This window comes from Nocardiopsis moroccensis (assembly GCF_055763695.1).
In genome coordinates this window covers 4,450,386-4,508,056 of record NZ_CP199747.1, presented here as the reverse complement: position 1 = coordinate 4,508,056, position 57,671 = coordinate 4,450,386, and the positions used below count along the sequence as shown (strand labels likewise).

Sequence of the window (57,671 nt, the reverse complement as noted above, 5' to 3'; positions counted from 1 at the left end):
TCCGCGTCGTAGTCGGACGGGAGGTAGGTGGCGTACAGCCGGTCTGCCTCCAGGCTGTACCGGTAGTCGAACAGCACGACGTCCTCGTCCAGGTCCTCGGCGAGGAAGGAGGTGCCCTCCTCCTTGTCGGAGACGACGTTCTGTTTGTGCACCCCGTGCACGTCCGGGTAGAGGAGGGTCTCCTCGTCGGTGAAGTTCAGGGCCCGGCTGTTGAGCCGGGGCACGTCCTCGGCGGAGGCGACGACCTCCCCGGACTCGGCGTTCCAGACCGTCGCCGTGTCGAGGGTGCCCTGAGCGGCGACGTGCTCGCCGTTCGGGGAGACGGCGATCGCTTGGACGGTGCTGCCGTCCGCGGTGTAGGTGGTGACGGTCTCCCCCGTCTCCAGGTCGTACACGAGGACGGCGGAGTTGACGGTGATGTCGTAGTTCCCGACGATCAACCGGTTGCCGTCGGGGGAGAAGGCGAGCGACTTGACCTCGTAGCCCTCGGACAGCACGGTGTGCTCCCCGCTCTCCAACGAGTACACGTGCGCACCGTCGTCGGAGGGGTAGGCGAGCAGGCAGTCGTCGGGGCTGAAGTAGGGCTGCCCGTACAGGTCCGGGATCTCCGTCTCGATGAGCGCGAGCTCCTCCTGTTTCCGCCAGTCCCACAGGGCGACACCGCCGCTCCCGGAGACCGCGAGGACCTCGCCGTCGCTGGAGAAACCGGTGTAGAACATGCCCCCGTCGTCGTTGGGCGCGGTCATCTCCTCGTTGGCCGCCTCCTGGAACTCCGGTGCCAGGTGCTCGGAGGGGTCGCAGGTCTCGCGCTGCGGAGGGGACTCCTCCGCTGCCGGGTCGGCCCCGGACGGGTCTCCCGCGCCCAGGCCCGCGTCCCGGGCGGCCCACACACCGATCCCGGCGACCATCGCCAGGGCGACCGCCGCGGCTCCGGCGATCAGCAGGCGTCCGCCGAGGCCGCCCCTCCCGCCGGGGACGGGGGCCGACCGGACCGCGTCCCGGTACTCCTGCGCGATCTGGTCGATCCGCGCGGCGGCGGCCGGGGGGAGCCAGGCGGCGGCGGAGGCCGCGGGCGCGGTGGGGCCGCCGAGAGCCTGGAGGACCTGTGCCGCGTTCGGTCGCCGGTCGGGGTCCTTCTCCAGGCAGGCGGTGATGATCCCGCGCAGCGGTGCCGGAACGCCGTCGAGGTCGGGTTCCAGGTTGCCGATGCGGTAGAGGACGGCGGAGGGGTGCCCGTCGCCGAAGGGCCCCCTGCCGGTGAGCGCGTGGACCAGGACCCCGCCGAGCGCGAAGATGTCGGCGGCCGAACCGGTCCCGTCCCCGTGTACGGCCTCCGGGGCCATGTACCCCGGCGTGCCGGTGATCTTCTCCTCCTCGTCGCCCCGGGGATCCTCCATGGCGCCGGCGATACCGAAGTCGATCACCTGCGGTCCGGCCGCGGAGACCATCACGTTGCCGGGTTTGAGGTCGCGGTGGACCAGTCCGGTGGCGTGCACGCGTTCCAGGGCCTGGGCGATGCCCCGCCCCATGAAGCGCACGGACTGCTCGGGGAGGGGGCCGGTGTCCTGGACGAGGTCCTGGAGGGAGGGGCCCATGACGTACTCGGTGGCCAGCCACGGGGTCTGGCCCGTGGTGTCGGCGGCGAGCACCCGGGGCGTGTAGTTGCCGTGGACGCGCTGCGCGAGCTCGAGCTCACGGGCGAAGCGCTCCCGGAAGCCGGGGTCGTAGGCGTACTCGGCGCGGACGACCTTGACGGCGGCGGGGGAGCCCGACGGGTCCAACCCGAGGTAGACGCGACCCATACCGCCGGAGCCCAACAGGGCGACGACGCGGTAGTGGCCGACCTGGCTCGGATCGTTGGGGGCGGGTTGCTGCATGGTGCCTTCCGGGAGGGTCAGTTCACTTCGGCGACGACGTTGAAGTCGGCGTCCATGACGACGATGGTGTAGACGCCCGCCTCGACGACGGCGGTGAAGAGGTGTTCGCCGTCGGGGTGCACGCCGAGGGGGGCGTTGAGGACGAGGTTGCCGCCCGTTTCGACGAGGTCGCCGCTCTCCACGTCCCACACGAACCCGGACGCGTCGCTGAGGTCGGAGGTGGCGCCGTAGACCAACGAGCCGTCGATGGAGAACTCGACCTCGTAGAGCTCCTCGTATTCGAGCCCGGGGGACTCCAGGTCGCGGACCTCGCCGGTTCCGATGTCGGCGATGTGGGCCTCCCGCCGGTCCGTGACCATCGCCAGGCTCGTGCCGTCACCGGCCAGGGAGACGTCGTAGTACTCGGCGCCCTCGAAGGCCTGGAGCTCCTCACCGGTCTCGGGGTCCCAGACGTACACGCCGACGTGTGCGGCGTAGTCGGGTTCGGCGACCACGGCGACGAGGGCCGAGTCGTCGGGGGTGTAGAACATGTCCGCCAGGTAGCCGTTGATGGCGAACTCGTTGCGCACCTCGCGGGACTCCACGTCCCACACCTGGATGAGCGGGTCGCCGTCCACGGTCCCGTCGTCGGAGGCGAGGTTGGCCACGGTGGTGCCGTCACTGGTGAGCGCGGGCATGTCGTACTGGCCGCGGTCCTCGCTGTTGCCGCCGAGTACGGCGACCCGGTTCTCGCTGCCGCCCTCCCACACCTCGATGTAGGTGGTGGTGGTGCCCGCGGCGAAACCGCCGGGGGTGACCACGGCGCCGGTCGGGACGGGGGAGTACTGGTCGGTCACCGTTCCCTCCTGCCAGTTCCAGGAGGAGAGTGTTCCGGAGCCGAAGACGTGCAGGGTCTCCCCGTCCTCGGAGAAGCTGAAGTCGTAGAGAAAACCCTCCAGGGTGACGGCGGCTTCCTCGTCTCCGTCACCGCCCTCTTCGCCGCTTGCGCCCTCCCCGTCCGCGGGCTCACCGTCGGCGGTGTCCCCGGGGCCGTCCTCCTGGGAACCGAGGGGGAGCGCGGTCAGCGCGAAGGCGCCGCCGCCCAGCAGGACGAGGGCGGCGGCCGCCGCGGTCACAAGCGTTGCGGTCCGTCCGCGCCACCAGGGGCGACCGTCACCCCCGTGGCCGGTCCCCCCGCGCCCGGCCACGGGCACGGTGGTCCGCTCGGCGGCCTCGGCCTGTTGCAGCTCACCGGCCTTGGCGCTGATCTGTTGGTTGACCTGCGGGGGGAGCCAGCCGTGTTCGGCGGAGGGCAGCGGGAGCCCGGAGAGTTCCCGCTGGACGGTTTCGGCGTCCGGACGCTGGTCGGGATCCTTGGCGAAGCACCGGGCGAGCAGGTCGCGTAGCGGGCCCTCGGGGACGGCCTCCAGGTGCGGATCGCCGTTCATGACCTTGTTGAGGGTGCCGATCGCGCTGCCCTCGCCGAACGGCGGTCTGCCGCCGGCCGCGAACAGCACGACGCCCGCCATGGAGAACACGTCGGCGCGCGGGGACACGTTCTGTCCGGTGATCTGCTCGGGCGAGGTGTAGGCGGGGGTGCCGAAGGTCTGGCCGGTCCTGGTGAGGACGGTGCCCTCGACGGCGCGGGCGATGCCGAAGTCGATCACCTGGGGGCCGCGCGGCGAGAGCAGGATGTTCGAGGGTTTGAGGTCGCGGTGCATGAGTCCGGCCGCGTGGACGGTGGCCAGGGCGCGGGCCAGGCCCAGGACGAGGACCCGAAGCGACTCCTCGGGGAAGGGGCCGTTCTCCCGGACCGCTTCCTTGAGGGTGGGGCCGGGCACGTACTCGGTGGCCATCCACGGCGCGGCGGCGTCCGGGTCGGCGTCCACGACCGAGGGGGTGAAGGGTCCGCGCACGCGCTGGGCGGTGCGTACCTCGCGGGCGAAGCGGGCCCGGAACTGGCTGTCGTGGGCCAGGTCCTCCTTGACCACCTTCAGGGCGCACAGGTGCCCGTCGGGGGTGCGGGCCAGGTACACCTTGCCCATGCCGCCCGCGCCGAGGCGGGCGAGGAGCCGGTGCGGACCGATGGCGTGGGGGTCGTCGGAGGCGAGGGGTTGCACGGCGGTGTGGTCCTTACTGCGTACGGAAGCGCGGTGGGGCCCGTGTTCCGGCAGGTCCTGGGGGTGTCCGGGGGGCGGGGTACCCCGCCAATGTAGCTGCTTGGCGACAAAGCACCCAGGTGTGTGTCCTGTTCCGGCCGACTCCGAACCGTCGCGGCGGAGGACGGCGATAGGGGTGGTGTGAGCGGCGGACCTCAGAGGTGCGCGGGAGGGGAGTCCCAGCGGTGCGGGTCGAACATACCGACGGGCAGGTCCGTGCGGCCGTCCCGGGCCAGGTCGGCCAGGGCCCGGCCGACCGCCGACGCGAACTTGAAGCCGTGCCCGGAGAAGCCCCCGGCCAGGATCAGACCGGGCAGTTCGTTCCGGTGCCCGATGAGGAAGTGCTCGTCCGGGGTCATGGTGTACATGCAGGACGCCATGCGGTCGGGCAGCGGAGCGACACCGCGCAGACCCGCCGCCAGTGCGCCCAGGCGGCGCGCGTCGGCCTCGTCCGGTGGACGCGGTCCGGGGCCGGGGTCGACGGGTTCGCCCCACTGGGAGCCGGCGGGCCGGGTGGTGCCAGCTCTGACCTCGGGCGGTTCGGCGTGCACGCCGATCTTCACGGTACGGCCGCCGTCCATGCTGGGGAAGCCGTACCAGAGGGCGCCGTCGGGTTCCTCGCGGGCGAAGACGGGTTCGGGGGCCGAGGGTTCACGGGCGGGTTCGGTGAGGCGGAACCAGCCGAGCACACGGCGCTCCACCCGGATGCCGCCACCCAGGCGGGCGGTTCCCGGCAGGAGCCCGGGGAGCCAGGCCCCGGCGGTGACGATGACGCGCCGGGCACGGATCTCGGTGTCGCCGACCCGTACGCGGGGGTGGCCCGGGTCGGGTTCGATCCGGGTGACGGCACGACCGGTCCACACCCGGGCGCCGGCCAGGCGGGCCAGGCGGACGGCGGCGAGGATCGAGGCTTCGGGCAGGACCGCGCCGGCGTCCGCCTCGAAGACGCCCACCTCGCCGGTGCGTACGGCGTGTCGGGGGTGGTGTTCGGCGAGTTCCTCGGCGGAGAGGCGTTCGTGGGCCAGGCCGTGGTGTTCGGCGGCGGCGACGGAGCCACGGATTACGCCGGAGTCGGGTCCGCCGAGCATCAGGGCGCCGGAGCGCACCACGAGCCGGGACCCGGAGGCCTGCTCGAGTTCGTCCCAGGCGCGCCAGGCGGCCTGCACGAACGGGACGTACTCGGCGCCTTCCAGGTAGGCGGTCCGGATGATCCGGGACTCGCCGTGGCTGGAGCCCCGGTCGTGTCCGGGGGAGAACTGTTCGACCCCGATCGCGTCGACACCCTCACGCGCGAGGTGCCACAGGGCCTGGGAGCCCATCGCACCCAGGCCGACCACGACGGTGTCGGTCTCGACGCGCGCGGTCAACGGGTCAGGCGGCGACCGGCTGGCGGTGCGTGTAGTAGTGCGCGGGCTCCGGAACCTGGGCGAACGGGTTCAGAAGGGCGGCGGCACCGACCGGGTCGCTGGCGGGGTGCGACATCGTGCCGCCCTGGAAGAGGTCGTTCCAGAAGAAGCGGCCGTCCCGGCACCAGACGTTGACGTCGCGCATCACGGAGGCGACGGCCATCTCGGAGGAGCCGGACCAGTACAAGGGGCGGGAGGCCACTGAGGCGAGCTCGCCCAGCAGCGCCGTGATCGCGCGCTCGGCGCAGAAGGCGTGCCGGGGCTTGTGCTTGATTCGCCTGGCGAGGGCCGACTTCGCCCGGGAGGCCCGGGGGTTGTTCAGGCGCCAGTGACTCAAGGTCGTCTCCAGTGTGTGTCGGGGTACCGCGGGTGTGCTGACCGTGTGTGCTTGTTGCGGCCACGTCGCCGCGGTTCGAGTTCGGTCCGCCACGTCCAACCGGAGTTGGCGACCTCTCTCCGCGAAGTTGGTGAGGCGTGAACGATGTCGTTACCTCGTAGTTATCCTTCGCGCTCCGGATGCTAGCAGCAACTGACCCCCCGTAGTCGAGGCTTCTAAGAGTGACGCATCTCACATCTAACGAATGGGCATCGACCTGTTTGGGGATGGAACCTGCAGTTCAAGAGGCCGTTTTCGAACATCAGTATGCGTTTCTTTTTCGTGATAAAGGGACTCTAGTCCCGTGCTGGCTGTCGTGAGACTCACCCGTTTTCGGCACCCATCGCGCATCGTGAGTGACTCGTAGTGACTTTCCGCAGGTTGTCGGGTCTTTGCCCGTCTGGGAGGAGTTCTTGTCGGAGCCGCACCCGCTGCCGCCGCGGGGATTCCCGGCCGCTTTGCGTTCCTGGTCACCCCGGTGTACTGGGCATTCAACGTTCTGGAGGACACTGGAAGACGGGTCGAACCAGGGGAGAAGCTGCGAAGTGACACAGACCGAGACATCCGGTGACAGGACGCCCGTGAGCGGCGGGTCCTCCGCGGAGCCGGCGGGCGGCGCCCGCGCCTGGCTGGTGTGGGGCGTGGCGGTGGGCGGCTACTTCCTCGCCATGCTGCACCGCAACGGGCTGGGCGTCGCGGCGTTGGAGGCCCAGAGCAGGTTCGACGTGGGACCCGCGCTGCTGTCGCTGCTGCCCATGCTCCAGCTCCTCGTGTACGTCCTCCTCCAGGTGCCCGCCGGACTGCTCGCCGACCGGCTCGGTCCCCGGTACACCCTGGTCATGGGCATGGTCGCGATGGCCCTCGGTTCGTGCCTGTTCGCGCTCGCCCCGGGGATCGAGGTGGCCGTCGCGGGGCGGTTCCTGATCGGTCTCGGCGACGCGCTCGTGTTCCTCAACGTCATCCGGCTCGCCGCCCTGTGGTTTCCGCGTGCGCGGTACGCGCTGGTCAGTGGGTTGACCGGTGTGGTCGGCGGTACCGGCCAGGTGGCCAGCGCGGCCCCGCTGGCCTGGGCGCTCGGCGGGGTCGGCTGGGTGGCGGCCTTCCTCGCCACCACCGGCCTGACCGTCCTGATGGCCCTCCTCGTGCTCCTGGTGGTGCGTGACCGCCCCGCAGGCGCCGCGGGGCGCTCCACCGTCGCCGACCCCATATCCGTCTGGGCGGCGCTCAGGGAGGCGCTGAGGGCGGACGGGCCCCGGATCGGCATGGCGCACCATGCGGCCGTCATGGCGCCGTTCACGATGATGATGGTGCTCTGGGGCTACCCCTTCCTCGTGGGCGGCCTGGGGCTGTCCGAGGGCACCGCCGCGCTCACCCTCACCGGGTTGGCGGCCGGGGCCCTGTGGATGGCCCCCGTCGCGGGGCTGCTGATCGGCCGCCGGCCGGGGGTGCGGGTGTACTTCGCCCTGGTGCTCGGTGGATCCCTGAGTCTGGGGTGGCTCCTGCTGGTCCTGTGGCCGGACGGGGCTCCGGTGCCCCTGGGGGTCACCGTGCTGGCGGTGAGCGCGCTCGGTCAGACCATGGCGCCCACGATCTCCTTCGACTTCGCCCGCGACGGCATCCCCGCGAGCCGTACCGGCGTCGCCTCCGGCCTGGTCAACATGAGCGGCTTCACCACCGCCGTGGTGTGCACGGTGGCGGCCGGGGCCGTCCTCCAGGCACTGCCGGACGAACCCGCCTCCTACCAGTGGGCGTTCCTCCCGATGGCCCTCACGACCACCCTGTCCACCTGCGTGCTCGCCGTGTTCATCAGGCGCCGCACCCGGAACTGAGACAGGGTCGACGGGCGGGGCCGTCCCCGAAGCCACCCGCTCAGGGACCCCGGGGCGCAGTGCGTGCGGGGAAGTCATCAGGACGGAACGGCCCCGGCTGCCCGCCGGGGCCGTTTTCCCGGGCGGTCAGAACTGGTCGCTGTCGACAGCCTGGCCGATGGGGAAGGTGTGTCGGGACGCGGCGCAGATCGTTTCGAGGGCGTGGATCGGAATGTCCTCGGTGGAGTAGCTGACCCTGAGTACCTGCACGACCCACTCTCCCGGCACCTCAAGCAGGTCGGCCTCGTAAGGGGTGGCGGGGCGTGCGGTCGGGGCGGTCGGGGGCCTGCCCCTTTCGAGGGCCTGACGGCCCCGGGGGACCAGCAGCGGGGGCGGGTCGCGGGCGGTCGCTGAGGGGGCAGCCCCGAGCCCGCGGCGCCCGAAACCTGTTCAGCAGGGTGTCCGCTGCTTCCGAAACCCACTAATCCACGGTGATCTTGCTACCAGGGGCAACTTCGGCGCCGAAGTTGCCCCTGGTAGCAAGATCACCGTGAAAAAAGGGGCCTGAACCCGACCGGGCGGACAGAAGGGCAGCAGAGGAACTGGGCCACAGGTGTCAACCGCACCCGCGCAGCCCACTCCACCCCAGGGGTCTTGACCCTGTGCCTCCACCCTGCCCCACCCCCACAGAACGCCCGAGGGGCGGGACGAACGAATCGTCCCGCCCCTCGGCGGTGGTTCAGTACCTCGCACTGTCCTGCACTGCACTCGCGCTACCTCGCGCGACCCCGCGCTGGTGCCTCGGGGTACTCGGGAAGACCTAGAAGGCCTCCTCGGGAACCTCCATGAGGCCCAGGTTCACGTTCTGGGCCACCTTCAGCTCGGACTCCACGCGCGGCAGGAACTGCTCGGCGAAGAAGCGCGCGGCGGCGATCTTGCCGGTGTAGAAGTTCTTGTCGTCGTCGCCGGCGCCGTCGAGGCTGTTCAGCGCGATCTCGGCCTGGCGGAGCAGCAGCCAGGCAAGAACGACGTCACCGAAGGCGAAGAGCAGACGGACCGAGTTCAGGCCCACCTTGTACAGCTCGCGGGAGTCCTCGGCGGAGCCCATCGCGTGGCCGACCATGAGCTCGACGATCTTCTCGGTCTGGCCCAGGGCGGACAGCAGGAGCGCACGCTCCTCCTTGAGCTGGCCGTTGCCGGCGTCGCTCTCAGCGAAGGTCCGGATCTCGGCGGACAGCTTGCCGATGGCCTGGCCACCGTTCTTCACGATCTTGCGGAAGAAGAAGTCCTGGGCCTGGATCGCCGTGGTGCCCTCGTAGAGGGTGTCGATCTTGGCGTCCCGGATGTACTGCTCGATCGGGTACTCCTGCAGGAACCCGGAGCCGCCCAGGGTCTGCAGGGACTCGGCGAGCAGGTTGTAGGAACGCTCCGAACCCACACCCTTGACGATCGGCAGCAGGAGGTCGTTCATGGCCTCCAGCTCGGTGACGTCCTCACCCTTGGAGTGTGCGATCTGGATCGCGTCCTGGGTGGTGGCGGTGTAGAGGACCAGCGAACGCATGGCCTCCACGTACGCCTTCTGCGTCATGAGGCTGCGACGCACGTCCGGGTGGTGGGTGATGGTGACCTTCGGGGAGTTCTTCGCCCCGGCGAGGTCGTTGCCCTGCACGCGGTTCTTGGCGTACTCCAGGGCGTTCAGGTAACCCGTGGACAGGGTCGCGATCGCCTTCGTGCCGACCATCATCCGCGCGTACTCGATGATGAGGAACATCTGGCGGATGCCGTCGTGCTTGTCGCCGACGAGGTAACCGATGGCGGGGTGCTTGTCGCCGAAGGTCAGCTCACAGGTGGTGGAGGCCTTGAGGCCCATCTTGTGCTCGACGTTGGTGACGTAGGCGCCGTTGCGCTCACCGAGCGAGCCGTCCTCGTTGACCAGGTACTTCGGCACCAGGTAGAGCGAGAGGCCCTTGGTGCCGGGGCCGGCGCCCTCGGGGCGGGCCAGCACCAGGTGGAAGATGTTCTCGGTCATGTCCTGCTCGGCCGAGGTGATGAAGCGCTTCACACCCTCGATGTGCCAGGTGCCGTCGCCCTGGTCGGTGGCCTTGGTGCGGCCGGCGCCGACGTCCGAACCGGCGTCCGGCTCGGTCAGCACCATGGTGGCGCCCCAGCCGCGCTCGATGGCCATCTCGGCGAACTTCTTCTGCTGCTCGTTGCCCTCGGAGTGCAGGATGCTCGCGAAGCCGGGACCGGCCGAGTACATGTGGATGGAGGGGTTCGAGCCCAGGATCAGCTCGGCCGCGGACCACACCAGGGAGCGGGGGGCGCCGAGGCCGCCGAGCTCCTGGGGGAGGTCGAGGTTGTACCAGCCGGCGTCCATGTAGGCCTTGTAGGACTTCTTCAGGCTCTCGGGGATGGCGACGGTGTTGGTCTTGGGGTCGAAGACCGGGGGGTTGCGGTCCGCGTCCTCGAACGACTCCGCGACGACGCCCGTGGCGAGACGGTTGATCTCGTCCAGGATGGTGCGCGCGGTCTCCTCGTCCAGCTCCTCGAACGGGCCCTCGCCCAGTACGTCTTGGCGCTTGAACAGCTCAAAGAGGTTGAACTCGATGTCGCGCAGGTTGCTCTTGTAATGCGTCATGGACAGCTCCGCTGTGTCCCTGGCCGCGGTGTCTGTACACGCGGATCTACCGGCTAGTAACAAGTCAATGTTACTACTGAGTAGCCGCAGACGCCAGTGACGATAGACACTTGTGTCCTCCAGGCCATGCCGAAAGCGCGAAAGAGCTGTTCAGGGCGGTCTCCCCGGTGTCCCGGGCGGAAGTATGGCCGCGCTCCCATTCCCCTGGTGTCCCCGCTCTCCGGGGCCTGGTTCCGGGAGCGGTCCACGGCGCGGTGGTCCTGTCCCCGGTGCGGCCCCCGGCCGTCGAGGACCGCACTGCGAGCAGGATCACCGGTGATCGGCGGGTCCGGCCCCGATCGGAAACAGGGTGAGCACCGTCCGGTCCACCCCGTCCAGGTGCAGCAGCGCGTTGGCCGCGTCGTCGGCGAACCCCGACACCACCAGGGACCGCAGCCCCAGCGCCGCCGCGCACAGTGACAGGTTCTGCGCCACGTGCCCGCACTCCTGGAACAGCAGCCGCAGCGCCCGCTGGCCGTACCCCTCGCGGAGCCGACCCAGGTCGCCCACCAGGAGCACCAGCGCCCCCACCGTCCCGGCCACTGCCCCGGGGTGCCCGTCGGCCTCCGCACGCAGGAACGGCGAGAGCTCGACCAGCCGGTCCACCCCCGTGGGGCCGTCCGCGCGCAGCAGCCGGTGCTCCTCGGCCCGGTAGCGGTAGGTGCCCGGTTCCAGTCCCCGCACGTGCCGGGCCACCACCCACACCTGGGTGGCGTAGGCCGCCCCTGGCGAGGGGTGGGTGCGTGGCGGCACCCGGTGCCCGGGCCGCCCTTCCCCGCCGGACCCGACAAGCCGGCCGTTTCCTCCGGCACCACCGTGCTCTTCCGCGCCACCGTGCTCTTCGGCACCACCGGGCCCTCCGCCACCACCGTGCCCTCCGGCACGGCTGCGGCTGACCCCGGCCCCGTGCCCGAGCAGCGCCGACAGCTCGTCCAGACCCAGCCGGGAACCGTAGTCGCCGTGCCAGCTCGCCCGCTCTGCGAGCGCCCCGCCCAGCGGCGCGGTGAGCGGAGCGGGCTCGGGGAGGGCTACCAGCGGAGCCCCGGCGGCCTCCGGCCGGACCCTCTCCGCGGGTACCGGCCGCGGCAGGTGGGCGCCGCCGATGGTGTCCGGAAGGTACTTGCTGGCCTCGGCGTACACCCGGTCCGGGGCGCCCACCCCGGGCTCGAAGTAGTCGCCCGGCGGCTCCCAGCGGGGGTAGCACAGCGACAGCAGCCAGGCCACCCGGCGTTCGTCGTCGATGTCCAGCCCGAGCCGGTTGTGCGTCATGTGCAGCAGCGACCACACGATCCGGTCCAGGCCGTTGGTCAACCCCTCCTCGGCGCCGATCTCCCGCAGCCGCCCCACCGCCCCCCGCAGCCCGCGGTCCCACAGGTGGTGGGTGGACGATCCCTCGCCCGCCACCAGCCGTTCCACCCGGGGCCGCCGCTGCAACCACCGCGAGGGCGCCGAGTGGAAGAGCCGTTCCGCCTCGGCCCTCGCCCGGCTCCCGCCACGGGCGACCTCGGCCGAGTAGTCCCAGGTGGCGTAGTACCCGCGGGCCTGCCGGACGGCCTCCACGTCGTCGAACCCGAGCACCCCGAACGCCAGCGCGGTCAGGTCGGCGGCCACCACCTGCCGCTGGTGCGGCTCGGGCGCCGAACGCAGTACGGCGAGCGCGATCCGGGTGCTCACGGCGAAGAAGTCCTCGCAGACCTCCAGGGCGCGCGGGCCGCCGTACCGCTCGGTCTCGGGTTCGTACACCGCCTTCAGTACGGCGCCGTCGGCGTACCAGTGCTCCGGGTCCGCCTCGGGCAGGTCCGCGTAGTAGGCGTCGCTGTCCAGGGCCAGCGCGGAGGCCGAGGTTTTTTCGGCCAGGGCGCGCATCCGCTCGGCGAAATCCGCGACGGCCGCCGCGTCGGCGTTGAGGAACCGGGCCCGCAGGTGCGGGCCGCCGTCCCAGTAGCGCAGGTAGAACCAGTCCTCGGCGTGCCCGGCAGCGACCAGCTCCTCCGCGTGCGGGGCCAGGTGCTCCAGGAGGAAGGAGTCGATGTCCGTGCGGCTGCGGTGCAGGTACACGTACACGGCGGACCAGGTGCGGGTCATGGGATCTCCGGGGGGTCGGTGTCCGGGGCCGCGTCGACCGGGACGTCCAGGTAGGTGCCGCGTTCGGAGCGCACCCATAGTTGGTAGGCGGGGGTCTGCCCGGGTGCCAGGCCCAGAGCAGACCCCCAGTCCTCCTCCGAGTAGTTGCGCATCGGCCGTGCGCACAGCCCGGTGGCGGCGGCGCCGAGGCAGCCCCACTGGGCGATCCAGCCGAGCAGGGTGTGCAGGACGGTTTCGGCGTGCCGGGCGCCGTGGGCGCGGGCCCAGGCGGGGAAGTCCACGGCCAGGGTGTACCCGAGGGTGGCGGAGAAGTTGCTCTCCCCGGTGCGCGGGGCCGCGCGTGCGGGCCCCTCTGAGCCGTCCGCGCGGAGCTCGCGCACGGACCGCTCGTCCACCCGGTCACCCTCCAGCACGTGCCGGTACAGCCGCAGGGCGTCCGGTTCGGGGAGGGACCCGTGAACCGCGGCGAACGCCTCGGCCAGCCCCGCGGTCACCGCCGAACCCCTCTCCGGGCTCACGTACGCGCTCGTCACCAGGTTTGCCGTGGAGACCCCGCTGGTCCGCTCGTCCAGCCACCCGCGGAGGGAGCGGCCCGCGGGGGAGACGGCGGCCGCCACCCGCGCAGTGGCTTCGGGCGCGATGCCCGCCGCCCCGGCCGGGCCGGTGGTGATCGCGGCGACGGGGGTCATGCCCTCGGGGAGCAGCGGGGCGGCCTCCGCGCAGGCCCGGTGAGTCGGGTCCGGGTGGGTCCGGGGGTTGAGCCCGGCCCGGGTCAGGGTCAGACCGAGGGTCGCCAGCAGGTGGCCCCCTTCCAACCGGGCCAGGGAGGAACGCAGCCTGCCGTACTCGGGCGGGTACCGGTGGCGGTCCACCGCCACCACCAGGCGGGCCTCGGACAGAACCCCTTCCCGTTCCAGGTCCAGTTCCAGGTCCGGCAGCGCCTCGGCGCCCCCGACCGGTTGGAGCGCGTGCGACTGCGGGTCCACCCGCAGGCACCACCGGCCCCCCTCGCGGGGTAGTAGGAACAGGTCCGCCCCGAACAGGCCCCTCGGCGAGGGGTAGGCGCGGTGCACCGGGTACCGGTCGGCCGCCGAGATCCGGCGCACCCGTACCGCCTCCACACACGCGGCGAGCAGGCGCTGCGCTGGTGACCACGGTCCGCCCAGAGCGGGGACGGCGGCGTCGAGGGCGCGCAGCGGGGCCAGGACCGGCAGGGGCGGTCGGACCTGCCCCGGGGTGGGCCCGGCCAGGCCGTTGGACAGGCCCTCACCGAAGAACAGCGTCTCGACCCCGGCCACGTCCTTGCCGTACGACTGGGCGTGGAAGTGCGCGAGCGCGTCCTTCAGCCCGCCCATCGGAGCCCCGTCCTCCCGGCCCTCGTCGCCCGAAGCCCCGTCGCCCGAAGCCCTGTCCACCGAAGGCTCGTTGTCCGGAGCCCTGCTCCCCGGGGCTCCGTTTCCTGGAACTCCGTTTCCTGGGGCACCGGCCCCCCGAGGTCGGCCGCCCGGGGTTCGTCCGGTCACGGGAACGGGTGCGGTACCGGGTACGTCGTGCCGGGCGTCCCCCATGGAACTCCTCCCTCGAACAGCTCGGATGCGCGGGTCAGCCGCTCCAGCGAGCGGGTCCGGCGGTGGGTGTGGCCGAAGGTCATCGGCAGGGCCCCGGGGACGATCACCTTGACCGAGCGGGTACCGGACGCCTCCGTGTACGGCGCGCTGCTCTGGTCCACGACCACCACGTCGAGCCCGAGCCCGTGCACGGCCGCCAACCGTTCGCGCAGCACCGAGGCGAGGTCGGTCCCGGCGAAGGAGGACGGCCGGCCGGCGGTGAACTCCCCCATGCCCACGCTGCCGCCGGGGTGTTCCAGGAACTCCCACAGGGGCCGGGCCTCCCACAGACCGTGCATGCCGGTGTGGTCCTCCAGGGTGCGGACGAGGGTGAAGTCGTCGAGCATGGGGCGGCACCGCTCCACCGACACCGAAGGCCGCATCCGCACCCACTTGGGGTACATCAGCGCGTTGGTCGCGGTCTCCTCGACCGCGGCCATCAGTGCGCGGCGCGGGTCCAGGTGAGTCCCGGTGGCCAGACTGAGCGCGGGCGCCCGGTCCTCGCGGACGGCCTCTTCGGGCGCGGTCACCACGGCCATGACGGTCGGCACCCCCAGGTCGCTGGTGAGGTCGTACAGCCGCAGGCGGAGCCCCCGCTCGGTCAGCAGGTCCGCAAGGTGCAGCAGATCCGGGTCGTCGGCCCCCTCGATCAGGCGCAACCGGGTGCGCGAGTACCAGGCGAGCAGGAAGGCGTCCCGCTCCACCACCTCGAACAGGCCGTACAGGACGGCCTCCGCCGGCGTTCCTCCCACGGCGCAGCCGTTGGAGGACTCGTACAGGAACCGTTCCCGGGCGCGGCCCGCGTGCCAGTACGCGACGTGCTCGGGGACCAGGACGCGGCGCCGTTCCCGCGTCGACCACCCCCACACCCAGGTGGTGGGCGTGTGCGGGGTGTAGGGGACGGGCTCGAACGCGGGGTGCCCGTACCACTCGGGTTCGTGCAGGCCCAGGTCGGCGGGGTCGACGGCGTCCTCGGCCACCTCCGCGTACGAGCCGTGCACCGTGGCCGCGCCGGACAGGCGCCTGCCTCCGGTCACCCGTTCCACGCCCTCGAGGAAGGCGGGCACCTCGCTGGCGGTGAAGCGGGTGGAGCGCCCGTAGCCGCCCTCCCGCACCGCGCGCCCGGGGGCGACGGTCTCGCAGGTCGTCAGGGCCAGGGGCGACTCCTCGTCCCGGTAGACGTGGGCGACGGGCCCGAACCTGAAGTCGAGCAGCCGCTCCCGCAGGCCGAGCCGGTCCACGGCACGGGTGCGCAGGGCGTCGCCGACGACCGGCTGGGCGGTGTCCAGGTCCGGGCCGCGGCTCCCAGTGGCATCTCCGGCCGGACCATCGAGGGTGTCCGCTGCCGCGAGCCCCCGGCCGCCGGGGAAGCAGTGGCCGCAGTCCGGGTGGGGGACGAAGCGGTGCCGGGTCACCTCGCCGGTGCGGCAGTCCAGGGCGAGCAGGCACAGGCGCAGGACGGCGGGGTCGGTGGCGCCGACCAGCTCGGCGAACACGTCCGCCCAGAGGTCGAAGAGACCGGCCGGTGCGGACCGGTCGGGGGACGTCTCCCCCTCCACGTCGGTGCGCCAGAGCCCGGCACATCGCGAGCAGCCCGGCGACCCGTCCGGAGTCCACGGGCCCAGGACGGCCAGGGCACCGCTCATCGCGGTGTGCAGGACCCCGTCCGACACGGCCACCGCACGCGGGTCCTCCAGGGTCGCGCCCACGGGGGACGGGTTCAGATCCATACGGCCACCGCCGAGTGCACCCCGCGGGAGCGCCAGTACCCGGCCCCGCCCGGCGCGGACACCCGCACCGCTCCGGTGCCGAGGGCCCACCGGGTGAGCGACGAGGTCACCGCCTCCGTACCGGTTCCCGACCGCGCCAGGGCGGCGCGGGGCGCCTCCTCGGCGAGCCGGACCGCCGCGACCGCCCGGAGCAGTGCCTCCCGGACGCAGGCGTCGGGGTCGGGGGAGACACTGGCCCCGAGGACGGTGCCGGCCCCGAGGTCCGTGCCGACGGGGTTCGCGCCGTCGAGGTCCGCGCCGTCGGCCGGGACCACCCGGGCCCGCAGCAGCCCGGTTCCGTCCAGCTCCTGGAGGGTCAGTTCGGCAGGCACACCGCACCGCAGGGTGAGGGCGGTCCACATCCGGCGGGCGGTGGGCGACAGGACCGGGGGTTCGACGTCCTTCCAACCGTCCTCCCCGTGGTTCAGGAGGAGGTCGCCCACGGCCGCGCCGATCGCGGCCGACGGCGTCAGACCCAGTCCGAGTCCGGCGGCTCCGACCCCGGCGGGGTCGTCGCCCACGGCCGCCGGGCTGCGCCAGACCACCTCGTGCAGGGCGTTGACCAGGGCGTCCTCTCTGGCCTGGGCGGTGGTGAACCCGCATCCGGCGCGGTCGCCGGACAGGGCCAACCCCACCGGGAGCTGGGGCAGGTCCCCGGGGGCCGGTTCGGTGAGGGGGCCGAACACGCGGTCCCACAGGTGGGTGAGCGCGTCCAGGCGGTCGGGGACCACCAGGGGGTCCGGTTCCGCCCCGGGGCCCGACCCGGGGTTCGCCTCGGGGACGGCCGTGCCGGTGAACGGCGGTTCCGGGGCGGGCAGCGCGCTGGGCGCCGTCGGATCCAGCGGCTCCGGGACGAGGAGGGTGTGCGGTTCGCTGACCAGCTCGTCCGTGGTCACCATGAACTCGGGGTCCGGCTCGGCGGCGTCCGCGCCGTCATCCTCGACGCTCCGCGCCACGTGCGCGACCAGGGCCAGCGCCAACTGGGCGGCGACCAGGGCCCGGGTGATCCGCAGGGCGGCCTCGTCCGGCTCGTGGTACGTCGGGTCGGGTTCGCGCCGGTCGAGCCAGGCGCGCAACCTCCCCGACAGGTCCGGGGTGCCCGGAAGGTTGCGCGGCCCGGTCAGCCAGAGCCCGCCGTCCGCGGCGACCACGTGCTCGGACTCTTCACCGGGCGCTCCGTCGGGAGCCCCGTCGGCTTCCCCACCGGTTACTCCGTCCGGTACGCGGATCCGGGCGGTCAGCAGCACCGGCCCCCCCGGGCCGGGCCGGGTGTCGGCGTGCACCTCGCCGAACCCGGCCCGGGCCAGGGCGCGCCGGACCTGGGCCTCCAGCAGCGGGCACGCCGAACGCACCCGGACCGTGCTCGTGCGCAGCGCGGCCAGCGCGGCGTAGGGGCGGCGGGTCGCCGCCTCCAGGTGCGGGTAGGCGGCCCGTTCCGCTTCGGTGAGGGACGCGGGTTCGGGTTCGAGTTCGCGGAGGAAACCGTGTTCCTCCAGTTGGTCGAGGATGCCCGCCAGGAAGGGGCGCCCCTTCTCCGGGAAGCTCCCCAGTAGGGAGGGGCGGTCGAAACCGGCGCGCAGGGACGGCTCCAGGGCCCGCCACACGGCGTCGGCCCGGGACCCCCGGACGACGACGGCGGTGGCGCCCATGCTCAGCGCCACCCCCTCGGACGCCAGGGAACGGGCGCGGACGGCGCTCTTGAGACGCACCGGGGAAGGGGTTCCGGGCGGGGTGCCGGGGCCGGTGCCGGTCGGGGTCGCGGTGGTCTCAGGCATCGCCCACCCACGGAAGGGTCGGCCGGAGCTCCGGGTCGCTGCGCTGGTGGTCGACGACCCTGCGGACCGTCTCCTCCCAGCGCTCGCCCACCACCTCCTGGGCGGCCTCGGTGAACAGGTACGCCACCGAGTACCGCTGGATCGGGGTGACCCCCATCAGCGGCAGCAGGTCGAAGAAGCAGTTGATCAGGAACCGGAACGCCGCGAACCCGTACCCGTCGCCGAGCCGGGTGAAGTCGAGCTTGCGGAACTCCCGGTGGAAGTCGCTGTAGGAACGGTCGTCCGAGCCACTCCAGCGCACCCGCACGTCGTCCCCGAACCTCGCCGCCTGCTCCTGCCGTTCCGGGTGCGGGAACGGCAGGATGTGGTCCTGCCCGGCCAGGGCGACCGCCTCGGGCAGCCACCGGTCGACCCACTCGGCCCAGTCCAGGGCGAGGGGGTCCTCGCCCGTGCCCTCGTGCACCCCGCGCAGGGAGGCCACCAGCCCCTCCCGCTGCGCCAGGTAGGAGGCGGCCAGCTGTTCCTGTGCCCGCCCCTGCGGGTCCGACCAGTGGAAGTACTCCTTCCAGTGCGAGAGGAAGGCCTGGTAGCCCGATCTGAGCCCCCACTGGGGGTAGCGCGTCGCGATCGCGCCCATCCCGGCGAACACGTTCGCGAACACCGCCCGCTCGCCGCCGCGGCCGCCCGCCTGCCCGGCCACCCGGGAGAGCCCGTCGGTGAGCACCCGGCCCTTGAGCGCGACCGCCTCGGGACCGCGCAGGAACGTGTCGACCGGGTCGCCGACCAGCTTCCGGGTGGAGTTGTCCGGTTCGATCGGGGCGTAGGGGCTCTCCACCAGTTCCAGGCGCCCCATCCGCTGGGAGAACTCCTCGTACCGGGCGGGATCCAGCTGCCGTCGGGAGGGGTGCCGCCGCAGGAAGTCCCGGACCTCCTCCCGCGCCCCGGCCACCGCGGCCTCCACCGCGTCCGGGTCACCGTCCGCGTAGAGCACGCAGTGCGGTCCGCGCAGCCAGTGCAGATGCAGCCAGGCCGCGGTGACCCCCTCGCGGGCGAGGGCGGTGCGCGCCGCGGGCAGGAGGCAGTCGCCGAGCAGGGCGCTCTTGTCGCTGTCGTGGTAGTTGACTCTGAGTCCGACGGTCAAGGGGTCAGCCTCGCTTCGCCTGGGGGATCGGGGGGTTCGACGGACCGGGGTCGTCGGCATCGCCGTTGTCGGCGGGCCGGACGCGGGGGACCGTGGAGAGTTCGAGGAAGACCTCGCCGGCGTGCGAGCCCGCGGGCCCGTTCGTCACCGGGTGCTCCCGCGGGTGCGGGCGCAGCTCCTCCGCCATCAGCGTCGGGCCCAGGTGGGCCAGGCGTTTGGCGGCGGTCCCGGTGTGCAGCCTGCTCAGGAAGTCCACGTGCTGGGGCTTGGGCGCCATGGCGCGTTCCAGCGGACCGAGCCTGGCCCCCTGGAGCGGCCGGACGAACACCTCGTCCGGCAGGTCCCGGCGGGCGCGCTGGACGTTCACCCGCCGGTGCAGCTCGGCGGGGGACTCCCCGGGCCGGGCTGTGAACATGGACGCGTCCAGGCCCCACCTGCGCCGGAACAGGGTGAGGGAGCCGAAGCCGATCCTGGGCGTGCCGCCCTCGAAGCCCTGGCCGGTCCAGCGTTCGTGCAGGTCGATGGTGAGGTCGCCGAAGGAGAAGAACGGCGAGTCCGCGACCATCGCCACGAGCATCTCGTCGTAGGGCAGCGCGTGCGGCACCAGGAAACCGGTGTACACCGGGTCGATCTCCCGGCCGTCCCCGCGGACCAGGCGCAACCCGAGCGGGGTGTGCACCAGGGTGAGGTCACGGGTGGCGGGGCCGGGGAGCAGGGTGGGTTCGTCCCGCAGGGCCAGCTCCTTCTCGGCCAGCGCGGGCGACAGGTTGGCGTTGAACCCCAGCGCCGACCGCATGTGCACGGTGTCGGCGTCCTCCGGTCCGAGCCGCCGCACGTGTTCGGCCACCCGCTCCCGGACACCCGGCGGCAGTTGGCCGAGGAACCGGCTGAAGTACCGGGCCCGGCCGCCGTAGAGGTGGTTGACCACCAGCTCGTCGTCGGCCACCTGACCGAACACCGCGAAGGAGCGGCGGGCGGCGAACTCCCGGTCCGGCAGCATCGCCGCGACCTCGTCCACCGCCTCCGGGGCGACCTCCGCGTGCTCCCCGCCGGAGCGGCCCAGCTCCACCAGGTGGTCCACGGCTCGTCGCCGCGCGGCCAGGACCCGCAGGAGGTCCTCGTCCGCCCCGGCCAGCGCGGCGGGCTCACCGTCCATGAGCGCCTGTGTCAGGGGGAAGGCCGCCCTCGCGTGCTGGGCGAAACCCTCCAGGTCCGGGCAGCGCCCGCCCCGGCCGTACCGGGACACGAACACCTGCTCCAGCGCGCCCGAGAGCACCCGCTGGTCGTCCAGCGCGAACAGCAGGGGCATCAACCGGCCCAGGTCCGCCGACCACCGCCGGGTCCGGCCGCGCCCCACCGGGACGCCCCGCGACACCAGGCAGTCCTCCACCACCGGGGAGGTGGCCGACCCCGGAACTCCCACCGCCGCCGACCACAGCCGTTGCAGCCGGAGCACGTCCTCGGCGCGCCCGGCCCCGTCGGACTCGGCGAAACCGGACAGCACCTTCTCGGTGGCCTCGAAGGCCGTCGCCACCCGGGCCGCGGCCTCGCCCGGAAGCGAGCGGGCCAGCCGGTGCCAGTGGCGGGTGAAGTCGGGGGACTGTTCGGCCGCGGGCGACCAGGGGACCAGGACACCCGCGCCGATGAGCTGGTCCAGCACACCCATGGCCCGCTCGGCGCCGCAGCCCAGGTCGGCGGCGACCGCGTCGCGCAGCCCGTCCAACCGCACCGGCGCGGCCGCCTGTCTCTCCAGGACCGCCACCAGTCGGCCCCAGCTGCCGGTCAGGGGAAGCCGGACCTCCTCCTCGCCGAATGCCTCCGCGCGCAGCCCCGGGGAGGGCGGGGCCCAGCGGCGGCGGCGCACCACCAGCCGTTCGCCCCGGTCGTCGGTTTCGCGCCGGGCGCCCCCGGTGAGCACCCACTCCAGGCCCAGCCGGGCCTCGGGGTCGGCGGCCAGGGCCCGGGCGGCCTGCCGGGGCAGCAGGCGCCGCAGTTCGGCGTGCGAGGTGAGGCGGAACGGTTCGCCCCCGGCGTCCTCCCACGGGTCCGGCCCGTCTGTGTCCTCCAAAGGGGCGAAGTGCACGCCGGTGTGGAGCGAGTACGGGCTGACCTTCAGGGTCGACCGGGAGAAGTACCGCACCAGCGAGGCCTCGGCCTTGCGCATGCGCTTGTCCGGCTCTCCGGTGGCCACCGCCCGCGCGGCCACCGCCCGGTGCAGGTCGGGGCTGGACAGGGCGGTGGCCCGGTCGACCCCCGGGTCGCGCGCCCAGGCGGCCAGGACCGCGCGCTCCTCGCGCAGCGAGTCCCCGTGGGCGGCGTCCATGCGGGCAGCCGCGGCCCCGGTGGCCCGCCAACTGGCCACCCACCGCCGCAGCAGTGCGAGTTCGCGGGTGATCGGGTGCGAGTACAGGGACTCCCGGGGAGGGCGCCGGTTGAACACGGCGCGTTTGGCTGCCAGGGCCTCACGCCGGTAGGCGTCCTGGTGCGGGGTGCCCGACCCCAGTTCGGGGGCGGCCCGGTGCAGCTCGTCGAGGAGCTGCTCGCGCAACCGCTCCCGTTCGTGCTCCTCCCTGGCCAGGACGGTGACCAGTTCGCTGTCCACGGCGATGACCGCGTCCTCGGGGCGCAGCCACCGGTGCGGGTGGGGGTTCACCCGGGAGACCAGGTAGGGGCCCTCCACGACCTCGAAGGACCGAGCGGTCGGGGCCTGTGCGAGTTCTGACGACGGTGTGCTCAACCCTGCGCCCCCTCGGAGTCCCGGCGCCGGTTCCTGGCGGAGCCGAACCCGCGCGGCTCCCGCTCCGAGGCCCACCGGAACCAGCGCAGGGCCACCACGGTTCCCAGTAGCGACCAGGCCAGGAGCAACCACATCGACGGCCAGTCCCACACGGGACCGGACTCGGAGAGGGCGCCCTGGATGAGGACGGTCAGCGGTCGGCCCGGAAGCAGGTCCGTCACCGCGCTCACCGCGTCCCCCAACGGCAGGACGATGAACCCGCCCGCCAGGAACGCGGCCGGGAAGAAGATGCCGTTGACCATGGGTACGGCGGCGTCGGCGTTCGGCGGCAGCAGGGAGGCGGCCGCGCCCAGCGGCGCCATGCACACGAAGCCGAGCAGCAGCGCCGCCAGCAGTTGGGGCAGGCGCGTCGGGTCGACGGTCACCCCCATGCCCAGCAGTCCGATCGCGGTCACCACGCCCAGCACGATCACTGCGGTGAGCAGGGTGTTCACCAGGTACGCGCCCATTACCGTCGCGGGGCTGACCGGGGTGGTCCGGAAGCGCTTGAACAGCCCGTGGTGGCGGCGGATCGCCAGGCCGATCGCGACGTTGGCGAAGGCGACGGACATCAGCGCGAAGCCCAGGATGCCGCCGAAGCTCAGGTTGGCCTGCGTGATCCCGTGTTCGCCCACGAGCCGGATCTCGTCCGCCTGGGAGCGGAACGCCAACCCGAACCCCACGTAGAACATCACCGGCATGAGCACGATGAACGCCAGGGTGATGGGGGAGCGCCAGAACTCCTTGAGCTCACCGTCCACGTGCAGCCAGAAACTGCTCGGACGGCGGGTGCGCGGCGCGCGGCGGGCTGTTCCGGGGCCGGTTCCGGTGGTGCTCATTCGCTCTTCCCCGCTCCCAGCGCGCCGTTCTCCGCGGCACCGCTCTCGCCTGTTCCGTGTGCTCCCGGGGCGCGGCCCCCGGAACCGTTCTCGATCATGGCCACGTAGGCGTCGTCCAGGGTGGGCGGCACGATCGTCAGGCCGGTGATCCGCGTCCCCTCGTCCTCGGCCCACGCCCGCACGCGTTCGACCACGGAGTCCTGGTCGTCGGTGAGGATGCGCACGCGCCCGTTGACCAGCTCCGCCCCCTCGGGCAGGCGTCCGCCGACCCCCTCGGGTTCGGCGAACTCCACCACGGTGAACGCCGCCGAACCGCGCACGAGCTCGTCCGGGGTGCCGGAGGCGATGAATTCCCCGTCGCGGATGACGTCCACGCGGTCGGCGAGTTCCTGGACCTCGGTGAGGTCGTGCGAGGTCAGGACCACGGTTGTGCCGCTGTCGCGCAGCCCCGCCACCAGGGCGCGGATTCGGCGGCGCGAGACGGGGTCCAGCCCCGTGGTGGGCTCGTCCAGGAAGAGCAGCTCCGGTCGCCCGGTGAGTGCCAGGGCCAGGTCCAGGCGGCGGCGCTGGCCGTCGGAGAGCGACTTGACCAGGGCGGACCGCTTCTCGGTGAGCTCCACCTGTTCGAGGGCCTCGTCGACACCGAGCGGGTCCGGGTAGTAGGAGGCGTGGCGGCGCAGGATGTCGCGCACCGACAGGCCCGGCTCCAGCATGGTCTGTTGCAGGACCACGCTCATGCGGGTGCGGAGTTCGGCGAAGTCGCGGCGGTTGCCGGGGTCGAGCCCGAGCACCTCGACCCGTCCCGAGGTGCGACCCCGGTGGCCCTCCAGGATCTCGATCAGCGTCGTCTTGCCCGCCCCGTTGGGGCCGAGCAGTGCGGCGATCCGTCCGGTGGGCACTTGGTAGGAGATGCCGTGCAGCACCTCTCCCTTCCCGTAGTCCTTGGTGATGTCCGTGGCGTTGATCGCGTACACGTGCGGCCCTCGTGGTGCGTGTGCTGGGGGGATCGAGGCGTGGGGGCGGCCCCGGCGAGAGGGCCGCCCCCGGTCAGCGGGTCAGCCGCACGAACCCGACGAGCAGCAGCTGCTGGAGCCGCAGCACGAGGTGGAGGTGCAGGAGCTGGAACCGCTGGTGGCTCCGGTTTCGGGGACGGCGACCGCCTCGCGGACGCTCATCACCTCCATGTCGTCGAAGTCGAGGTCGGGGAGTTCGATCGTGGGGGATTCCTGGATCGCCATCGGGCACCTTCTTCTGGGTTTTTCAGGGGATTCGGGTGCTGAATGTTCGAGTGCACCCGGGAGGAATTCACGTATCGATCCGAAGACGCTGCGTGAATTCCGTTCGGGGGTTTGGGGATGGTGACTGGGGGGAAGCGTCCTTTTTCGGCGCTGGGGGTGGCGGGGTCCGCGGGGTCGGCGGTCAGCCGCAGGATCCGCCGGAGCAGCAGCTGCTGGAGCCGCAGCACGAGGTGGAGGTGCAGGAGCTGGAACCGCTGGTGGCTCCGGTCTCGGGGACGGCGACCGCCTCGCGGACGCTCATCACCTCCATGTCGTCGAAGTCGAGATCGGGCAGGTCGATCGCTGGCGCCGTCGAATGGGGCATTGTGGCCTCTTCGTTCGTATCTTCCATGCTGATCCCCCGGGCGGGAAAGAAAGTAACACGGAGTCGACCCAGGTCGATAGAGGTTGTATTGATCCTTTTCCTGGGTGTGGCCCCAGGTTCTCCCACGCGTCACGGGGGGAGAGCGTGAACCGGAGTGGGTCCCGGTTCCAGAAGGGGCCCGATGCCGAATGTGAAAGGCGCCTGATCCTGAATTGGTCCGACGTCTTCGGCCTTTCTCGCACCCGGGTCAGAGCAGTTCGAGCGGGGTGCGCCCCTCCGGCGGGGGGAACCGCTCGTTCAACACCCGCAGGTCCTCCTCGGTCAGACGCAGGTCCAGGGCGGCACGGTACTCCTCGACGTGCGCGAGCTTCGTGGCCTTGGGGATCGCGCACAGGCCCCCGCCCGCGAGGACCCAGGCGACGGCGACCCGCGCGGGGGAGGCGCCGTGGTCCTCGGCGACGCGCCGCAGCACCGGGTCGTCCAGCAGCCGCCCCTGCTCGATCGGGGAGTAGGCCATCACCGGTATCCCGTGGTCGCGGCACCACGGCAGGAGCTCGTACTCGGGGCCGCGCCGGGAGAGGTTGTAGAGGACCTGGTCGGTCGCACAGGCCTCACCGCCCGCCAGCGAACGGAGTTCGCGCATGTCGTCGGTGTCGAGGTTGCTCACCCCGAACTCCCCGATCTTCCCCGACTCCCACAGCTCGGTGAAGGCCTCCAGTGTCTGCTCCAGCGGCACCCCGCCCCGCCAGTGCAGCAAGTAGAGGTCGATGCGGTCGGTGCCCAGCCGACGCAGGCTCTGTTCACAGGCCCTGACGGCCCCCGCCCGGTCGGCGTGGTGCGGCAGGACCTTGCTGACCAGGAACACCTCGTCGCGGCGCCCCTCGATCGCCGCCCCCACCACCCGCTCCGCACCGCCGGAACCGTACATCTCGGCGGTGTCGATCAGCCCCGTCCCGAGGTCGAGCCCGTGCCGCAGCGCCGTCACCTCCTCCGCGTGGGCGGAGGGGTCCTCGCCCATGCCCCAGGTGCCCTGACCCAGTACCGGCAGCTCCCCGCCGGACGGTAGTCGCAGGTGTCTCATGGCCGTTCCCCTGTTCCTGTGATCCCGGGCGTCCCTGTGCTCCTCGACATCCCGGACCCCTATCCCTCACCACTTCACCCACACCCGAAACAGGGGACGCGGTGCCCCGGGGCCGGGAGAAGGGACCGGCGGCCCGGTGCCCGACGGCCGCATATCCTCTGAGGTGCACCGACCACGAACCTGGAGCGCGCACGATGCTGGAACTGCTGCCCGGACTCACCCAGATCTACGAGGGGTGGGCGCAGCACTACCCGGACGTGCAGCCGCTGACCGTCCAGTTCCCCGCCGGCGAGTCCGAGCAGGGGATCGACGGCGTGCTCGCCTACCCGATGGAGGGGCACTGGCTGCTCGTCACCTTCGGCCTCACCGAACTGGGGGAGAAGACCAGTGAGGAGAAGCGCGTCTCCGGCGCCGGGTTCGAGTTCACCTGCCGTGTCCCGCGCGAGGACGGCGACGAGACCGTGCCCGCGTGGATCCTCCGCGTCCTGCACGCCCTGTCCCGGCAGTACGTCGCCGGTGTGCAGCTGGACGTCGGCCACTGGATCATCACCCCCTCCCCCCTGGGCGGCGAGGAGTCCAACGGGGACATGACCTCACTCGCGATCGTCCCCGACGCGGACATGCGCATCCTGGACACCGACAACGGTCTGGTGCTGTTCTTCCAGGTCGTGGGACTCATGGCCGAGGAGGGCGAGTACGCCCAGGACGCCGACACGGTCGCCCCGATCGTGGCACTGCTGCGCGACCGCGACCCGAAGATGATCACCGACCCCAGGCGCGAGACCATCCGGCTCTAGTGTTCCCCGGCGGCTTCCCGCCCCTCTTTCCCCCGTGATCTTGCTACCAGAAGCAAGTTCGGCGCCGAAGTTGCCCCTGGTAGCAAGATCACGGGGGATGTAAGGGTTCACGGGGGTAGGGGTTCGGTGCCTTGGACCTGGCCGATGCTGGGTATCCGGAGCAGGCGTGCGCGACAGCTTTGGCGGCTCTTCCCGTCGTTCAGTGAGGCTCTTTCACAGATTCGGGATCGGGTCGCCAGATGAAGCAGGCGCCCCCGACCGGTGTCAGCGGTCGGGGGGCGCTGGCGGTTCGGTGGGCTCAGAACTGGTCGCTGCCGACTGCCTGGCCGATGGAGAAGGTGTGTCGAGATGCGGCGCAGATCGTCTCCAGGGCGTGGATCGGGGTGTCCTCGGTGGAGTAGCTGACCCGGAGCACCTGGACGACCCACTCGCCGGGGATCTCCAGGAGATCGGCTTCGTAGGGGGTGGCGGGGCGCGCGGTCAGGGTTTCCACGGCATGGCCGAAGCGGTACCCGAGGTCCTCGATGGCTGCCTGGAGTGTGGGGAGAACGAAGCCCTCGCCATCGAGCCGGGTGTTCTCGCCGACATCCAGGCGGAAGTACGAGGTCGAGATCCTGACCGGCACGCTGTTCGCCCAGAACATCTTGCGTCGGGCGATGATCGGAGCTCCCGGCGCGACCTGTAGGCCCTGGGCGACGTGCTCGTTCGCGGGCTCCTGGCCGACGAACAGCATTTTCCGCTCAGGGGTGAGCCCCTGCTGCCCGGCCTCGGTCAGGTAGAGCGACTTGGAACCGCGGGTGCTCGGCGGGGTCGGTAGCGCTCGCTGGACGAGCACCCGTGGTTGCTGGTCCGAGAGGGCCGGTCGGGGCTTTGTGGGCAGGTTCTTCGCCGCCCGCCTTCTTCATCTGGGACACGCGACCGGGGGATACGCCCAGGTGACGGGCGATGTCCTCCTGGCGCGTTCCACTCTGTTGCGCCTCGATGATGGCTCCCCTGCGGATGCGGGAAAGTTCGACGCTCTGGCCTTGCAAGCTGGTCATAGCGGCGGAAGCCGCGCGGGCTCTGTCTAGGGGGTCCGGTACGGCTGCGATGTCATGCAATGTCCTTGCGTCCAAGGCGAATCCTCACTTCGGGTACTCCACCAGAACTTTAGCCCCCCTATTGCGCTTGCCGAAAGCACGGGGTCTCCGTGACAAACACCAGTACCTCCGCGCGTTCCGGTTCCCGTAGCGGTCACCGGCAGGAGATCGACGGCCCGCGCGCGGTCGCCGTCCTTATGGTGGCCGTTTACCACGTGTGGTTCGGCCAGGTCTCGGGGGCGTCACCCTCTTCCTGCTGCTCGCCCCCGGCGGATGTCTGGCTCTCAGTGTTAGCGCCCTCTAGGTGTCGAGGACGCCCTTGTGCCGGATGCCACCGCACTCGATCAGCTTCGGTGCCGGGCTGCCCCACGAACATCGACGCCCCCGGTCAGCCACAGTGGCCGGGGGCGTGTTCGGTCTGGAGAACTCAGACCTGGTCGGTACGGATGGTGCTGAGAGCGGCGGTCCACGCTGCTCCAGCGAAGCTGAGGTGCCCGAGGTCCCTGTTCTGGGTGTCGCGCACGGCCGCACCGGCAGGAAGGTTAGCGACTTCGACGCAGTTGTCGCCCCGGCCGCTGTAAGACGACTTCCGGAAGTGCAGGTCGTTGGATGAACGCATGGGAGTCCTTGCTAGATGAGTGATTCCAAGTACCGGAGCGAGGCTTCGGGCGACTCTGCCGAGCCGCAGATGTGGCCGAAGATGCCGACGTAGTTCTGGATGGCCTCGGGCTGTTCCAGGTACAGGTCCTCGGTCGCGGCCTCTATGTACACCAAGGGCAGGTCTGCCGGGTCAGGGAAGTCCAAGATCATGAAGGCCCCCTCCATCGCGGCGTGGGAACCAGCTTCGTCTCGGAGCACCTGAATATCGATGTTCGGCCGCTCGGCGATGGCGATGAGATGCCGGATCTGGTCCGCCATCACCTTGGGCCCGCCGACTCGCTTGCGCAGCGCCGCCTCATCGATCACCGCCCACACGCTCGGAGCGGCCTCTGCAGCGAGGATCTCCTGCCTCTTGAGTCGACCCGCCACCTTGCGCTCGATGTCGTCATCGCTCAGCACTCGACTACCCCGTAGTACCGCAGCAGCGTATTCGGGGGTTTGGAATAGCCCAGGGATCAGCAAGGCTTCGTAGGTGCGGATCATCGAGGCGCCGGTTTCGAAGTCAGCCAGGCCGCCTCTGAGAACGTCCTTGAAGTCGATCCACCAGCCTCGCAGGCGTGACTCACTTGCCAGAGACACGATGGCGTCGCGCATCTCGTCGGGCAGATCGTAGACCTCGGCGAGGTCCTTCATGTCGCGGACGCTCGGTAGCTTCCACTCGTTGCGCTCCATGCGCGAGAGCTTGCCGCTGGACCAGCCCAGCTGCTTGTTCACGCTCTCGATCTTGAGGTTGCGATCCTCGCGCATGCGTCGGAGCAGAGCGGACAGTCGGCGCCTTCTGGCGCTGGGGCTGTACCGGCTGTCGGCCGCCATGTGTCACCTCCTGGCCCGCCTGATCATAGGCCAGGCAAAGGGAATCAGACATATCACCCAGATGCGAATCACATCTTGTGAAAAGCATTGCACGTATCGCATGATGGTTATCCGCGTTCGTCTATGCCGCCCTCACTCAGCGGCATCCGAATACCAGGAGCCGCGCTATGCCGCGTTGCTTGAACTTGTCTGAGCTGGCCTCTGTGCGCTACCGCGCTACCGAGATCCTGCGTCGCCGCCGTCCCCGCAGGGCCGGGCGTGTGCGTGCCTTCGCTGCCAACCCCCGTATCCACTCCGAGGCGCGGCCCTCCCACCCGGCTCGCCCTCCGCTGATCCCGGCGCCTCGGCGGCCGTTGGACACCGCGCCCTTGGAGGTTCTCCAGGCTGTGCTCGCCGGACTTCAGCGGCTGGGGGCGGCGGTCTGATGCATGACGTCTACACCAGGGACCTGTTCACCGTCATCGACAACGCACTCCGGCCGCCCGCTCACCTCACGCCCGTGCAGCTGGCCGAGTGGCACGTCCACACTCTCCGGAATCGGCTCCCCCAGCTCCGGGAAGCTCTGCGCCTCGCCCGCGAAGAGAACGACGCCGAGCTGGCCGCCCTTCTGATCGACCAGGCCATAGCCGATCACCCCGACCCGCCCCGCGCGGTCCGGACGGTCGGCGGGGGCGGGGACCGCGTGCCGCGTCCCTTGCAGAACCCGCGTTCCGAGGGTGAGCTGCCGATCCCCGAGCACCTCCTGGGCCCGCTGCTCCACAAGCAGTGGAACCTGACCATCGAGGGTCAGCCGCCCCACGGACAGTACGTGGCCCGGCGTCCGATCGGCTGGACGGGTGAGGGCGACCCCTTCGAGCGGATCACCGCGCCCACCCGTCGCGAACTGCTCCGGTTGCTCGGTCACCGCCTCCGGGGGGACCGACCCGCCTGCCGCATAGAACCCGGCACGTCCTTCAAGCCCCGCATGCCCGCTGCGGTACCGACCCCCAAGGTTCGGCGGACGCGCGGCCCATCAGCAGTACGCAGGAAAAAGCTCTGGCGGGTGCGGCAAACACCCCCAGAGCAGGCCGACAAGCCAGATCCACTAAGAAAGCGAGTTGCCGACATGGCCATTGTGTCAAACATCCTCACTCCCACGCCCCCGTTCGCGGGACGCCGCTGGACCTCCCGGATCTACCCGGGCGAGCTGGCCCACACCAGTGGGGTGCGCGCGGACCTGGCCGCTGACCTGTTCCGGGTGGCCGGGATCGGTGAGGAGACCAGCGAGAACATGGTGCTGTGCCTGAGCGAGATGTTCGCGAACGCCTGCGCACACTCGCGTTCGGGGCAGGGCGCCGAGGGACGGGTGGTCCGCACGTTGTACATGCCCACCGCCAGCAGCATCCAGGTCGCGGTCGTGGACGACGGGACGCGCACGGACGCCGTCGAGTCCCACGGGCCGCAGATCCCGCAGGAGCGGACGTCAAAGGAGTGGGCCGAGGCCGAGCGCGGCCGGGGCCTGCTGCTCATCCACCACCTGGCCGACCGTTGGGGCACGCGGTCGGTGGTGGACTTCCCGTTCTGCGCCGGACTGGGCACGGTCACCTGGGCCGAGTTCACCCTGAACGGTGGTGGTCAGGGATGACGGCCACCGGAACCAGGGTGCGGTCCGTGCTCGCTGAACCCCGGGGACGCCGCTTCTCGCGTCCGGGCGCGGCCCCGGCCCGACGCGCGACCCAGCGCCCGCGGCGCGACCAGCACACCCGGACCACCGCTCCGGAGTCGTACGAGGCCCGTCGGGCACGGCTGCTGCGCCAGATGGAGGGCAACCCCCGGGTCGTCCGCATGCTCGAGAACGGCGAGCTCCCGCACTGGATGCACGTGGCCCGCCAGCGCCGTGAACAGGCCGGGCGAGAGGCCCGGGAAACCGAACCGGCCTGGGAGGAGGTACACGCCCCCGTGGAACCGGTGCCCCGTACCCGGCGGGGCCGTCACCGTGCCCCGCGCCGCCGGAAGGACCGGCCCGCAGTCGCCGTGAGCGCCGCATTCCTGCTCGGACTGGCGGCCGCGGAGACGATCGGTCAGGGGGTCTTCCGGGCAGCCGGACTCCTCTGATCCCCACCCGCCCCGTGCGGGACTCCGTTTCCCCGCGGGTTTGCGTGGACGTCAGCTTTCGTATCCCGGGCAGTCACACGGGGCCGCGAGTCTGGTCTCCTCGTGAAAGCGATCAGACCCGACTCGCGCCCCGTCGTCCCCCGCGCCGGCAGCGCCCTTCCTTCGAAGACCGGTCACCGCCAGGAGATCGACGGCCTCAGAGCGGTCGCCGTCCTCCTCGTGGCCGTCTACCACGTCTGGTTCGGCCGGGTCTCCGGCGGCGTCGACGTCTTCCTGCTGATCACCGGCTTCCTCATCACCGGTTCCCTGGTGCGCGCGGCCGAACGCGGCGGCCTGCGCTACGGCGCCTTCCTGAGCCGCCTGGCCGCGCGCCTGATCCCCACCGCGGCCCTGGTGATCGCGGTGTCCCTGGTGGGTGCCCGCCTCCTGCTCCCCGAGGCCCGCTGGCGCGACGCGATCGGCGAGGCCATCGCCGCCGCCCTCTACCACCAGAACTGGCACCTGGCCCTCGGGTCGGTCGACTACCTGGCCCGCGACGAGGGGACCGGGCCCTTCCAGCACTTCTGGTCACTGTCCGTCCAGGGGCAGTTCTACCTGCTGTGGCCGGTGGTGATCGGCCTGGCCGTGTGGTGGGCCGCCCGGCGCGGCCACAGCCCGCACCGGGTGCTCCTCGTCGTCCTGGGCGTGGTCCTCGCCCTCTCGCTCGCCTACTCGGTGTTCATGACCCGTGCGGACCAGCCGTGGGCGTACTTCGACACGGGGGCGCGCCTGTGGGAGTTCGCCCTCGGCGGCCTGCTCGCGCTCCTCCTGCCGTACCTGAACCCGCCCCGGGCTGCCCGGGTCCTGCTGGGCTGGTTCGGTCTGGCCGCCCTGGTCCTGTGCGGTGTGCTCCTCCAGGTGTCCACGGTCTTTCCCGGCTACGCGGCCCTGTGGCCGACCCTGGCGGCGGTCGCGGTCGTGGTCGCCGGAACCACCGGCTCCCCCTGGGGCGCCGACCGCTGGCTCGCCCTCCGCCCGCTGCGCTACCTGGGTTCGATCTCCTACGCCCTGTACCTGTGGCACTGGCCGGTGCTGGTGTTCTACCTGGCGGCCGCCGACCGAACCCTCGCCGGCCCGCTCGGCGGCGCCGCCGTCCTCGCTCTCTCGGCCGCTCTCGCCGCGGCGACCACCCCGCTCTCGGACCGGATCGTCGCCGTCGGACGGGGGCCGGTGCGCGCCCCGCTGGTCGCCGCCGCCTGCCTGGTCCCCCTGTTGCTGTCCACAGGCCTGTGGACAGCCCGGATGGACGCCCAGCAACGGCAACTGGAGGCGCTGCTCACCGACCCGGCCCGCTATCCCGGTGCGGCCGCGCTGCTCACCGGAGACCACGGCGAGTACCCCGACCCGGTCCACCCGCCCCCGGCCTCCGCCGCACAGGACGTCCCCGTCACCTACGACGACGGCTGCAACCAGTCCACCTCCGGCACCGAGGCGCTCACCTGCGTCTACGGGACCGAGGACGCGGAGGAGGCCGACCGCACCGTCGCCCTGGTCGGCGGCTCCCACGCCGCCCACTGGTTCCCCGCCCTGGAGGAGATCGCACAGCGCCGGAACTGGCGGCTGGTCAACATCACCAAGGGCGCCTGCCTGTTCACCGACACGCCGCAGCTCTACAAGGGCGAGCCCTACACCGAGTGCGCCGAGTGGAACCGCAACGTCATGACCGAGCTCGAAACCCTCCGCCCCGACGCGGTGTTCACCACCGGCACCACCACGAGCCTGGACACCTCTGCGGGCTTCGGTACGGAGACCGTGGTGGACGGCTACGTCGACCGCTGGCGGGAACTGGACTCCCTCGGCATCGAGGTCGTCGCCGTCCGCGACACCCCGCGCCTGCCCTTCGACGCCCCCGACTGCCTCTCCACCGCCACCCCGCGGGAGTGCACGGCCTCCCCCGCGGAGTCGATGGCCGAGGAGTCACCGCTGGACGGCGTCGAACTCCCCTCGAACGTCACCGTCCTCGACCTGACCGATCACTTCTGCGAACCCGGGTCCTGCAGCCCCGTCGTCGGCAACGTCCTCGTCTACTGGGACAGCAGCCACGTCACCACCACCTACATGCGCACCCTCGCCCCGGAACTGGAGAAACACCTCCTCACCGCGACCGCCTGGTGACGTCTCCGTGTGGCGCGCGGGGGCGGCGGGTATTCTCCCCGACCACTCCACCACGCGAGACGGGGGCACCGATGCGGTCCGAAGAGCGACTGATCCAGGTCGGCGACGTGGAGCTCTGCACGCAGTCCTTCGGGGACGCCGAGCACCCGCCGATCCTCCTGATCGCCGGGAACCAGTCGTCGATGGACTGGTGGGAGGACGGGTTCTGCGAGCGCCTCGCCGCCGCGGGGCGCTTCGTCGTGCGCTACGACAGTCGGGACACCGGGCGGTCGACCCGGTTCCCGGTCGGTGAGCCCGGCTACTCCGGGGACGCGCTCATCCACGACGCCGTCGCAGTGCTGGACGGTTGGGGACTGCCCCGAGCGCACATCGTGGGGATCTCCTCGGGCGGCGGGATCGCCCAGTACCTCGGTGTGTGGAACGCCGACCGGGTCGTGTCACTGATCCTGATGTCCACCACGTCGGTGGGTTCCGGGGAACGGCACCCGGACCTGCCGCCGCCCAGCGCCGCCGTCTCGAAGTCGTTCGCCGACCCGCCGCCCGACCCCGACTGGGGCGACCGGGAGTCGGTGGCCGAGTACATGGTCGCCGCGGAGCACGTCTTCGCCGGAGACGCCCCGGTCGACCCGGACCGGATCCGGCGGATCGTGGAGCGGTCGATGGAACGCGGCGGCGACATGGCCTCCGCGGCCAACCACTGGTTGGTCGGAGGGTCCTCCCTGGGTGACCGGCTCGGTGAGATCACCGCGCCCACCCTCGTGCTGCACGGGCGGGAGGACCCGCTCTTCCCCTGGCGGCACGGCGAGGCCCTCGCGGCCGAGATCCCCGGCGCCCGCCTGAGTCTGGTCTCCGGCGTGGGCCACCAGCACCCGCCGCCGGAGCGCTGGGACGAGGTGGTCGGGGCGATCGCCGAACACACCGCGCCCGACCAGGCACGGTGATCCGGGGGTGTAACCGGTGCGCGGGGCGCCCCTCCCGGACGTGCCCGGGGCCGCCGCGCCTTCACGGGTACAGCGCCCCGACCTCAACGAAGCCCTTCGGCGTACTGCCTCTCGATCGTGTCGACCACCGCGTGGACATCGGTCCAGGGGTAGTCGTCGTAACAGTCCGCACGGGTCCGTGCGGCCTGCTCGCGGGCCCGACTCAGGCCGTCCTGGAAGTCTGCAAAGTCGGTGCCTGCCCTGCCCCTTCTGGTCTGGCCCTTCGCCCATCCTGGAACGGTTTCCCTGAGGAGCCGTTCCGTGTCCTTGGGCAGATGGCAGCCGTTCAACGATCCCCGTTTCAGGTGGTGGAGCAGGAGCCAGACCTCGAAGGTGGGATGGGAGACAGCAGTGCGGACTGTGGCCTCGGCAGCCGAACACCTGGTCTCCCGGACCCGCGAGCGCAGATGGGTCACGTCCTCGCCTTCGGTGTCGAAGACCGCCCAGATCTCCGAGTACCCCTCGCTACGGCGGTCCAGTGCCTCCTGCACGATCAGCTTGGCCGCGGTTCGTTCGGCGAGTTCGACGGAGACCGGCTCGGCAACTCGGATGGGATCGGAACCGCTCCGCATGTGGAGAGCCCTGAAATGCTGCCTGAGTCCGGTGAAGTACTCGCGCTCCGTCTCGCCCTCACCGAGGATCAGTACCTTGGGGTGCTCACGCCTCGGACCAGGTCGTTTGCCGTGACTACGGCCCTTCCTCATGGGGGGTTCCCTCTCCGACGGGCTTGTTCTCCGAGGTGACGGAGCGTGGACGCAGGGCTTTGATCAGGAGTTCCTCGTCGACGAAGGGGACCGCACCGTAGCGTCCGACCAGGTAGCGCCGGTCGCGGTTCTCTTCCCCGGAGCTCTCGTAGCTCGACATCGGGAACAGGGATGTGGCGCCGTCAGGCCCCTTCTCGGTCAGCCAGATCTCGTCCTCGGTGAGCACCTCACGGCCGTGCACGCGGCCGAGCAGGCTGGTGTCGTGGCTGGTGAAGATCAGCTGCGCGCCGTTGGGGTTGTTCTCCGGGTCCTTGAAGAGTGAGATGAGGCTTCCCGAGAGCAGGGTGTGCAGGCTGGTGTCGATCTCGTCGACGACCAGTGTTCCACCGCGCTCGAGGACCCGCATGATGATCGGGCCGAGACCGAGAAGTGCCTTGGTACCAGCCGACTCGTCCATCTGGTTCAAAGGATGGTCTTGACCCGCACCCCGGTGTTGGAAGAAGAACTGTCTGCGTTCCCCGTCAGAGAGGTGGCTTACTTCGATGCTGTAGCCGTTGATCCCTGTGTCAACCGCTTCGGCGAGGTCCGCCAACCGGTCCAGAAGCGAAGGGTCCGTGGGGATGGAGTGCTGACGCAAGGCCTCCAGATTGCCTTGCCGGATCACCAGGGAACCACGGAACCACTGGCGGACCCTGGCCAGCGCGGTCACGGAGGCCGAGTGGAAGGTGATTGGGCTGGCGTTCGCGAGCACCGTAATGAGGAGAACGTTCCGCTCGATGCTGAGAACGTCGGTGAGTTCCGGTGTGTTCGGGACGGAGTCCCCGTAGGTGAAGTCGAGACCTTCCCGCTCGAAGACGACCTGTTTGGTGCCGTTCTCCAGTTGGAGGTACAGCCATTCCTCCAGTACGGAGGTGTCGTTCACAGTGAAGCCGTAGGAATGCCTTTGCCCGCCCAGCAGGAGCTCCACCGCGAACCCCGAGGGGCGGTCGACCGAACTTTCATCTAGCAGGAACGGATCCCGGCGAATGCGCTCGTCGTCATCCTCGGGGCCGAGCGGCCAACGTTGACTGAACCCGAGTCCCGAAGGCCCTGAGATCACCATGAGGCTCATGAACTGGAGCGCCCTCACCAACGCGGACTTGCCGGAGGCGTTGGCTCCGAAGATGCCGGTGGCCCTGAGCGGTTCGGTCTCGGAGGGCGACGGGAACCCGTCGGCGCTCTGCTCGGCGGGTACGAGGATGAGTTCCTGCTCGTCGCGTAGCGAGCGGTGGTTCTCCACCCGAAAACTCAGCAGCATGTCCTCAGTCTCCCCGGTCGAGGCGGCGCGACCTCCATGGTGTGAATACGCCCCACTCACCCTAGAGGAGGGGCAGTCCCGGGACTGGGCAAGGCGAACACGAAAGGGCCGCCACCCGCGTGGATGGCGGCCCCCGGCCTTCGGACGCCGCGGCTACCGCTCGGAGCCCCGTTCGAGTGCCGTGCTGATCTCGCCGACCCGGTCGGCCAGCAGCCCCATCGCGCCGATGGCCCTGGTCATCGGGTCGTCATCGGACCCGCCCAGGGCGCGGCCCCTGCGGAAGCCCTCCTTGACCTCCCCCCAGCGCGCCTCCTGTTCCTCGGTCATGACCCCCCGCAGCTCGGCGAGCTTGAGCAGGTTGGCTTCGGCCCCGGACGTCAGGGTCTGGGCCTCACCGAGGTAGTGGTCGTCGATGACGGCCTCCACCTCGGCGTCGTTCATGACCGGGACGATCTTCTCCGCGAGCCGGTTCATGTTCCGGTAGGAGCCCTGGAGCTGGAACGGGGGCTCGGTGCGGGCGTCCTCGGACTGGGCCGCCGACGCGATGTAGGCCTGGTTGTTGGCCAGCACCACCTCCTGCACCCGCAGCAGCTTCTGCAGGACCGACACGATCCGGTCCACCTCCGCCGCCGAGTACGGGTGCTTCAGCTGGTCCGTCCCGACCGGTTCGTCCCCCCGCGCCCTGCCCTGGGCCATCCGCACGAACGTGTACACGTCCTCCCGGTCCCGGGTGGACAGCGGGGACAGCGTCTGGTTGGAGGTGAGCGCGTTCTCGATGTAGCTGAGCGCGAACAGCTCCTCCTTGCCGGACAGCACATCGCCCAGGTTGTACACGTCGGCGCGGTTGGCGAGCATGTCCGGGATCCGGAACCGTTTGCCCTGCTCGGTGTAGGGGTTGCCGGCCATGCACACCGCGAACCTCTTGCCGCGCAGGTCGTAGGTCCGGGTCCGGCCCTCCCAGACACCTTCCATCCGGCGCTGCCCGTCGCACAGGGAGATGAACTTCTGCAGCAGCTCCGGGTTGGTGTGCTGGATGTCGTCCAGGTACAGCATGGTGTTGCTGCCCATCTCCAGCGCGAAGGAGATCTTCTCGATCTCCTGCCGGGAGGTGGCGTCCGGGGCCTCGGCCGGGTCCAACGAGGTCACCGAGTGCCCCAGCGCAGGCCCGTTGACCTTGACGAACACCAGGCCGAGCCGGCTGGCCACGTACTCCATCAGGGTGGTCTTGCCGTAGCCGGGCGGTGAGATGAGCAGCAGCAGGCCGCTCTGGTCGGTGCGTTTGTCGTCGCCGGCCGCGCCCAGCTGTTTGGCGAGGTTGTCGCCGATGAGCGGCAGGTAGGACTCGTCGAGCAGCCGGTTGCGCACGAACCCGCTCATCACCTTCGGCCGGTACTCCGCCAACCGCAGGCGTTCGCGCTCCTGGGCCACCAGCAGGTTCCGTCTGCGCTGGAAGTCCCGGTAGGCGGGTACGTCCAGGGTCCGGAACCGCCGGGTGCGCGGCAGGATCTCGTCGAGCCGGACCTGGAGCGAGCGCTCGCTGATCCGCGGGTGCGCACCCAGCAGGCCCGTGACGTGCTCGCTCACCGCAGCCGAGGACTCGTACCGTTCGACGCCCTCGCCCCGGCCGGGGGGCGTGCCCCTGGTCAGGGCGATCGCCGCGGCCTCGGGCAGGTCGCCCGGGGCCGGGGGCTCCTCCAGGGTGGTCGCGTACGCCTCCAGCCACGCCGTCACCAGCTGGTGCCGTGCGGCCAGGTCGTCGTCGAGCCTGCGCAGGTCCTCCTCGAAGGACGTGCGGGTGGTCTCCCTGGTGCTGCCCAGCGCCCGGTGGAACCGGTCCAGGAGCCGGCGGGCGCCCGCACCCGAGACGAACCCGCGCTCGGCGGGCCCGTCCGCGGCCAACTCCTCGAACAGGTAGTCGCCCACCAGCTCCAGGTCGACGTCCTGGTGCAGGCCGGTGTCGGTGAGGAAGGCGTCCACACCCTCGGAGAGTTCGCCGCGCAGCCCGTCGATCGCCGCGGACCTGCGCGCGCCGAACACGCTCCGGGCCCGTGCCAGCGAGGATGCCCGCGTCTTCCAGGCCGACCGCTGATCCTTGTCGGTGCCGTGTGCCCAGAACAACTGGGCCACGGCCCGCACCCGTCCGGGGTAGCGCAGCAGACCCGCGCCGGCGCGCAGCCGCAGCAGCGCGGAGAGGATCCGGGCGGCGTCGTGGTCGTGCACGCCCCGCTCGTACCCCTCGTCGTACCGGGTCTCCGCGACCCCGCGCACCAGGGACTGCAGCGAGTCCCCGTTCTCGGCGTGCAGCTCCGCGTCGTGCAGGGCGTCGAGAGTCAGACCCTCGGCCCCCTCCTCGGCCGCCGCCAGGATCGAGGTGGCCAGGTACTCGGCCCGGTACACCTCGGGGCTCTCCGAGACCAGCAGCCGGTCCCACAGGTGCCTGGTTTGCTGGAAGGCCTCGTCGGTGACGGGCGCCCGGAAGTCGGTGCCGGTGACGGCCACCGACATGTGTCCGTCGTGCGGGGTGAGGGTGAGGTCGATCGGCTGGGTGTTGACCGCGAACCGGTGCCTGCCCAGCCGGATGGTCTCCCCTCCGGCACCGCCCTCGAACAGGTCGGTGCGGTCCCGCAGGGCCCGCCCCGCCTCCTGCCGGGCGGCCAGGACCTGGCCCTGGAGCTCCTCGGCGCGCACGGTGTCGCCGAGTTCGCGCATCTCCTCGACGGTGCGGCGCAGCCGCGCCACCATCGCGTCCGAGGCGAAGTAGGTGTTGACCTCCTCCAGCGTGGTCAGCGCGGCGACCCGCCGGTGCACGCCCTCCAGCACCCGGGCGGCCGAGGAGGCCAGACGGTCGGCCCGCCGGGAGCGCTCGTCGACCAGCGCCTGCTTGCGGGTGGAGAAGGCCTCGTAGACGTCCTCGCGTTTGTCCGACAGTTCCTGGAGGAAGTCGTCGAACTCGGCGAAGCGCGATTCCAGGTTCTCCAGTTGGAGCATGATCCGGCCGAGCTGCTCGTCGCAGTGCTCCGGGGTGTCCGCGGCGGCGATCGCCCCGGTGATGGCCTGTCCCAGCAGGGCGAACTCGGCGGCGAACTCGGCCCGGCCCTCCAGGGCGAGCAGCTCCCCGCGCCGTGACTCCAGTGTGGCGCGAGCCCGGTTGACCCCGGCCATCACCTCGCTGATCCGTTCCAGGATGCGGGTACGGACCTGGGCGTCACCGATGTCGAGGGAGCCGATCACCTCGGTGACGACCTGGAGGCCCTCGGTCTGTTCGGCGATCCGTTCACCGACCGCGGTGGCGGCGCTGACCGCGTCCAGGGCCTCGGCCTCCTCGACGAGCCGGTCCACCTCGGTGTGGTAGCCGTCGAAGGCGTCGTCCTGTTCGAGGAAGGCCACGGTGCGGCGCCCGACGGAGGCGATCTCCTCGCCGAGGCCCTCCTCGACCGCGTCGATCCGGTCGGTGTCCGCGTAGCGCATCTCGCGCAGCGTGGCGGCCTGCCCCTGGGCGCGGCGCAGGTCGGTCAGCCGGCTCACCCACCCCTCCGCCGAGCGCGGGGTCTCGCCCCGGGACCGGCGGATGAGCGCGGTGACCTTCTCCTCGGTCTCACGGAGGCTCTCGTCGGCCTGCCGGGTGAGCTCCTGAACGGTCTCGAACTCGTCCAGGACCCGCTCCGCGGTGGAGCGCACCTCGCCCAGCGGGGCGGCCAGGTCGCCCAGTTCCGCCTCTCCCAGCCAGTGGAACCGGTCCAGGACCCGGCGGCAGGACGCGATGAGCGCCTCGAACACCTCGGTGGAGGGCCGCATGTCCTCGGCGATGCGCGCCACCGACAGGCACTCGGAGACGCCCTGGACCAGTTCGGCGTTGCCGATCCGCTCCAGCGGGCCGGTGCCGACCGGTTGCGCGGCCGCGTACACGTCGGACACGTACGGGGTCTGCCACACCTGCATGGGGTGCACCCGGGTGGGCTCCCCCGAGTTGTCGCGGAAGACCGTCATCGTCCCGTCGTCGAACAGCGAGTAGCCGTGGCAGACGATGGGGTTGGCGACCTCCTTGCGGATGGTGTTGTACGACAGCAGCAGGCTGCGGCCGTCCGCCCTCGAGTGGAAGACGTACAGGACGTCCTCGCCGTTGGGCGAGCGCACCACCCGCTCGAACTCCAGGTCGGTGACGTCGGTGTCGAAGGTCCGCGCGACCCCCGTGGCCAGGTAGTAGCCGCCGGGGAAGATGAGCCCCTGGTCGTCGGGCAGTCGCTGGCAGGACTGGCCGATGCCGTCGAGGCGCTCGACCTCCTTGGTGCGCGTGTTGAAGACCAGGTGGCGCCAGGTCGTCTCGTTGTAGGGCAGGACGCGCAGGAGGATGAGCGCGCCGACCCGGGCGTGGTGCACCGAGGCGTCGGCCAGGCTCTGCAGCGGTTCGTCGACGGGTTCGCTGTAGACGCCCTCGCCGACCTCGGTGTTGTTCTCGATCTTGACGGTCAGGTCGCCGCCGACCGTCTCCACGAACAGCGTGTCGTGGACGGAGATGTGCGGGTGCCGCCCCTGGACGTGGTCCTCGCGGGTGGTCTCCGTCCACTCGAAGTCGTGTGCGGGCGGGAACACGTGGTCGCGTTCGCCGCGGTCGTCCAGGTAGGTGATCCCGCCGTCGGGAGCCACCGACCACCGCAGGACCCGCACGTCCTCGGTGCGCGGGCCGGTCTGGAACACGGCGAGGAGCCGGTCCTCGACCCGGCGCAGCTGGAGCAGGCGGGCGTCCCGGTAGTAGCGGTAGAGCTGGGTGAACTCCTGGCGGAACCGCTCGTGCGCGAGCAGCCCGGGGATGGCGTCCTCGGGCGCGTCGGTGAACTCGAAGGAGGCACCGCCGTGCTCGTACCGGTGCAGGGAGAACACGTCGCTGACGTGTGTCTGGCTCTGCATGCCGATGTAGACGTTGTAGCCGAAGAGGATCATGTCCCCGTCGGCGGCGTCCCCGACGGAGCGTCCGACGCTCACGATGTCCCGGGGCACGCAGTTGTGTTCGGTCCGGATGCGCTCGGTGCCGCGCAGGGAGAGTTCGGCGGAGCCGAAGACCTCCAGTCGGCGGTTGTTGAGTTCCTCGGTCCGCCGGGCCAGCTCACCGGTCTGTTCGCGGAGCCGGGCGCGGAGCACCTCGTAGGTGCCCGCGTCCAGCGACCGCGCGTCCTCGGTGTCGGGTCCGGGGCCTTCAGTCTCCTGGGACTGTGTTTCCTGGGAGTGGGCCTCGGTCACGGAGGACTACCTCACTGCTTCACGGGGGCGAGAGCGTTCACGGGGAGCTGGTCCAGGCCCATGGAACGGGCCGTGGTGAGCAGTCTGTCGAGCTTGCCCGCCTCGGGGCCACCCGCGGCGATGAGCTTGAGCAGCAGTGCGGAGACGGTGAGGTTCTTGACGTCCTCGGTGCCGACCTCGGACATGACCTTCTTCATGTCCTCGGCGAAGTTGCCCTCGCTGTTCAGCCAGCCGTTGCCCAGGGCCTGGACGGTGTCGGAGTTGCCGACGAAGCCGTCGACGGCCTTGCCCATGCCGATGGAGTTGACCATGCGGTCGAAGAAGGCGCCGTCGCCGCCGACGATGCTGATGTCGGCGCTCTCCAGACCCGCGGCCATTGCGGTGGCCTGGGCCTCGGCGACCTGACGGTGCACGTCGATCCCGGCCAGCCGGACCTCCTTCTCGGCGTCCAGGCGCAGACGGTACTCCTCGTGCTCGCGGCTGACCTGGTCCAGGGCGGCCATGGCCTCGGCCTTGTCGGTCAGGCCGGCGGCCTCGGCACGCAGCTTCTTCTCCACCGCGTCGGCCTCGACCTCGGCCTTCTCGCGGGCCACGACGGCCTCGGCGCGGCCGAGCTTCTCGACGGCCTCGGCGTCCTGCTGGCGGACCTGGACCTCGGCCAGGCCGGCGGCCGCGGCCTCGGCCTGCAGGCCCTCGGCGAGACGGATCTTGGCGCGGGTGTCCAGCTCGGCGGCCTGCTGGCGGGCCTCGGCGAGCGTGAGCTCCTCCTGGGCCCGGTGCTTGGCGGCCGCCTCGGCCGCCTCAGCGGCCTTGATGTCCTTGACCAGGTTCTCCTGGGCCTCGGCCTCGGCGTGGATGATGATGGCCTGGCGCTGGCGCTCGGCCTCCTCCACGGCGCGAAGCTTCTTGATCGCCTCCTCCTGCTCGGCGACGGTGCGGTCGACGGCCACGCGCTCGCGGACGACGTCGGCGACCTCGCGCTTCTCGGCCTCGACCTCCTTGTCCTTGGCGATGCGGCTCAGCTCGGTCTCGCGCTCGCGGCCGATGACCTCCAGGAGGCGGTCCTTCTCGATCCGCTCGGACTCGATGGCGATGACGCGCTCGCGGTTCTTCTCGGCGACCGCGATCTCACGCTGCTGGTTCTGCTGCTGGACGCCCAGTGACTCGGAGGTGCGCAGGTTGGCGGCCTCGGCCTTGAGCCGCTCCTCGGCCTGGACGCGTGCGGTCTCGGCCTCCTCCTGGGCGCGGATGATCTCGATCTCGCGCTTGGCCTTGGCCGCGGCCTCCTCGCGGCGCTTCTCCAGCTCGGCGAGGGTCTCGGCGGTCTCCGTGTTCTGCCGGTCGATCTCCTTGCGGCGGTCGTTCTCGAACTCGTTGGTGCGCTTGTGCTCGGAGGCGGTGCGCTCCGTGATCTTCGAGATACCCTGCGCGTCGAGGATGTTGTTGGCGTCGTGCTGGTGCAGCGGGGTCTGCTCCAGCTCGTCGATGGCGACGTCCTCGAGGATGTAGCCGTTGAGGTCGGTGCCGATCAGCGAGACGATCGCCTGGCGGAACTCCTCACGCTGGGTGAACAGCTCCTCGAAGTCGAACTGCTTGCCGACCGTCTTGAGGGCCTCGGAGAACTTGGAGTTGAAGAGTTCCTGGAGGGTGTCCTGGTCGCTGGCGCGCTCGGTGCCGATCGCCTTGGCGACCTTCTTGACGTCCTCGGCGGTCTCGTTGACCCGGACGTAGAAGAACACCTTGATGTCCGCGCGGATGTTGTCCTTGCAGGTCAGGCCGTCACGGCCGCCTCGCTCCAGGGTCAGGCTCTTGAGTGAGATGTCCATGATCTCGGCCTTGTGCAGGACCGGGAGGACGATCGCACCGGTGAAGGTGACGTGGACGTCCCGCACCTTGGAGATGATCAGGGCCTTGCCCTGTTCGACCTTGCGGAACAGCCTCGTCACCATCAGGAGCAGGGCGATGAGGACGATGACGCCGACGGCCAGGGCGACACCGGCGGTCAGGAAGGCCGCGTCGGCTGCCTCCTGTCCGGTGGAGGACGCACTCAGCAACACGTGGGGGCCTCTTTCTGAGAGGTGAACGGGGATCGGCTCGGCACCGGGAGGGGCACACGACGGTGGGGCGCCGCTTCCGGATGAGGAGCGTTCGTCGTGGTCTGTGACGCGCCCTGGCAGCGAACGGTTCCGCGTGGACCGGGAGGGCCCCGTCGACCCCGGTCGGACACGGGCCCGGTGAGGGGCCCGGCCCGGGGCGCGTGATCCGGTCTACCCCCCGCCGCGCGGCCGATCCGCGTAGTGCGGGGACAGGAACCGTCGCTGCCCGAGGATCAGGCCGTCATCCGTCAGGGTGAAGATGTCCACGAAGTCCACCTCCTCGGGGGCCTGGCCGGGCCCGTGCGGCGGCACCACGAACCGGCCGACCGCGGCGATGTCTCCGGACTGCCCGAACACGCGGTAGAGATCATGGAAACCCCGGGGACGGAACGGGCCCCCGCAAAGCCTTTCGGCTTCGTCGCGTCCGTGCGCCAGCGGAAGGTCCGGCCGCTTTATCTGCACTTTTTCTGCGAGGAGCGACGCGTATCCGTCAATGTCTCCGTGATCCAGATAGTGGTACGAAAGCCGAACGTGGTCCACTCCGAGTGAGGTTATCGTGGCTCCTGGTGATGGGCGGTTGTGATCGTTTCCGGTTGGCGGCACGCCCACTCCTCTCTGCTCCGGCCTCCTGTGTGGTCACGGATCGTCATGGTTCCGCCCGGGGGGTCACGGAGTGTGTTTCGGTTCTGGTTCCAGAATGGCCACCGCCCCTATTGGCCCGCTATCGCATGGCTACCATCCGTTTCCCTGTTGTTGGCGGCCTGATATTGACGATCTGCTTTTCGAGTGGCTAAGTTGTCCGGAAAGGATCCGAGCATAATCCTGGTCGGCCTACCCCGACCCTGTTTTCTAAGGGGCCCGATATCGGCTTTGAAACACTTGTCGAGGGCGCGGAAGATCCTCCCTTTAGAATTCTCGGGCCTCTTCAGGTCGAGGATCCGGCAGGTCAGGTGCGCATCCCTCCGGGGCGGCAGCAGGTCGTTCTCGCCGCTCTGCTGCTGGAGGCCGGGTACGTGGTGTCCACCGACTACCTCGTGGACGCGATATGGGACGAGGACCCACCGGGGACCGCGCGTACACAGGTACAGATCTGCGTCTCCCGACTGAGGAAGAGCCTTGCCCCGACCGGAGCGGCCCTGGTGACCAGGCCTCCGGGATACCAGTTCCAGACCGACCCCGACTCGATCGACGTGCGTCGCTTCGACCGGCTCACCGCCGAGGCGGAGGTCCTCGGCCGGGAAGGCCGGGACGCGGAGGCGGCGGCTCTGCTGCGCAGGGCGGCCGGGCTCTGGAGCGGTCCCACACTCAGCGGTATCTCCAGCCGCAGTCTCGCCACCAAGGCCGCGCGCCTGGACGAGGCCCGTACCAACGTCATCGAGACCTACATCGACCTCGAACTGGGGCTCGGCCGTCACAGCGGGCTCATCGGCGAGATCAACGCGCTGGTACAGGAGTTCCCCCTCCGTGAGCGCCTGAGGGGACAGCTGATGCTCGCCCTCTACCGCTCGGGGAGGCAGGCCGAGGCGCTGGACGTGTACCGCAGGGGCCGGGACCTGTTCGTCGAGGAGCTGGGCCTGGAGATGGGCGAGGAGCTGCGCGCCCTGGAGTCGGACATCCTCTCGGGAGCCCCGGGCCTGCGGCTGAGGACGGAGGCGGTCGGCGCCCCGGCGCCCCCGGCCCCTGTCCGCGCGGCCCCGGACTCCCGAACCGAGTCGGCGCCCGAACCGGCGGTGGCTCTCCCCGACGAGCCCGACCCCCACCACGGTTCCGGTGAGGCCCGGCCCCGCCAACTGCCCGCCGACACCGCTGATTTCGTCGGTCGCACCGAGTCGGTCAGGACCGTGGAGGTCACCCTCACACTCCCCGAACGCGGTCACGCGGTCGGCGTCGCCGTTGTCATCGGCCGTCCGGGGGTCGGCAAGAGCGCCATGGCCGTCCATGTCGCGCACCGTCTTCAGGACGAGTACTTCCCGGACGGACAGCTCTACTGCGACCTGCGCGGCAGCCGCGACACCCCCACCGAGACCGCGGATGTGCTCGCCCGCTTCCTCCGGGCCCTGGGGATCCCCGGCCAGTCCATCCCCGAAGGCCGGGACGAGCGCGCGGAGATGTACCGGAGCCTGCTGTCCGACCGCCGGGTCCTGCTCGTGCTGGACGACGCCGGATCGGAGCGCCAGGTCGGAGACCTCCTTCCCGGGAGCCCGGGCTGCGGTGTGATCGTCACCAGCAGGGCCAGGCTCACCGGTGTGCCCGGGGCCGTTCTCGTCGAACTCGACGTGTTCGACAGGGACCAGTCGTTCGACCTGCTCCGCCGCATCGTCGGCTCCGGGCGAGTGGATGCCGAGCCCGTCGCGGCCGACGCCCTGGTGCGTTCGGTCGGACGGCTGCCGTTGGCCCTGCGCATCGTCGCCGCCCGTCTGGCGGCACGCCCCCACTGGTCCCTGGCCTCCATGGTCAACCGGCTCTCCGACGAACGCCACCGTCTGGACGAGCTCACCCACGGAGAACTCGGTGTCCGAGCCAGCCTCAGCCTGACCTATGACGGTATGGACGCCCTCACCCGCCGGAGCCTGCGCCTGTTCGCCCTGGCCGACGGGCCGAGCCAACCGGGCTGGATCGCCGGGGCCCTGCTCGACGACCACCGGCGTTACCCGTCCGACCTGCTCGAACCCCTGGTGGACGCCCAGATGCTGGACGTCACCGGGATCGACCCCGGCGGTGACCCCCGGTACCGGTTCCACGACATCATCCGGCTGTTCGCCCGAGAGCGCCTTCTCGACCAGGAACCCGAGCCCGACCGGAGCGCGGCCGTCAGCCGCCTGGTCGGTGGGTGGCTCAGCCTGGTGGACGAGGCGAACCGCCGCATCCACGGCGGGGACTACCTGCTCCTGCACGGGGAGGGGGCGCGGTGGCGTCCGCCGCGTGTGCTGACCGAGGCCGTCCTCGACGACCCGATGGAGTGGTTGGAGAGGGAGCAGGGCAACCTTTACGCGGCCGTGGAGACCGCGGCGGACGCGGGGCTCGACGAACTCTGCTGGGATCTCGCGGTGTCCCTGCTCACACTGTTCAGCCGGCGCTGCCACCCGGACGAGTGGACCCTCACCAACCAGCGGGCCATGGAGGCGGTGCGCACCGCCGGCAACCGGCGCGGGATGGCTGCGATCACCTTCTCCAACGGCTGCCTCTACCTGGACCAGCGCAGGAACGGGGAGGCACGCGCGGCGATGGCCTCCGCCCTGGACATCTTCACCGGGATCGATGATCCGCTCGGCCGGGCCAAGTGCCTGCGCGAACTCGCCCATCTGGCGAACGCCGACGGCGACCGCGAGCGCGCCCTGGACTACGGTTCCCAGGCCTATGCGGTCTTCGAGTCGATCGGCGACGTGGCCGGGATGGGCCGCACCCTCCTGCTCACCGGCCACGTACGCATGAGCCTGGGCGAGGAGGAGCGGGGTATGGACGAACTCGTGCGGGCCCGCCGGTGCGCCGAGACCACCGGCGACCCCCGCAGCCGCGCGCAGGTGCTGCGCAGGATCGGGCAGTACGCGCTGCTGAAGGGGGACCACCGGGAGGCGCTGGGCATCTTCACGGACTCCTTCGAACTGGTACGCGAGTTGCGCGACCCGATCGGTGAGGGCTACCTCCTGCACGATCTGGGACGGGCCTGCGGAAGGCTGGGACGTACGGGCGAGGCCCGGCGTTTCTTCGGCCGGGCTCTGGCCGTACGCGAACACATCCGCGACGGAGAGGGCGCCGCCGAGGTCGCACTGGACCTGGCACGTCTGCTCCAGGACCTGGGGGAGCACGGACAGGCCGTCGAACTCGCCGAGAGGGCGGCCGGGGTCTTCACGGACAAGGGGAGGGAACTCCAGCGCGCCGAGGCCGTGAGGATCGTCGGCACACCGCCCTCCGAACGCTGGTAGACCCGCGCCGGCGGTGGTCGGTCTACGGCTCCCAGGGGTCGTTGTTCGCGGTTTCCCCGGGGGCGGGTGCGCCGGGCGTCAGGGTGGTCCCGGCGTGGGCGGCGGCCTGGGTGAGGACGATCGGGGCGAGCGTGGCGGTGGCGGCGATGACCGCGGCGGCGAGGGTCTTGAGGAGCTTCATCCGTTTGCCTTTCGTGTTCGTTCCTTCGATGAACACGAATCTAGAAATCAGCGGCATCCCCGAGTCGATGGTTTGGCTATCACGCCGCTATCCTCAGCCCCGGTCGCCCGGGGGGACCCGAAGCGTTCCCGTTTTCTTCCGTGTCCTCGCAGCTGGAAGCGGTATCGGCGATTTCGTTGCGCCGGTGCTCGGACGGGGCCCGCCGACCCCGGACCGTGGGTTTCCCGGACGATGCGCCGGAGATAGTGCTCCTTTCCAGAATGGGCCCCGTTCCTAACTGACCCACAGGAAAGAGGACGCAGAGGATGGCATCCCCCATCGAGAACCATCGCTTCGGCGGTCTGCTCCGCCGGTACCGTGCACGGTCCGGACTCACCCAGCAGGAGCTGGCCGACTTCTCCACCATCAGCGTCCGCGCCATCCGGGACCTGGAGCACGGCAGGGCCCTGCACCCGCGCCGGGACACCCTCCGGTTGCTGGGAGAGGCGCTGCGGCTCAGCGACCGTGACCGCGAGGACCTTCGGGCCGCCGCGGGAAGGCGTACCGGGCACGTGGTCAGCCTGTGCGGCCCCGACGCCGTCACCGTGCCGCCGCCGACCACCGGAACCCCCATCCTGGGCCGGGAGGAGGAGGCGGCGGCCCTGGCGATGGCCCTGGCCGCGCCGGGCCGCCGGTTGGTGACGGTGACCGGGGCCCCGGGGGCGGGCAAGAGCCGCCTCGTGGTCGAGGTCGCCCAGCGCTACCACCGGTCCTGCGGGCTCCCCGTCCTACTGGCCACGGGTGCCGGCCACGGCTCACCGGCACCCGCCGATGAGCTGGGCCGCCTCGTCGAGCGGGCCGTGGAGGGCCTGTTCGGCGAGGGTTCCTCGGACGCGGAGAACGACGGGACGGCCGACCTGGCACGGGCGGTGGGCGGCCGGCCCGCGCTGCTGGTCCTGGACGCTCCCCGTCCCGGGACGCCCGACGAGGCGGTGCTCGCCCGTCTCCTCCGCGACTGTGCCGCGTTGCGGGTACTCGCGGTGGCCGACCATCCCTACGGCCAACCCGGTGAACTGGTCTTCCCCCTGGCCGCGCTCACCCCGGCCGCTGCCGTCGACGTGCTCGACTGGCACCTGGGGGAGGCCCGGCTCTCGCCCGGCCCCGGCCTGCGGGAGACCCCTCACCTGGCCGAGATCTGCACGCTGGTCGACCGCCTCCCCGGCGCACTGGTCTGCGCGGCCACGTGGTTGACCCTCTACGATCCGGCCACCCTGCTGTCCTGCCTGCGTGAGGACCCCCTGCCGTTCCTCAGCCCGTTGACCGGGCCCGCCGCACCCGGCCTCGTCGAAGGCCTGCGCCGGGCTTCGGCCGCCCTGGCACCGGACGAGGAGGCCGTGCTGGACCTGCTCTGCGCCACAGCCGACGGCGAACGCGCGGACGGCCTGGCCCGGATCGGTGGTATCCCCCTCGCCGACTGTGGGAGGGCGTTGAACAGCCTGATCAACCGGGGGCTCGTGCGCTGCGAGCGCGGTACCGGCCAGGCCCGGGTGCACACGCTCAACCTGATCCGCGTCCTGCGTGCCGCGCATACCCCACGGCCCCGGTCCCGGATCGCTGCCTGATCCGCGGTCGGCGCACATGCCGCCGAATCTGCCGACAGCACTTCCCGTTCTCCGTCCGCGCCGGACGTACCTTTTCGGTGAGGAAAGAAATCAACGGCCAAGCGCCATTGTCGAGGTGGGATAGATGTTCCGTGGTGGCGTTACGGGTTTCCGGCCCAAGTCCATCGTTTCCAGTACCGTTTCCGACTCCCATACCTGGAACCTCATCTTCATGCAGCTCCTGCTGGAGGAAATGGGTCACGAGGTCGTGAATATCGGGGCCTGTGTTCCCGAGGACCTGTTGGCGCTCGCATGCCTGGAACACCGTCCGGACCTGGTGGTGGTGAGCAGCGTCAACGGCCACGGGTTCAACGACGCGCTCGGACTGGTCCGGCACCTGCGCGCTGTGCCCGGACTCGAACGGATTCCTCTGGTGGTGGGCGGGAAACTGGGCGTGGACGGAGTCCGTGATGTCGGTTTCACCCGTCGGCTCCTCAACGAGGGCTTCGACGCGGTCTTCGACGAACACGAGCTGGACGGCTTCCGCGAGTTCGTCTCCGTACGCGGGCTGAGGGCGGTCTCATGACCGCGGTACCCGCCCCCGCGGCCGACCGCGTCGCGTTCGGTGACTTCGTCGCCGCCGCGGAGCGCAGCGGACACCTGGTCGTCCAGCCCCGCATGGGATTCGGCGACCTCGAGCGGATGCGTTCGGGGCTGGCCGCGACCAGGGCCGCCGACGCGGTCACCGTGGGAACCCTGACCCTGGACAGCTACACCCGAACCGGCAACCACGAGGCGGTCCGCCAAGCCCTGGCGCGCGGCGTCAAGCTCAACGGCTACCCGATCGTCGCACGTCCGGACCACGAGACCCTGGCGCTGCTCGACGGGGTACGGGACGCGGGCTTCCCCGTGCAGGTCCGCCACGGCTCCTCCCGGCCGCAGGACATCTTCCGCACCCTGACCCGCCTCGGGCTGGAGGCCACCGAGGGCGGACCCGTCTCCTACTGCCTGCCCTACAGCCGGACCCCCCTGCGTGAAGCGGTGGACTGCTGGGCCGAGAGCACCGAACTCCTCGCCGAGTCCGGTGACGACGGGCGCCGACCCCACCTGGAGAGCTTCGGGGGGTGCATGCTCGGCCAACTCTGCCCGCCCAGCCTGCTCGTCGCGATCAGCCTGTTGGAGGGCATCTTCTTCCGGCAGCACGGTATCCGCAGCATCTCGCTCAGCTACGCCCAGCAGACCCACCCCGCACAGGACGAGGAGGCCGTGCTCGCGCTGCGCAAGCTGGCGGGCGAGTACCTGCCCGACAGCCAGTGGCACGTCGTGTTCTACGCCTACATGGGTGTCTACCCCCGCACCCCCGGGGGCGCGGCCCTCCTGATGGAACAGGCGGCGCGCACGGCGGTGCGGGCGGGCGCGGCGCGCGTCATCGTCAAGACCGAGGCGGAGGCCCACCGCATCCCCACCATCGGAGAGAACGTCCGCGCGCTGGAGAACAGCGCGCGGGCTGCCGAGGCGGCCGGCCCACGCGTGCGCACGGCCGGGGACAGCGGCGTCCTCAACGAGGCCCGTGCACTGATCGAGGCGGTCCTGGACACCGACCCGGACGTCGGACGCGCCCTGCCGCGGGCCTTCGAACGGGGCTGGCTCGACCTCCCGTTCTGCCTGCACCCCGACAACCGGGGCCGGGCACGCAGCTACATCGACGACCACGGCTACCTGCGCTGGCTGACCACGGGGGACATGCCGATCCCCGTGTCAGTGGACTCGGCGGGGCACCCCCCGCTGACCGCCGACACCCTGCTCATGATGCTCCACCACGTCGAACAGCGCTACGACCGGGTCATCTGAGCGGTTCCACCAGCAAACCCCCACGACCGCCGACACCGGCGTTCCGAAACGGAGGACCCATGAACGAGCACGGCAACCCCGACGGAGTCCGGCCCATCCCGCCCCTGGGGGAGCACCTCGGTTCGCAGACCACGCGCGACATCATGCTCATCCAACAGGAAGTCCTCGCGGCGGCCCGTGACCACCTGCGCGGACAGGGTTTCGTCGAGCTCCTGCCTCCCCTGACCGGGCCGGTGACCGACCCCGGGGGACGCGGCTCCAAACAGCTCGACGTGGACTTCTACGGGCACCGCTACAAGCTCATGACCAGCGCGATCCTCTACAAACAGGCGTCGTTGCGCGGTTTCCCCAAGCTCTTCTACATCGCGCCGAACGTGCGCGCCGAACCCCCGGAGACCGCTTCCACCGGGCGTCACCTCTTCGAGTTCCACCAGATCGACGTGGAGATCGCGGGGGCCTCCCGTGACGATGCCATGCGGGTGGCGGAGGGGATGCTCACCCACATCGTCGGGCACGTGGTCGAGAGGGCCCCCGAACTGCTCCGCGGCCTCGGTCGGGACACGGTCTTCTTCAAGGAGCTGCTCCGGGGCGGCTTCGAGCACCGGACCCACGCGGACGCCGTCCAGACCCTGCGCGGCACGGGCCACGACCAGGACGCCGGGGCCGAGATCGACTGGGAGGGCGAGGCGGTCCTGTCCCACAAGGCGGACCGGCCGTTCTTCGTCACCGACTACCCCAAGGGCTCCCGCGGCTTCTACGACCGGGAGGATCCCGAGCGTCCCGGTGTGCTGCGCAACTTCGACCTGCTGGCGCACGGCGGCTACGGCGAGCTGGTCAGCGGCAGCGAACGCCAGTCCGACTACGCGGCGATCGTCACCGGTATCCGTGAGAGCGGGGAGAACCCCGCCAAGTACGGCTGGTACCTGCAGGAGGCCCGCCAGGGCATCCCCGCCAGCGCCGGTTTCGGGATGGGACTGCAACGGGTCCTGCGCTACCTGACCGGCATGGACTCCCTGTGGCAGGTCACCGCCTACCCCAAGCTCCCCGGGGTGGTGTCGGCATGAACCGCCTGCACGCGCAGGGCCTGCCGGAACAGGCGATCCGCGATCGTGCCCGCCGGGGCGCGGCCGCCGTGTTCCCTCCGGACAGCGCCTACGGGGCGACCGTCCTCGGAGCCGACGTCACCTCCCGCGGCACCGAGGATCCGCTCGACGCGGCCCGCCTGGTGCCACCGGTGTTCATGCCCCGGCGCCTGGAGAAGCTGATCGACCTGGCCCGCGAACCGCTCTTCGGCGACGTCGACCTGCGTACCCGGATCGGCGGCTTCGTGTCCGAACTCCCGGTGTACGTCTCGGCCTTCGGCTCCACGCAGGTGGGTGCGGAGCTCGCCCTGGCCGCGGGACGGCAGGCCGGCCGCCTGGGGATCCCCATGGTGGTGGGCGAGAACGTGGTGCCCACGCACGGCTACCGCACGGACTCCTCCCTGCTGCGCAGGCTGCAGGCCTACGGCGAGGAGCTTCCCGAGGCAAGCGGGGGCGTCGTCGTCCAGCAGAGCACGGAGGACGCCGACGCCGAAGTGTGGAACCAGGTCTACTCCGACCCCGCGGCGGCACCGCTGCTGGAGTCGGGCCGACTGGGGTTCGAACTGAAGGTCGGCCAAGGCGCCAAACCCGGCCTGGGCGGCATGACCATGGTCGGTGACCAGGACGCCGACCGGCTCTCGGACCGCTACGACGTCAGCGGTCGTCTGGACCCCCGGGGCGGGCTGTGCCTGCGCAGTTCCAGCCCGGGCACGTTCACCGCGGAGATCCTCGACCAACAGATCAAGTTCATGCGCAACAACTTCCCCCGGGCCTCGGTCTGGGTGAAACTCCCGCCCGGCCGCGACATCGGGAACGCCGCCCGGGTGGCCTGGGCGGCGGGGGCGCACGCCGTCACGGTCGACGGGGCCGAGGGGGGTTCGGGCTGGGCCCCGTCGGTCTTCCTGGACCGGGTGGGCCTGCCGCTGGGCGAGTGCCTGCGCAGGGTCGGTACGCCGGACGGGTGCCTGCTCGCCTCGGGGCGGATGTGGGAGGCCGGACGGTCCGTCGTCGCCCTGGCCCTGGGGGCGCGGGCCGTGGGCCTGGGCCGCGCCGCGCTCCTCGCGGTGGACGAGGACCCCGAGAACGGCCTGGTCAACCTGGTCAGCGCACTGGCCCTGGAGGCCAGGCTGCTCATCAGCGCACTCGGCAAGTACTCCCCGGCCGCACTGGACGCCGAGGACGTCCTCCTGCCCGGGCCCCCCGCCGCCGCGGTCGCGGCGGAACCGCTCTCCGTCCACTGAGGGGCCGGTCCTCCCCGCAGCCCGGGGAGGACGGAGCCCTCCCCGACCCGTCACGGCCCTCCGCCGACCGGAGGCGCCGGTCCACGATCTTCAGAAAGGTAGGAGACATCGATGCTCTGCGAATTCGATGACGTCCGGCCGCTCAACGAGGCGCAGAGCGGAATCTGGTTCACCCAGGAAACCGATCCCGAGAGCCCGATGCTCAACAACGGGGAGTACTACGAGATCACCGGCCCGCTCCAGGCCGCCGTCCTGGAGGACGCCGTGGGGCGCGTCGTGGCGGAGAGCGAGATCCTGCGCACACGCTTCCTGGCCACGGAGGCCGGGCCCCGGCAGCGGGTGGACCCGGAGCTGACCTACCCCATGCGTGTGGTGGACCTGAGCACCGCCGAGGACCCCGGGGGCCGGGCGCTGGCGATGATGCGCCAGGAGCTGGCCGTCCCCGCGGACGTGACCCGGGACCCCCTCTACGGGCACGTGCTCTTCCACCTCGGCGGGCAGCGCCACATCTGGTTCCACCGGGCGCACCACCTCATGGTCGACGGATACACCTTCATGCTGCTGGCCCGCCGGGTGGCGCAGGTGTACACCGCGCTGCTCTCCGGCGCCGACACCGGGCGGCCCCTCGGCTCGTTCCGCGAACTGGCGGCCGAGGCGGCGGCCTACGAGGCCGGACCGGAACGCGAGGAGGACCGCCGCTACTGGTCCGGGTACCTGGACGGGGCCCCGCACCACACCGCGCTCACCCGGAGCCGGGAGGAGCCCGGCCCCCGTTACCTGCGCTCCACCCGGATCATCGACGAGGAGGGCGTGGCCCGCATCAGGCGGGCGGCGGAGCGGTCCGGGACCCGGTGGAAGCAGTTGCTCATGGCCGTGGTGGCCGCCTACACGCAGCGGTGGACGGGGGAGCGCGACATCCTGCTCAGCCTTCCGGTGACCGCGCGCACCACCGAGCTCAGCCGCCGGACCCCGGGCATGTACTCCAACGTCATCCCGCTGCGCCTGGCCGTGGACCCGGCCCTGCCCGCGTCGGAGCTGGCCCGGGACGCGGCCGCCGCACTGCGGTCCTGCCTGCCGCACCAGCGGCACCCGGTCGCGGCCACCCGGCAGCTGCTCGGCCAGACCCCGCAGACCCGGCGCGAGTTCGGCCCGCTCGTCAACATCATGTCCTTCGACTACGACGTCGACTTCGGCGGACTGCCCTGCGTGCCGCACAACATCTTCCAGGGCCCCATCGAGGAGCTGCGGATCGACATCCTGCAGCGCGGCCGGGACGGCGCCCTGCACGTCGACTTCGACGCCAACCCGGCGGTCTTCTCCCCCGAGGACCTGGAACGCCGCACCGACTCGTTCGTCCGGCTGCTCGACTCGCTGTGCCGGGACCCCGAGACTCCCGTGGGCGACCTGGAGCTGGTCTCCGGGGCCGAGTACCGGCGGGTGGTCGAGGAGTTCGGCCGCCGGGCGCCGGAGGCCGCGCCGGACCTGACCGTGCACGAGGTGTTCGAGGAGCGCGCGGCGGCCGCGCCGGACGCCGTCGCGGTGGTCTTCGAGGGCGCGGAGGTCTCCTACGGCCTGCTGAACGGCCGCGCCAACCGTCTGGCACGCCATCTGCGCGAACTCGGGATCGGGGCCGGGGCCACGGTGGGCGTGCTGCTGGAGCGGGGCGAGGAGTTCGCCGAGGTGCTGCCCGCGGTGCTCAAGACCGGCGCCGCCTACCTGCCCCTGGACCCCGCCTTCCCCGACGAGCGTCTGGCCACCATGGTGTCGGCGGCCGGCGCGGACCTGGTCGTGACCAGGTCGGGGCTGGCCTGGCGGCGGGTGGGCGCTGAGCGCCTCGTCCGGATCGACGCCGTGACCGAGGCCGCGGCCGTGGCCCGCCACGCCGCCGACGACCTCGGCCTGCCGGTACCCTCCGGCGCCGCGGCGTGCGTGATGTTCACGTCGGGTTCGACCGGGGTGCCCAAGGGAGTGGTGGCTCCGCACCGTTCCGTGGTCTCCACCCTCCTGGGGCAGGACTACCTGGACTTCGGTCCGGAGCAGGTGTGGCTGCAGACCGCTCCGGTCTCCTGGGACGCGTTCGTGCTGGAGTTCTGGGGTGCTCTGCTGCACGGATCGGCGTGTGTCCTCCAACCCGGGCAGGCGCCCGAACCGACCCGGATGGCGGCTCTGGCCGCCGAACACGGCGTCAGCTCCATGTGGCTCTCCGCGGGCCTGTTCAACCTGGTCCTGGACGAGCACCCGGAGGTGTTCGCCGGCGCGCGGCAGGTCGTCACCGGGGGCGAGGCCCCCTCGCCGGAGCACATGCGCCGGTTCCTCGAAGCCTTCCCCGAGGTACGGCTGCAGCACGGGTACGGCCCGGTCGAGAGCATGGTCTTCACCAACGCGCACCGGGTCACCGGGATCGACGGACCCGTGGTCCCCGTCGGCGCGCCCATCGCCCACCGCAGCTGCTACGTGCTGGACGGCCGGTCGCGACCCGTTCCGGTGGGCGTTCCGGGTGAACTCCACGTCGGCGGCGCGGGGCTCGCGCGGGGTTACGCGGGGCGTCCGGATCTGACGGCGGAGCGGTTCGTGCCCGATCCCTTCGGGGAGGCGGGGGAGCGGATGTACCGTACCGGTGACCTGGTCCGGTGGACCGGTGACGGGGAGTTGGAGTTCCTGGGCCGGGTGGACGACCAGGTGAAGGTGCGGGGTTTCCGGGTGGAGCCGGGTGAGGTCGAGGCGGTGCTGTCCGCTCTGCCCGGCGTCGCCCAGAGCGCGGTGGTGGTGCGGGAGGACCGTCCGGGCGATCGGCGGCTGGTGGCCTACGCGGTACCCGAGACCGGAACGGAAGCCGACCCCGCCGCCCTGCGCGCCGACCTCGCCCGGACGCTGCCGGACCACATGGTGCCCTCCGCCGTCGTGGTCCTGGACGCGCTGCCGCTCAACTCCAACGGCAAGCTGGACCGGCGGGCCCTGCCCGCACCCGACTACGCCCGCGCCTCCACCGGCCGGGCCCCGCGCACTCCCCAGGAGGAGATCCTCTGCGGCGTGTTCCGCGAGCTCCTGGGAGTGGAGGCGGTCGGCATCGACGACTCCTTCTTCGACCTGGGCGGGAACTCCCTGCTCGCGACGAGGCTGGTCAGCAGGGTGCGTTCGGTGCTGGGGGCGGAACTGGGCCTGCGGGAGGTGTTCCGCGCACCCACGGTCGCCGGGATCGACGCGTTGGTCCGCTCCGCCTCCGGCGGCACGGTGCGCAGACCGCTCACGGCGGCCGAGCGCCCCGAACGGGTGCCGCTGTCCTTCGCCCAGCACCGCCTCTGGTTCCTGCACCGCATGGAGGGGCCGAGCGCGACCTACAACGTTCCGGTGGTGCTGCGGTTGCGCGGCCAGGTGGACGAGGAGGCGCTCCGGGCGGCGCTGGCGGACGTGGCCGACCGCCACGAGGCCCTGCGCACGGTCTTCCCGTCCGCCGCCGGTGAGCCGTTCCAGCGGATCCTGTCGGACCGTCCGGTACTGGAGACCGAGGACACCGCGGACGGGGAACTCCGGGCCGGGATCGACCGCGCGGTGCGTTACGCCTTCGACCTGGAGACGGAGATCCCGATCCGGGGACGGCTGCTGCGGACGGGGGAGGGGGAGTCGGTCCTGGTCGTCCTCGTGCACCACATCGCCAGCGACGGCTGGTCCATGGGCCCGCTCATGGACGATCTGGGCTCCGCGTACACCGCCCGGTCGCGCGGTGGGGCCCCGGACTGGACAGACCGCCCCGAGCTGGCGGTCCAGTACGCGGACTACGCGCTCTGGCAGCGGGACGTCCTCGGCGCGGAGTCGGACCCGGACAGCCTGATCGCCGTCCAGACGGCCTTCTGGGAGCGAACCCTGTCCGGTGCTCCACAGGTCCTGGAGCTGCCCGCCGACCGGCCCCGGCCGCAGGTCGCCTCCCACCGGGGCGAGACGGTCGGCGTCGGCATCCCCGCAGACCTGCACCGCGCGCTGACGGATCTGGCCGCCGAGCACGACGTGACCCTCTTCATGGTGCTGCAGGCCGCGCTGGCCGTCGTGCTCGCCCGCTCGGGCGCCGGCGCGGACGTCCCGATCGGCACCCCGGTGGCCGGGCGTTCCGACGAGGCCCTGGACGAGCTGGTCGGGTTCTTCGTGAACACGCTGGTGCTGCGTACGGACGTGTCGGGCGACCCCTCGTTCGGGGAACTGCTCAGCCGGGTGCGCGAAGCCGACCTGGCCGCCTTCGACCACCGGGACGTGCCCTTCGACCGGGTCGTGGAGGCCCTGGCGCCCACGCGCTCGACCGGACACCACCCCCTGTTCCAGGTCATGCTGGTGCTGCAGAACAACGCCGACGCGGGTCCGGAGCTGCCGGGCCTGGAAGCCGCGATGGAACTCCACTCCATGGGTGCGGCCAAGTTCGACCTGACCCTCGACCTGCACGAGGAATCCGACGCCGGAGCCCCCTCGGGGATCGTCGGCACCCTGGAGTACGCGGTCGACCTGTTCGACCGGGACACGGCCGCGGCCCTGGTGTCCCGCCTGGAGCGGGTGCTGGCGGCGGTGGCGGACGACCCCGGCGCCCGGGTGGCGCGGATCGACGTGTTCTCCGCCGACGAGCTGCGCCGGGTGCTCACGGAGTTCGGCGGCAGCGGGGCCGAGGCCGCGGACGGTGGGGTGTTGCACCGGGTGTTCGAGGAGCGGGTGGCGTGTTCGCCGGGTGCGGTGGCGCTGGTGTTCGAGGGTGTGGAGGTCTCGTATGGGGAGTTGAACGCTCGGGCGAACCGGTTGGCCCGGTATCTGCGGGATCGGGGGGTGGGTTCCGGGCAGTTGGTGGGTGTGTACCTGCCTCGGGGGCCGGAGATGGTGGTGGCGCTGTTGGCGGTGCTCAAGGCGGGTGCGGGTTACACACTTTTGGATCCGGCCTTCCCGGCGGCCCGGCTGGAATCGGTGGTCGGGAAC

39 protein-coding genes and 1 pseudogene (2 of these 40 cut by a window edge) are annotated in these 57,671 nt (G+C 71.2%); 14 read left to right on the top strand and 26 right to left on the bottom strand.

Annotation, left to right across the window (positions count from 1 at the left end; translation table 11 throughout):
- The 4 genes from ACUKCB_RS19850 to ACUKCB_RS19835 all read right to left on the bottom strand — a co-directional run.
- Nucleotides 1-1,877: the 5' portion of a protein kinase domain-containing protein gene (locus ACUKCB_RS19850; RefSeq protein WP_473037101.1), read on the bottom strand. Its footprint begins 187 nt before the window's first position; only the first 1,877 of its 2,064 coding nucleotides appear in the window; the start codon lies at nt 1,875-1,877; the stop codon falls past the left edge of the window.
- A gap of 17 nt (nt 1,878-1,894) precedes the next feature.
- Entirely contained in the window at nt 1,895-3,976 is a 2,082-nt protein-coding gene (locus ACUKCB_RS19845; RefSeq protein ID WP_473037100.1) for a WD40 repeat domain-containing serine/threonine protein kinase, read from the bottom strand.
- Nucleotides 3,977-4,170: 194 nt separating this feature from the next.
- Nucleotides 4,171-5,382 (bottom strand): N-methyl-L-tryptophan oxidase, encoded by a 1,212-nt coding sequence (gene solA, locus ACUKCB_RS19840; protein WP_473037099.1) that lies wholly within the window; start codon nt 5,380-5,382, stop codon nt 4,171-4,173.
- Between the two features lie 4 nt (nt 5,383-5,386).
- The gene (locus ACUKCB_RS19835; protein ID WP_191276415.1) at nt 5,387-5,758 is read right to left on the bottom strand and encodes a hypothetical protein; all 372 of its coding nucleotides are present in this window, start codon (nt 5,756-5,758) and stop codon (nt 5,387-5,389) included.
- Nucleotides 5,759-6,342: 584 nt separating this feature from the next.
- On the opposite strand from ACUKCB_RS19835, the gene ACUKCB_RS19830 reads away from it, so the two are divergent.
- Nucleotides 6,343-7,626, top strand: a complete 1,284-nt coding sequence (locus ACUKCB_RS19830) for an MFS transporter (RefSeq protein WP_473037098.1) — start codon at nt 6,343-6,345, stop codon at nt 7,624-7,626.
- Nucleotides 7,627-7,752: 126 nt separating this feature from the next.
- Here the strand turns inward: ACUKCB_RS19830 and ACUKCB_RS19825 are convergent, their stop codons facing one another.
- The 13 genes from ACUKCB_RS19825 to ACUKCB_RS19765 form a co-directional block, all read right to left on the bottom strand.
- Entirely contained in the window at nt 7,753-7,875 is a 123-nt protein-coding gene (locus ACUKCB_RS19825; protein WP_473037097.1) for a hypothetical protein, read from the bottom strand.
- Between the two features lie 550 nt (nt 7,876-8,425).
- Complete coding sequence (locus ACUKCB_RS19820) at nt 8,426-10,243, bottom strand: acyl-CoA dehydrogenase (protein ID WP_473037095.1); 1,818 nt, start codon at nt 10,241-10,243, stop codon at nt 8,426-8,428.
- Between the two features lie 309 nt (nt 10,244-10,552).
- Complete coding sequence (locus ACUKCB_RS19815; protein ID WP_473037094.1) at nt 10,553-12,367, bottom strand: thiopeptide-type bacteriocin biosynthesis protein; 1,815 nt, start codon at nt 12,365-12,367, stop codon at nt 10,553-10,555.
- On the bottom strand, nt 12,364-13,782 hold the full coding sequence (locus ACUKCB_RS19810) for a hypothetical protein (protein ID WP_473037093.1): 1,419 nt from the start codon (nt 13,780-13,782) through the stop codon (nt 12,364-12,366). The genes ACUKCB_RS19815 and ACUKCB_RS19810 overlap by 4 nt, the downstream gene beginning before the upstream one ends.
- A 104-nt stretch (nt 13,783-13,886) precedes the next feature.
- A complete protein-coding gene (locus tag ACUKCB_RS19805; RefSeq protein WP_473037092.1) occupies nt 13,887-15,704 on the bottom strand; it encodes a YcaO-like family protein in 1,818 nt (605 codons plus the stop codon).
- The gene (locus ACUKCB_RS19800) at nt 15,695-17,518 is read right to left on the bottom strand and encodes a hypothetical protein (RefSeq protein ID WP_473037091.1); all 1,824 of its coding nucleotides are present in this window, start codon (nt 17,516-17,518) and stop codon (nt 15,695-15,697) included. Before ACUKCB_RS19800 ends, ACUKCB_RS19805 begins: the two co-directional genes overlap by 10 nt.
- Entirely contained in the window at nt 17,511-18,659 is a 1,149-nt protein-coding gene (locus ACUKCB_RS19795) for a hypothetical protein (protein ID WP_473037090.1), read from the bottom strand. The genes ACUKCB_RS19800 and ACUKCB_RS19795 overlap by 8 nt, the downstream gene beginning before the upstream one ends.
- Nucleotides 18,660-18,663: 4 nt before the next feature.
- Nucleotides 18,664-21,396 carry a lantibiotic dehydratase gene (locus ACUKCB_RS19790; protein ID WP_473037089.1) on the bottom strand — a complete coding sequence of 911 codons (2,733 nt, stop codon included), beginning with the start codon at nt 21,394-21,396 and terminating at the stop codon, nt 18,664-18,666.
- A complete protein-coding gene (locus ACUKCB_RS19785) occupies nt 21,393-22,274 on the bottom strand; it encodes an ABC transporter permease (protein ID WP_473037088.1) in 882 nt (293 codons plus the stop codon). The genes ACUKCB_RS19790 and ACUKCB_RS19785 overlap by 4 nt, the downstream gene beginning before the upstream one ends.
- Entirely contained in the window at nt 22,271-23,248 is a 978-nt protein-coding gene (locus ACUKCB_RS19780) for an ABC transporter ATP-binding protein (protein WP_473037087.1), read from the bottom strand. Before ACUKCB_RS19780 ends, ACUKCB_RS19785 begins: the two co-directional genes overlap by 4 nt.
- Before the next feature lie 81 nt (nt 23,249-23,329).
- Nucleotides 23,330-23,512, bottom strand: coding sequence for a thiazolylpeptide-type bacteriocin (locus tag ACUKCB_RS19775; RefSeq protein ID WP_452540436.1), 183 nt, complete (start codon nt 23,510-23,512; stop codon nt 23,330-23,332).
- Between the two features lie 181 nt (nt 23,513-23,693).
- Nucleotides 23,694-23,876, bottom strand: a complete 183-nt coding sequence (locus ACUKCB_RS19770) for a thiazolylpeptide-type bacteriocin (RefSeq protein WP_191275675.1) — start codon at nt 23,874-23,876, stop codon at nt 23,694-23,696.
- Nucleotides 23,877-24,123: 247 nt separating this feature from the next.
- Nucleotides 24,124-24,957 (bottom strand): aldo/keto reductase, encoded by an 834-nt coding sequence (locus ACUKCB_RS19765; RefSeq protein WP_473037086.1) that lies wholly within the window; start codon nt 24,955-24,957, stop codon nt 24,124-24,126.
- 194 nt (nt 24,958-25,151) lie between these two features.
- Here ACUKCB_RS19765 and ACUKCB_RS19760 point away from each other — a divergent pair, with 194 nt between their 5' ends.
- Nucleotides 25,152-25,754, top strand: coding sequence for a suppressor of fused domain protein (locus ACUKCB_RS19760; protein WP_473037085.1), 603 nt, complete (start codon nt 25,152-25,154; stop codon nt 25,752-25,754).
- Between the two features lie 298 nt (nt 25,755-26,052).
- On the opposite strand, the gene ACUKCB_RS19755 is transcribed toward ACUKCB_RS19760, so the two are convergent.
- The 3 genes from ACUKCB_RS19755 to ACUKCB_RS19745 all read right to left on the bottom strand — a co-directional run bounded on the left by ACUKCB_RS19755 (nt 26,053) and on the right by ACUKCB_RS19745 (nt 28,306).
- On the bottom strand, nt 26,053-26,589 hold the full coding sequence (locus tag ACUKCB_RS19755; protein ID WP_452540456.1) for a GntR family transcriptional regulator: 537 nt from the start codon (nt 26,587-26,589) through the stop codon (nt 26,053-26,055).
- Nucleotides 26,590-27,260: 671 nt separating this feature from the next.
- Complete coding sequence (locus ACUKCB_RS19750; RefSeq protein WP_191275667.1) at nt 27,261-27,452, bottom strand: DUF397 domain-containing protein; 192 nt, start codon at nt 27,450-27,452, stop codon at nt 27,261-27,263.
- Nucleotides 27,453-27,463: 11 nt separating this feature from the next.
- Nucleotides 27,464-28,306, bottom strand: coding sequence for a helix-turn-helix domain-containing protein (locus ACUKCB_RS19745; RefSeq protein WP_191275665.1), 843 nt, complete (start codon nt 28,304-28,306; stop codon nt 27,464-27,466).
- A gap of 424 nt (nt 28,307-28,730) precedes the next feature.
- On the opposite strand from ACUKCB_RS19745, the pseudogene ACUKCB_RS19740 reads away from it, so the two are divergent.
- From ACUKCB_RS19740 to ACUKCB_RS19720, 5 genes and pseudogenes are all read left to right on the top strand, one after another.
- Nucleotides 28,731-29,222, top strand: a pseudogene (locus ACUKCB_RS19740) (hypothetical protein); the annotation flags it as partial.
- A 189-nt stretch (nt 29,223-29,411) separates the two neighbouring features.
- Nucleotides 29,412-29,930 carry an ATP-binding protein gene (locus ACUKCB_RS19735; protein WP_473041075.1) on the top strand — a complete coding sequence of 173 codons (519 nt, stop codon included), beginning with the start codon at nt 29,412-29,414 and terminating at the stop codon, nt 29,928-29,930.
- Nucleotides 29,931-29,956: 26 nt separating this feature from the next.
- Complete coding sequence (locus ACUKCB_RS19730; RefSeq protein ID WP_473037084.1) at nt 29,957-30,400, top strand: hypothetical protein; 444 nt, start codon at nt 29,957-29,959, stop codon at nt 30,398-30,400.
- Between the two features lie 102 nt (nt 30,401-30,502).
- Nucleotides 30,503-32,554 carry an acyltransferase family protein gene (locus ACUKCB_RS19725; RefSeq protein WP_473037082.1) on the top strand — a complete coding sequence of 684 codons (2,052 nt, stop codon included), beginning with the start codon at nt 30,503-30,505 and terminating at the stop codon, nt 32,552-32,554.
- Between the two features lie 71 nt (nt 32,555-32,625).
- Nucleotides 32,626-33,495 (top strand): alpha/beta fold hydrolase, encoded by an 870-nt coding sequence (locus ACUKCB_RS19720; RefSeq protein ID WP_473037080.1) that lies wholly within the window; start codon nt 32,626-32,628, stop codon nt 33,493-33,495.
- Between the two features lie 83 nt (nt 33,496-33,578).
- Here the strand turns inward: ACUKCB_RS19720 and ACUKCB_RS19715 are convergent, their stop codons facing one another.
- From ACUKCB_RS19715 to ACUKCB_RS19695, 5 genes are all read right to left on the bottom strand, one after another.
- A complete protein-coding gene (locus ACUKCB_RS19715) occupies nt 33,579-34,238 on the bottom strand; it encodes an RloB family protein (protein WP_473037079.1) in 660 nt (219 codons plus the stop codon).
- Nucleotides 34,222-35,535 carry an AAA family ATPase gene (locus tag ACUKCB_RS19710; RefSeq protein ID WP_473037078.1) on the bottom strand — a complete coding sequence of 438 codons (1,314 nt, stop codon included), beginning with the start codon at nt 35,533-35,535 and terminating at the stop codon, nt 34,222-34,224. The genes ACUKCB_RS19715 and ACUKCB_RS19710 overlap by 17 nt, the downstream gene beginning before the upstream one ends.
- Before the next feature lie 153 nt (nt 35,536-35,688).
- A complete protein-coding gene (locus ACUKCB_RS19705) occupies nt 35,689-40,770 on the bottom strand; it encodes a DNA repair ATPase (RefSeq protein WP_473037076.1) in 5,082 nt (1,693 codons plus the stop codon).
- Nucleotides 40,771-40,781: 11 nt separating this feature from the next.
- Nucleotides 40,782-42,827 (bottom strand): SPFH domain-containing protein, encoded by a 2,046-nt coding sequence (locus tag ACUKCB_RS19700; protein ID WP_473037074.1) that lies wholly within the window; start codon nt 42,825-42,827, stop codon nt 40,782-40,784.
- A 210-nt stretch (nt 42,828-43,037) separates the two neighbouring features.
- Nucleotides 43,038-43,406 (bottom strand): nuclear transport factor 2 family protein, encoded by a 369-nt coding sequence (locus tag ACUKCB_RS19695; protein ID WP_473037073.1) that lies wholly within the window; start codon nt 43,404-43,406, stop codon nt 43,038-43,040.
- A gap of 410 nt (nt 43,407-43,816) precedes the next feature.
- On the opposite strand from ACUKCB_RS19695, the gene ACUKCB_RS19690 reads away from it, so the two are divergent.
- The gene (locus ACUKCB_RS19690; RefSeq protein ID WP_473037072.1) at nt 43,817-46,789 is read left to right on the top strand and encodes an AfsR/SARP family transcriptional regulator; all 2,973 of its coding nucleotides are present in this window, start codon (nt 43,817-43,819) and stop codon (nt 46,787-46,789) included.
- A 22-nt stretch (nt 46,790-46,811) separates the two neighbouring features.
- Here the strand turns inward: ACUKCB_RS19690 and ACUKCB_RS19685 are convergent, their stop codons facing one another.
- On the bottom strand, nt 46,812-46,970 hold the full coding sequence (locus ACUKCB_RS19685) for a hypothetical protein (protein ID WP_473037071.1): 159 nt from the start codon (nt 46,968-46,970) through the stop codon (nt 46,812-46,814).
- A 305-nt stretch (nt 46,971-47,275) separates the two neighbouring features.
- Here ACUKCB_RS19685 and ACUKCB_RS19680 point away from each other — a divergent pair, with 305 nt between their 5' ends.
- From ACUKCB_RS19680 to ACUKCB_RS19655, 6 genes are all read left to right on the top strand, one after another.
- Nucleotides 47,276-48,571: a helix-turn-helix domain-containing protein gene (locus tag ACUKCB_RS19680; RefSeq protein WP_473037070.1), complete on the top strand. Its 1,296-nt coding sequence runs from the start codon at nt 47,276-47,278 to the stop codon at nt 48,569-48,571.
- A gap of 124 nt (nt 48,572-48,695) precedes the next feature.
- Nucleotides 48,696-49,136, top strand: coding sequence for a cobalamin B12-binding domain-containing protein (locus tag ACUKCB_RS19675; RefSeq protein ID WP_473037069.1), 441 nt, complete (start codon nt 48,696-48,698; stop codon nt 49,134-49,136).
- On the top strand, nt 49,133-50,401 hold the full coding sequence (locus ACUKCB_RS19670; protein WP_473037068.1) for a methylaspartate mutase: 1,269 nt from the start codon (nt 49,133-49,135) through the stop codon (nt 50,399-50,401). The genes ACUKCB_RS19675 and ACUKCB_RS19670 overlap by 4 nt, the downstream gene beginning before the upstream one ends.
- Nucleotides 50,402-50,460: 59 nt before the next feature.
- Nucleotides 50,461-51,465, top strand: coding sequence for an asparagine synthetase A (locus ACUKCB_RS19665; RefSeq protein ID WP_473037067.1), 1,005 nt, complete (start codon nt 50,461-50,463; stop codon nt 51,463-51,465).
- Nucleotides 51,462-52,724, top strand: coding sequence for a glutamate synthase-related protein (locus tag ACUKCB_RS19660; RefSeq protein ID WP_473037066.1), 1,263 nt, complete (start codon nt 51,462-51,464; stop codon nt 52,722-52,724). The genes ACUKCB_RS19665 and ACUKCB_RS19660 overlap by 4 nt, the downstream gene beginning before the upstream one ends.
- A gap of 111 nt (nt 52,725-52,835) precedes the next feature.
- Nucleotides 52,836-57,671, top strand: partial view of an amino acid adenylation domain-containing protein gene (locus ACUKCB_RS19655; RefSeq protein ID WP_473037065.1) — the 5' portion only. 4,674 nt of this gene lie beyond the right edge of the window; only the first 4,836 of its 9,510 coding nucleotides appear in the window; the start codon lies at nt 52,836-52,838; its stop codon lies beyond the right edge, outside the window.

Bases quoted from the DNA above. Each gene is read 5' to 3' on its own strand.
- ACUKCB_RS19820 (WP_473037095.1), bottom strand. From the start codon at position 10,243: ATGACGCATTACAAGAGCAACCTGCGCGACATCGAGTTCAACCTCTTT.
- ACUKCB_RS19815 (WP_473037094.1), bottom strand. From the start codon at position 12,367: ATGACCCGCACCTGGTCCGCCGTGTACGTGTACCTGCACCGCAGCCGC.
- ACUKCB_RS19805 (WP_473037092.1), bottom strand. From the start codon at position 15,704: ATGGATCTGAACCCGTCCCCCGTGGGCGCGACCCTGGAGGACCCGCGT.
- ACUKCB_RS19800 (WP_473037091.1), bottom strand. From the start codon at position 17,518: ATGCCTGAGACCACCGCGACCCCGACCGGCACCGGCCCCGGCACCCCG.
- ACUKCB_RS19785 (WP_473037088.1), bottom strand. From the start codon at position 22,274: ATGAGCACCACCGGAACCGGCCCCGGAACAGCCCGCCGCGCGCCGCGC.
- ACUKCB_RS19775 (WP_452540436.1), bottom strand. From the start codon at position 23,512: ATGGCGATCCAGGAATCCCCCACGATCGAACTCCCCGACCTCGACTTC.
- ACUKCB_RS19770 (WP_191275675.1), bottom strand. From the start codon at position 23,876: ATGCCCCATTCGACGGCGCCAGCGATCGACCTGCCCGATCTCGACTTC.
- ACUKCB_RS19765 (WP_473037086.1), bottom strand. From the start codon at position 24,957: ATGAGACACCTGCGACTACCGTCCGGCGGGGAGCTGCCGGTACTGGGT.
- ACUKCB_RS19760 (WP_473037085.1), top strand. From the start codon at position 25,152: ATGCTGGAACTGCTGCCCGGACTCACCCAGATCTACGAGGGGTGGGCG.
- ACUKCB_RS19750 (WP_191275667.1), bottom strand. From the start codon at position 27,452: ATGCGTTCATCCAACGACCTGCACTTCCGGAAGTCGTCTTACAGCGGC.
- ACUKCB_RS19745 (WP_191275665.1), bottom strand. From the start codon at position 28,306: ATGGCGGCCGACAGCCGGTACAGCCCCAGCGCCAGAAGGCGCCGACTG.
- ACUKCB_RS19735 (WP_473041075.1), top strand. From the start codon at position 29,412: ATGGCCATTGTGTCAAACATCCTCACTCCCACGCCCCCGTTCGCGGGA.
- ACUKCB_RS19720 (WP_473037080.1), top strand. From the start codon at position 32,626: ATGCGGTCCGAAGAGCGACTGATCCAGGTCGGCGACGTGGAGCTCTGC.
- ACUKCB_RS19715 (WP_473037079.1), bottom strand. From the start codon at position 34,238: ATGAGGAAGGGCCGTAGTCACGGCAAACGACCTGGTCCGAGGCGTGAG.
- ACUKCB_RS19710 (WP_473037078.1), bottom strand. From the start codon at position 35,535: ATGCTGCTGAGTTTTCGGGTGGAGAACCACCGCTCGCTACGCGACGAG.
- ACUKCB_RS19685 (WP_473037071.1), bottom strand. From the start codon at position 46,970: ATGAAGCTCCTCAAGACCCTCGCCGCCGCGGTCATCGCCGCCACCGCC.
- ACUKCB_RS19680 (WP_473037070.1), top strand. From the start codon at position 47,276: ATGGCATCCCCCATCGAGAACCATCGCTTCGGCGGTCTGCTCCGCCGG.
- ACUKCB_RS19675 (WP_473037069.1), top strand. From the start codon at position 48,696: ATGTTCCGTGGTGGCGTTACGGGTTTCCGGCCCAAGTCCATCGTTTCC.
- ACUKCB_RS19670 (WP_473037068.1), top strand. From the start codon at position 49,133: ATGACCGCGGTACCCGCCCCCGCGGCCGACCGCGTCGCGTTCGGTGAC.
- ACUKCB_RS19665 (WP_473037067.1), top strand. From the start codon at position 50,461: ATGAACGAGCACGGCAACCCCGACGGAGTCCGGCCCATCCCGCCCCTG.
- ACUKCB_RS19660 (WP_473037066.1), top strand. From the start codon at position 51,462: ATGAACCGCCTGCACGCGCAGGGCCTGCCGGAACAGGCGATCCGCGAT.